This window comes from Curtobacterium sp. 8I-2, from assembly GCF_902506155.1.
Lineage (GTDB): Bacteria > Actinomycetota > Actinomycetes > Actinomycetales > Microbacteriaceae > Curtobacterium > Curtobacterium poinsettiae.
Genome location: NZ_LR732826.1, coordinates 396,213 through 453,618, shown reverse-complemented (window position 1 = coordinate 453,618; position 57,406 = coordinate 396,213). Strand labels below are relative to the sequence as shown.

The 57,406-nt window shown below is 72.1% G+C and carries 52 protein-coding genes (2 of these 52 only partly in view); 20 read left to right on the top strand and 32 right to left on the bottom strand.

Going from position 1 to position 57,406, the window contains the following annotated elements; all coding sequences use genetic code 11:
• The 3 genes in view from BOSE127_RS02155 to BOSE127_RS02145 are tightly spaced (each overlapping or abutting the next) and all read left to right on the top strand, a layout consistent with a single transcriptional unit that may run on beyond the window.
• On the top strand, positions 1–1,270 hold the 3' portion of the coding sequence (locus BOSE127_RS02155) for a pyridoxal phosphate-dependent decarboxylase family protein (protein WP_159556108.1). The gene continues 155 nt to the left of window position 1, outside the view; 1,270 of the gene's 1,425 nt are visible here — the last part of the coding sequence; its start codon lies off the left edge, out of view; its stop codon occupies positions 1,268–1,270.
• Positions 1,267–2,688, top strand: a complete 1,422-nt coding sequence (locus BOSE127_RS02150; RefSeq protein WP_159556107.1) for a lysine N(6)-hydroxylase/L-ornithine N(5)-oxygenase family protein — start codon at positions 1,267–1,269, stop codon at positions 2,686–2,688. The genes BOSE127_RS02155 and BOSE127_RS02150 overlap by 4 nt, the downstream gene beginning before the upstream one ends.
• Entirely contained in the window at positions 2,685–5,096 is a 2,412-nt protein-coding gene (locus BOSE127_RS02145; protein ID WP_159556106.1) for a GNAT family N-acetyltransferase, read from the top strand. Before BOSE127_RS02150 ends, BOSE127_RS02145 begins: the two co-directional genes overlap by 4 nt.
• A gap of 30 nt (positions 5,097–5,126) precedes the next feature.
• On the opposite strand, the gene BOSE127_RS02140 is transcribed toward BOSE127_RS02145, so the two are convergent.
• From BOSE127_RS02140 to BOSE127_RS02055, 18 genes are all read right to left on the bottom strand, one after another.
• Entirely contained in the window at positions 5,127–5,762 is a 636-nt protein-coding gene (locus tag BOSE127_RS02140; RefSeq protein WP_017885457.1) for a pyridoxine/pyridoxamine 5'-phosphate oxidase, read from the bottom strand.
• A gap of 18 nt (positions 5,763–5,780) precedes the next feature.
• On the bottom strand, positions 5,781–6,431 hold the full coding sequence (locus BOSE127_RS02135) for an NUDIX domain-containing protein (RefSeq protein ID WP_159556105.1): 651 nt from the start codon (positions 6,429–6,431) through the stop codon (positions 5,781–5,783).
• On the bottom strand, positions 6,428–8,026 hold the full coding sequence (locus BOSE127_RS02130; protein WP_017885455.1) for a nicotinate phosphoribosyltransferase: 1,599 nt from the start codon (positions 8,024–8,026) through the stop codon (positions 6,428–6,430). The genes BOSE127_RS02135 and BOSE127_RS02130 overlap by 4 nt, the downstream gene beginning before the upstream one ends.
• Positions 8,023–8,874: a phosphoribosyltransferase family protein gene (locus BOSE127_RS02125; RefSeq protein ID WP_159556104.1), complete on the bottom strand. Its 852-nt coding sequence runs from the start codon at positions 8,872–8,874 to the stop codon at positions 8,023–8,025. The genes BOSE127_RS02130 and BOSE127_RS02125 overlap by 4 nt, the downstream gene beginning before the upstream one ends.
• Before the next feature lie 24 nt (positions 8,875–8,898).
• Positions 8,899–9,981: a hypothetical protein gene (locus tag BOSE127_RS02120; protein WP_017885453.1), complete on the bottom strand. Its 1,083-nt coding sequence runs from the start codon at positions 9,979–9,981 to the stop codon at positions 8,899–8,901.
• Positions 9,978–10,412, bottom strand: coding sequence for a hypothetical protein (locus tag BOSE127_RS02115; protein ID WP_152427103.1), 435 nt, complete (start codon positions 10,410–10,412; stop codon positions 9,978–9,980). Before BOSE127_RS02115 ends, BOSE127_RS02120 begins: the two co-directional genes overlap by 4 nt.
• A 188-nt stretch (positions 10,413–10,600) precedes the next feature.
• Entirely contained in the window at positions 10,601–11,434 is an 834-nt protein-coding gene (locus tag BOSE127_RS02110; RefSeq protein ID WP_017885451.1) for a hypothetical protein, read from the bottom strand.
• Positions 11,425–12,033, bottom strand: coding sequence for a hypothetical protein (locus BOSE127_RS02105; protein WP_017885450.1), 609 nt, complete (start codon positions 12,031–12,033; stop codon positions 11,425–11,427). The genes BOSE127_RS02110 and BOSE127_RS02105 overlap by 10 nt, the downstream gene beginning before the upstream one ends.
• Positions 12,030–13,265 (bottom strand): hypothetical protein, encoded by a 1,236-nt coding sequence (locus tag BOSE127_RS02100; RefSeq protein WP_159556102.1) that lies wholly within the window; start codon positions 13,263–13,265, stop codon positions 12,030–12,032. Before BOSE127_RS02100 ends, BOSE127_RS02105 begins: the two co-directional genes overlap by 4 nt.
• Before the next feature lie 47 nt (positions 13,266–13,312).
• A complete protein-coding gene (locus BOSE127_RS02095; RefSeq protein ID WP_159556101.1) occupies positions 13,313–13,729 on the bottom strand; it encodes an MFS transporter permease in 417 nt (138 codons plus the stop codon).
• Positions 13,726–14,682: an Asp23/Gls24 family envelope stress response protein gene (locus BOSE127_RS02090; protein WP_159556100.1), complete on the bottom strand. Its 957-nt coding sequence runs from the start codon at positions 14,680–14,682 to the stop codon at positions 13,726–13,728. The genes BOSE127_RS02095 and BOSE127_RS02090 overlap by 4 nt, the downstream gene beginning before the upstream one ends.
• Before the next feature lie 78 nt (positions 14,683–14,760).
• Positions 14,761–14,934, bottom strand: coding sequence for a CsbD family protein (locus BOSE127_RS02085; protein WP_017885408.1), 174 nt, complete (start codon positions 14,932–14,934; stop codon positions 14,761–14,763).
• Positions 14,935–15,017: 83 nt separating this feature from the next.
• Positions 15,018–15,581, bottom strand: coding sequence for a hypothetical protein (locus BOSE127_RS02080; protein WP_056070056.1), 564 nt, complete (start codon positions 15,579–15,581; stop codon positions 15,018–15,020).
• Complete coding sequence (locus BOSE127_RS02075; RefSeq protein WP_056070061.1) at positions 15,578–16,153, bottom strand: DUF6286 domain-containing protein; 576 nt, start codon at positions 16,151–16,153, stop codon at positions 15,578–15,580. The genes BOSE127_RS02080 and BOSE127_RS02075 overlap by 4 nt, the downstream gene beginning before the upstream one ends.
• A 9-nt stretch (positions 16,154–16,162) precedes the next feature.
• Entirely contained in the window at positions 16,163–16,477 is a 315-nt protein-coding gene (locus BOSE127_RS02070) for a hypothetical protein (RefSeq protein ID WP_017885411.1), read from the bottom strand.
• On the bottom strand, positions 16,474–16,665 hold the full coding sequence (locus BOSE127_RS02065) for a DUF2273 domain-containing protein (protein ID WP_017885412.1): 192 nt from the start codon (positions 16,663–16,665) through the stop codon (positions 16,474–16,476). Before BOSE127_RS02065 ends, BOSE127_RS02070 begins: the two co-directional genes overlap by 4 nt.
• Entirely contained in the window at positions 16,662–17,120 is a 459-nt protein-coding gene (locus tag BOSE127_RS02060) for an Asp23/Gls24 family envelope stress response protein (protein ID WP_017885413.1), read from the bottom strand. The genes BOSE127_RS02065 and BOSE127_RS02060 overlap by 4 nt, the downstream gene beginning before the upstream one ends.
• A gap of 161 nt (positions 17,121–17,281) precedes the next feature.
• Positions 17,282–18,508, bottom strand: a complete 1,227-nt coding sequence (locus BOSE127_RS02055; protein ID WP_159556099.1) for a helix-turn-helix domain-containing protein — start codon at positions 18,506–18,508, stop codon at positions 17,282–17,284.
• Positions 18,509–18,590: 82 nt separating this feature from the next.
• On the opposite strand from BOSE127_RS02055, the gene BOSE127_RS02050 reads away from it, so the two are divergent.
• From BOSE127_RS02050 to BOSE127_RS02025, 6 genes are all read left to right on the top strand, one after another.
• The gene (locus BOSE127_RS02050) at positions 18,591–18,881 is read left to right on the top strand and encodes a metal-sensitive transcriptional regulator (protein WP_027466001.1); all 291 of its coding nucleotides are present in this window, start codon (positions 18,591–18,593) and stop codon (positions 18,879–18,881) included.
• A 33-nt stretch (positions 18,882–18,914) separates the two neighbouring features.
• Positions 18,915–19,133 carry a heavy-metal-associated domain-containing protein gene (locus tag BOSE127_RS02045; protein ID WP_017885416.1) on the top strand — a complete coding sequence of 73 codons (219 nt, stop codon included), beginning with the start codon at positions 18,915–18,917 and terminating at the stop codon, positions 19,131–19,133.
• Positions 19,130–21,361, top strand: a complete 2,232-nt coding sequence (locus tag BOSE127_RS02040; RefSeq protein WP_159556098.1) for a heavy metal translocating P-type ATPase — start codon at positions 19,130–19,132, stop codon at positions 21,359–21,361. The genes BOSE127_RS02045 and BOSE127_RS02040 overlap by 4 nt, the downstream gene beginning before the upstream one ends.
• 237 nt (positions 21,362–21,598) lie before the next feature.
• On the top strand, positions 21,599–23,320 hold the full coding sequence (gene pgi, locus BOSE127_RS02035; RefSeq protein ID WP_159556097.1) for a glucose-6-phosphate isomerase: 1,722 nt from the start codon (positions 21,599–21,601) through the stop codon (positions 23,318–23,320).
• A gap of 238 nt (positions 23,321–23,558) precedes the next feature.
• Positions 23,559–24,095, top strand: a complete 537-nt coding sequence (locus BOSE127_RS02030; protein ID WP_159556096.1) for a hypothetical protein — start codon at positions 23,559–23,561, stop codon at positions 24,093–24,095.
• A gap of 155 nt (positions 24,096–24,250) precedes the next feature.
• The gene (locus BOSE127_RS02025; RefSeq protein ID WP_017885420.1) at positions 24,251–25,708 is read left to right on the top strand and encodes a sugar porter family MFS transporter; all 1,458 of its coding nucleotides are present in this window, start codon (positions 24,251–24,253) and stop codon (positions 25,706–25,708) included.
• 148 nt (positions 25,709–25,856) lie between these two features.
• On the opposite strand, the gene BOSE127_RS02020 is transcribed toward BOSE127_RS02025, so the two are convergent.
• The 3 genes from BOSE127_RS02020 to BOSE127_RS02010 form a co-directional block, all read right to left on the bottom strand.
• On the bottom strand, positions 25,857–26,831 hold the full coding sequence (locus BOSE127_RS02020) for a zinc-binding dehydrogenase (RefSeq protein WP_159556210.1): 975 nt from the start codon (positions 26,829–26,831) through the stop codon (positions 25,857–25,859).
• A gap of 27 nt (positions 26,832–26,858) precedes the next feature.
• On the bottom strand, positions 26,859–27,281 hold the full coding sequence (locus tag BOSE127_RS02015; protein WP_017885422.1) for an organic hydroperoxide resistance protein: 423 nt from the start codon (positions 27,279–27,281) through the stop codon (positions 26,859–26,861).
• A 100-nt stretch (positions 27,282–27,381) separates the two neighbouring features.
• Positions 27,382–27,858 carry a MarR family winged helix-turn-helix transcriptional regulator gene (locus BOSE127_RS02010; RefSeq protein WP_201300415.1) on the bottom strand — a complete coding sequence of 159 codons (477 nt, stop codon included), beginning with the start codon at positions 27,856–27,858 and terminating at the stop codon, positions 27,382–27,384.
• Between the two features lie 104 nt (positions 27,859–27,962).
• Between BOSE127_RS02010 and mvk the strand changes: the two genes are divergently transcribed.
• The 9 genes from mvk (at position 27,963) to BOSE127_RS01965 (ending at position 36,417) form a co-directional block, all read left to right on the top strand.
• Positions 27,963–28,946 (top strand): mevalonate kinase, encoded by a 984-nt coding sequence (gene mvk, locus BOSE127_RS02005; RefSeq protein WP_159556095.1) that lies wholly within the window; start codon positions 27,963–27,965, stop codon positions 28,944–28,946.
• On the top strand, positions 28,940–29,953 hold the full coding sequence (mvaD, locus tag BOSE127_RS02000) for a diphosphomevalonate decarboxylase (RefSeq protein WP_159556094.1): 1,014 nt from the start codon (positions 28,940–28,942) through the stop codon (positions 29,951–29,953). Before mvk ends, mvaD begins: the two co-directional genes overlap by 7 nt.
• Positions 29,950–31,032 carry a phosphomevalonate kinase gene (locus tag BOSE127_RS01995; protein WP_042539904.1) on the top strand — a complete coding sequence of 361 codons (1,083 nt, stop codon included), beginning with the start codon at positions 29,950–29,952 and terminating at the stop codon, positions 31,030–31,032. Before mvaD ends, BOSE127_RS01995 begins: the two co-directional genes overlap by 4 nt.
• Positions 31,025–32,089, top strand: a complete 1,065-nt coding sequence (locus BOSE127_RS01990; RefSeq protein WP_017885427.1) for a hypothetical protein — start codon at positions 31,025–31,027, stop codon at positions 32,087–32,089. The genes BOSE127_RS01995 and BOSE127_RS01990 overlap by 8 nt, the downstream gene beginning before the upstream one ends.
• Positions 32,086–33,249: a hydroxymethylglutaryl-CoA synthase gene (locus BOSE127_RS01985; protein WP_159556093.1), complete on the top strand. Its 1,164-nt coding sequence runs from the start codon at positions 32,086–32,088 to the stop codon at positions 33,247–33,249. The genes BOSE127_RS01990 and BOSE127_RS01985 overlap by 4 nt, the downstream gene beginning before the upstream one ends.
• Before the next feature lie 196 nt (positions 33,250–33,445).
• Positions 33,446–33,913, top strand: coding sequence for a hypothetical protein (locus BOSE127_RS01980; RefSeq protein ID WP_017885429.1), 468 nt, complete (start codon positions 33,446–33,448; stop codon positions 33,911–33,913).
• Entirely contained in the window at positions 33,913–34,818 is a 906-nt protein-coding gene (locus BOSE127_RS01975) for a hypothetical protein (RefSeq protein WP_042539900.1), read from the top strand. Before BOSE127_RS01980 ends, BOSE127_RS01975 begins: the two co-directional genes overlap by 1 nt.
• A gap of 4 nt (positions 34,819–34,822) precedes the next feature.
• Positions 34,823–36,013 carry an alpha/beta hydrolase family protein gene (locus BOSE127_RS01970; RefSeq protein WP_159556092.1) on the top strand — a complete coding sequence of 397 codons (1,191 nt, stop codon included), beginning with the start codon at positions 34,823–34,825 and terminating at the stop codon, positions 36,011–36,013.
• An 8-nt stretch (positions 36,014–36,021) separates the two neighbouring features.
• Positions 36,022–36,417: a DUF7882 family protein gene (locus BOSE127_RS01965; RefSeq protein ID WP_042539899.1), complete on the top strand. Its 396-nt coding sequence runs from the start codon at positions 36,022–36,024 to the stop codon at positions 36,415–36,417.
• Positions 36,418–36,779: 362 nt separating this feature from the next.
• Here the strand turns inward: BOSE127_RS01965 and BOSE127_RS01960 are convergent, their stop codons facing one another.
• The 3 genes from BOSE127_RS01960 to BOSE127_RS01950 form a co-directional block, all read right to left on the bottom strand.
• A complete protein-coding gene (locus tag BOSE127_RS01960; protein ID WP_056070095.1) occupies positions 36,780–38,570 on the bottom strand; it encodes a sulfite reductase subunit alpha in 1,791 nt (596 codons plus the stop codon).
• On the bottom strand, positions 38,567–44,137 hold the full coding sequence (locus tag BOSE127_RS01955) for a glutamate synthase-related protein (protein WP_159556091.1): 5,571 nt from the start codon (positions 44,135–44,137) through the stop codon (positions 38,567–38,569). The genes BOSE127_RS01960 and BOSE127_RS01955 overlap by 4 nt, the downstream gene beginning before the upstream one ends.
• A gap of 340 nt (positions 44,138–44,477) precedes the next feature.
• The gene (locus BOSE127_RS01950) at positions 44,478–45,773 is read right to left on the bottom strand and encodes a bifunctional glycosyltransferase family 2/GtrA family protein (protein WP_017885435.1); all 1,296 of its coding nucleotides are present in this window, start codon (positions 45,771–45,773) and stop codon (positions 44,478–44,480) included.
• Between the two features lie 113 nt (positions 45,774–45,886).
• Between BOSE127_RS01950 and BOSE127_RS01945 the strand changes: the two genes are divergently transcribed.
• A complete protein-coding gene (locus tag BOSE127_RS01945) occupies positions 45,887–46,705 on the top strand; it encodes a helix-turn-helix transcriptional regulator (protein WP_031259005.1) in 819 nt (272 codons plus the stop codon).
• Positions 46,706–46,744: 39 nt separating this feature from the next.
• On the opposite strand, the gene BOSE127_RS01940 is transcribed toward BOSE127_RS01945, so the two are convergent.
• The 8 genes from BOSE127_RS01940 to BOSE127_RS01905 all read right to left on the bottom strand — a co-directional run bounded on the left by BOSE127_RS01940 (position 46,745) and on the right by BOSE127_RS01905 (position 56,505).
• A complete protein-coding gene (locus tag BOSE127_RS01940; RefSeq protein ID WP_235045642.1) occupies positions 46,745–47,248 on the bottom strand; it encodes a hypothetical protein in 504 nt (167 codons plus the stop codon).
• Entirely contained in the window at positions 47,230–49,332 is a 2,103-nt protein-coding gene (locus BOSE127_RS01935) for a sensor histidine kinase (protein WP_159556090.1), read from the bottom strand. The genes BOSE127_RS01940 and BOSE127_RS01935 overlap by 19 nt, the downstream gene beginning before the upstream one ends.
• 86 nt (positions 49,333–49,418) lie before the next feature.
• Positions 49,419–50,141, bottom strand: coding sequence for a response regulator transcription factor (locus BOSE127_RS01930; RefSeq protein ID WP_017885439.1), 723 nt, complete (start codon positions 50,139–50,141; stop codon positions 49,419–49,421).
• A gap of 35 nt (positions 50,142–50,176) precedes the next feature.
• Positions 50,177–52,348: an ArnT family glycosyltransferase gene (locus tag BOSE127_RS01925; protein ID WP_236559480.1), complete on the bottom strand. Its 2,172-nt coding sequence runs from the start codon at positions 52,346–52,348 to the stop codon at positions 50,177–50,179.
• 389 nt (positions 52,349–52,737) lie between these two features.
• Positions 52,738–53,550 (bottom strand): fructosamine kinase family protein, encoded by an 813-nt coding sequence (locus tag BOSE127_RS01920; RefSeq protein WP_159556089.1) that lies wholly within the window; start codon positions 53,548–53,550, stop codon positions 52,738–52,740.
• Between the two features lie 53 nt (positions 53,551–53,603).
• Entirely contained in the window at positions 53,604–54,329 is a 726-nt protein-coding gene (locus BOSE127_RS01915; RefSeq protein WP_042539892.1) for a response regulator transcription factor, read from the bottom strand.
• Complete coding sequence (locus BOSE127_RS01910) at positions 54,317–55,558, bottom strand: sensor histidine kinase (RefSeq protein ID WP_042539890.1); 1,242 nt, start codon at positions 55,556–55,558, stop codon at positions 54,317–54,319. Before BOSE127_RS01910 ends, BOSE127_RS01915 begins: the two co-directional genes overlap by 13 nt.
• A gap of 98 nt (positions 55,559–55,656) precedes the next feature.
• On the bottom strand, positions 55,657–56,505 hold the full coding sequence (locus tag BOSE127_RS01905; RefSeq protein WP_017885444.1) for a LysR family transcriptional regulator: 849 nt from the start codon (positions 56,503–56,505) through the stop codon (positions 55,657–55,659).
• Between the two features lie 71 nt (positions 56,506–56,576).
• Between BOSE127_RS01905 and BOSE127_RS01900 the strand changes: the two genes are divergently transcribed.
• On the top strand, positions 56,577–57,406 hold the 5' portion of the coding sequence (locus BOSE127_RS01900) for a DMT family transporter (protein WP_159556088.1). It continues 76 nt past the right edge of the window; 830 of the gene's 906 nt are visible here — the first part of the coding sequence; its start codon is at positions 56,577–56,579; the stop codon falls past the right edge of the window.

Here is a 57,406-nt window from a genome sequence, read left to right as displayed (position 1 = left end):
CGTCGACCTCGACGCCGAACCCCTCGGGACGGACCGCGCGCTCGCCGAACTCGACGACCTGTTCGTCCGCGAGGCCGTCTGGTTCCACGACCCGGCGTACCTCGCGCACCTGAACTGCCCGGTCGCGCTGCCCGCGGTCGCCGCCGAGTCGGTCCTGGCCGCCGTGAACCCGTCGGTCGACACGTGGGACCAGTCCCGCATCGGCACCGAGATCGAGCGCCACGTCGTCGCCTGGCTCGCCGGTCGGATCGGGTTCGCCGCGGGGGACGGCATCTTCACCTCCGGCGGCTCACAGTCGAACCTGCAGGCCCTGCTGCTGGCGCGCGAGGCCCTCGGCACCGGCGGCACCGTGTTCACGACCGCTGAGACCCACTTCAGCATCGCGAAGTCCGCCCGGCTGCTCGGGCTCGAGACCGTGGTCGCCGTCGCGACCGACCACGCCGGCCGGATGGTGCCCGCGGCCCTCGCCGAGGCGATCGCTGCAGCCAGGGCCAACGGGCAGCGACCGATGGCCGTCGTCGCCACGGCCGGTACCACCGACCGCGGCGTGATCGACCCGATCGAACCGATCGCGGACGTCTGCGACCTGGAGGACGTCTGGCTGCACGTCGATGCCGCGTACGGCTGCGGGCTGCTCGTGTCGCCGACGCGCCGCCACCTGCTCGACGGCGTCGAACGAGCCAGGAGCGTGACCGCCGACCTGCACAAGTCGTTCTTCCAGCCGGTGTCGTCGAGCGCCCTGCTCGTGCAGCGCCCGGAGGACCTGCGCCGCACCGCGTGGTACGCCGACTACCTGAACCCGGAGGACGCCGCCGAGCCGAACCAGGTCGACAAGTCCCTGCAGACCACCCGCCGGTTCGACGCCCTGAAGCTCTGGGCCACGCTGCGGGCAACGGGGGCCGACGCGATCGGTGCGGCGTTCGACGCCGTCATCGACCTCGCCGTGGTCACCCACCGGATCGTCGAGGAGCACCCCGACCTGGTGCTCGTCGCGCCGACGCAGCTCAGCACGGTGCTGTTCCGCTGGCAGCCCGCCGGCATGACCGACGAGGCCGCCGACGCGCTGGTCGCCCCGATCCGCTCGGCCCTGCTCGCCGAGGGTCGGGTGCTCATCGCCAAGACGGTCATCGACGGCCGGCCGTGCAACAAGCTCACGCTGCTCAACCCGGAGACGACGCCGGAGCAGATGCGCGCGTCGCTCGAGCACGTCGTCGCCACGGCCGCCCGGGTCAGGGCCACCACCACCGCCCCGGAAGGAGCGTCCCGATGACCGCCGACCGCGCAGCAGACCGCGCAGCAGACCGCACCGCCGACACCGTGCACGACGTCGTCGGCATCGGCATCGGCCCGTTCAACCTCGGCCTGGCCTGCCTGACCGACCCGATCGCCGACCTCGACGCGGTGTTCCTCGACGCTGCCGACGGCTTCGCCTGGCACCACGGCATGATGCTCGACGACGCCACGATCCAGGTGCCGTTCCTCGCCGACCTGGTGACGATGGCCGACCCGACCTCACCGTTCTCGTTCCTCGCCTGGCTCAAGGAGACCGGGCGCCTGTACCCGTTCTACATCCGCGAGGACTTCCACCCCCTGCGCAGCGAGTACGACGCCTACTGCCGCTGGGCCGCCGACCGGCTCGACACCCTGCGGTGGGGCCGCCGGGTGACCGCCGTCGAGCACGACCCGGTCACCGACACGTTCACGGTGCACGCCGAGACCGATCAGGGTCCCGAGACGTACCGCGCACACCACGTCGTCGTGGGCATCGGCACCGAGCCGTCCGTCCCCGCCCCGCTGCGCGGGATCGGCGGACCGGCGGTCCACTCCGCCGAGTTCCTGCCGAACCGCAATGCCCTGCGCGACGCCGGGTCGATCGCCGTCGTCGGCAGCGGGCAGTCCGCCGCCGAGGTCTACCGCGAACTGCTCGAGGACATCCGGCAGGACGGCTACCGCCTCGACTGGATCACGCGGTCGCCCCGGTTCTTCCCGATGGAGGACACCAAGCTCACCCTCGAGATGACGAGCCCGGAGTACACGGACCACTTCCACGGGCTGCCCGAAGCCGTCCGCGACCGCCTCGGACGGGAACAGCGGGGGCTGTACAAGGGCATCAGCGCCGACCTGGTCGACGACCTGTACGACCAGCTCTACCGGATCAGCGCGCGGGGTCCGGTCCCGACGACGCTCCGGACCGAGACGAGCGTCGTCGACGCCGCCTGGCTCGCCGACCGCGGCACGTACCGGTTGACGCTCCGCCACGAGCAGCTCGACCAGACGTACGAGCACGAGGTCGAGCAGCTCGTCCTCGCCACCGGGTACACCCCGCGGGTCCCGCGCTTCCTCGACCCGGTCGAGCACCTCGTCGCCCGCGACTCCCGCGGTCGCCTGGCGGTCGCCCGCGACCACCACGTCGACACCCTGGGCGGGCGCATCTGGGTGCAGAACGCCGAGGAGCACACGCACGGCCTGACCGCGCCCGACCTCGGCATGGGTGCGTGGCGGAACGCGTCGATCATCCGGTCCGTCACGGGTCGCCCCGTGTACGGCCTGGAGGCCCGGATCGCCTTCCAGGAGTTCGGCCTGCCCGCCTCGGAGCAGTCAACACCAGAGCCGTCCACCGCCCATCCCGGCGCCGCGGAGCGCGCGCCGGCCCGGCCCGCGACCGAACGTGCGGAGGTCTCCGCATGAGCACGACCGTGACCACCACGGCGCCGGACGCGACCGCGCCTGTGGGAGCCGGGCCGGGCCTCCTGACCGTCGAACCCGTGGACCCGGAACGCGACGCCGCCGTCGTGCAGTCGTGGCTCGCCCACCCGGCGTCGTCGTGGTGGGAGATGGGCGACCTCGACGTGGACGGCGTCCGCACCTACCTGGCCGGCGTGCAGGCCGACCCCGCGCAGGCCGCGTGGCTCGGCCGCCGGAACGGCGAACCGTGCTTCCTGGCCGAGACCTACGACCCCTCGGCCGTCCTGCTCACCGACGTGTGGGCTGCCGAACCCGGCGACGTCGGCATGCACCTGCTCGTCGCACCGGTGCCGGCCGAGGGCCGCGTGCACGGCCTGACGAGCGCGGTCATGCGTGCCGTCGTCGAGCACTGCCGGGACGTCCTCGGCGCGCGTCGGGTCGTCGTCGAACCGGACGTGCGGAACACCGCCGTGCAGGCGAAGAACGCCGAGGTCGGGTTCCGTGCCCTGCGACAGGTCGACGTCGACGGCAAGCGGGCGCTGCTGTCGGTGCTCGACACCGACCGGATCGGCGTCCCCGACGACGACGGGCCGGCCGCGCACCTGCGGCCCGAGCACCTGGAACCCGCCGAACGGCACCTCGTCGCGAAGGCGATCGCGGAGTTCACCCACGAACGGCTCATCGCACCCGTGCCGGACGGGGACGGGTGGCGGCTCGACACGGGGGAGTCGACCTACCGGTTCCGGGCACGGCAGCACCTGCTCGAGCACTGGTCGATGGACGAGGCCTCGCTGACGCGGACCCGTGCGGGGGCGTCGGCACCACTCAGCGCGCAGGAGCTCGTGCTCGAACTGCACGAGGTGCTCGGGATCCCCGACGAGTTGCTCGGGACGTACCTGGAGGAGATCGCGTCGACGCTGGCGAGTGCTGCGGCGAAGCACCGACGGGGCGGACCGTCGGCAGGGCAGCTGGCGCGGGGGCGGGGCGGGGCCGGGTCGGCCGGTTCGGTCGGTTCGACCGGTTCGACCGTCTCGTCCGGGGCCGTCGACGACGCCGTAGCGTCGTTCCAGGACGTCGAGTCGGCGATGACCGAGGGCCACCCGGCGTTCGTCGCCGCCAACGGGCGGATCGGGTTCGGCCTCGACGAGTGCCGGGCGTTCGCGCCCGAGTCCGGCGGCCGGTTCCGGTACCGGTGGCTCGCCGCCCGACGCGAGCACACGCACCTGGCGCTCGCCGCGGACCGGACCGAGCAGGCGCACTGGGAGTCGGAGCTCCCGGCAGCGGTCGTGGCCGGGTTCCGCGCCACCCTGGAGCGCCGCGGGCTCGACCCCGACGACTACGTGTGGCTGCCCGTGCACCCCTGGCAGTGGCAGCACCGGATCGCCGTGACCTTCGCGCCTGACCTGGGGCGGCAGGACCTGGTGGACCTGGGCGAGGGGCCCGACGAGTACCAGCCGCAGCAGTCCATCCGCACCGCGTTCAACCGCACCGAGCCGGTACGCTCGTACGTGAAGACGGCGCTCGCCGTGCAGAACATGGGGTTCCTGCGGGGGATGTCGCCCGCCTACATGCGGAACACGCCGGCCGTGAACGACTGGGTCGCGTCGATCGTCGCCGCCGACCCGACGCTCGCCGAGGCCGGGTTCTCGGTGCTCCGGGAGCACGCCGCCATCGGCTACACCGGCGACGCGTACCACCGGGTCGACGTGTCCTCGCCGCAGCGCAAGATGCTCGCGGCGCTGTGGCGGGAGAGTCCCGTCCCGCAGCTGGCCGAAGGCGAACGCCTGCTCACCATGGCGGCACTGCTGCACCGGGACGCTTCGGGGAACGCCGTCGTGTCAGCCCTGATCGAGGCATCGGGAGTCCCTGCCGACGAGTGGGTCCGACGCTGGCTCGACGCCTACCTGCTGCCCGTCGTGCACTGCCTGACCGTGCACGACCTGGTGTTCATGCCGCACGGTGAGAACCTGGTGCTCGTCGTGCGCGACGGTGTCGTCGTCCGCGCCGTGATGAAGGACATCGGCGAGGAGGCCGCGGTGCTCGGCCGGCACGACGACCGCCCGGTGCCCGCCGACATCGACCGGATCGTGCACCCGGTGTCCGACGACGAAGCCGCGCTCGCCGTGTTCACCGACGTGTTCGACGGGGTGCTGCGGTTCGTCGCCGCGATCCTCGACGACGACGGGGTGCTGCCGGAGGCCCGGTTCTGGCAGGTCGCGGGGGAGTGCATCGACGCGCACGCCGCCGCACACCCGGACCGCCGTCGACCCCTGGACCTGCGGGTGCCGACGTTCGAGCACTCGTGCCTGAACCGGTTGCAGCTGCGGAACACCCTGTCGATGGTGGACCTGGCCGACCAGTCGTCGTCGCTCATCCGGGCGGGCGCGATGCCGAACCCGATCGGGCGGTAGGGGGCGCCGGCGCTCGCGATGCGCGAGACGTCAGGGCTGCAGGCGGGTGGCCGACCACGCAGCGTCGGCGAGGACGTACTGCAGCCGGCGGTGCATCCGGTCACGGCTGCCGTGCCAGAACTCGACGACGTCGGGTTCGAGTCGCCAAGCCACCCAGCCGGCCGGCCGCGGCACGGCGTCGTCGGTCTCGTCGAGCAGGTCGTTCGCGTCGTCGATCAGGTCCTGCAGGGTCCGCGGTTCGAGCACGTCGGACTGGTCGGCGATCGCGGTCGCCGCGCGGGACTTCGGGGAGCGGTCGGCGAACAGCGCGTCGGACTCGTCGTCGGAGAGCTGCACCGCCCGGCCCTCGAACCGCAGCTGCTGCATGGTCTCGCGCCAGTAGACCTGCAGCGCTGCGTGCGGGTTCTCGGCGAGCTGGCGTCCCTTCGGGCTCAGGGTCGAGGTGCCGAACACCAGCCCTCGGTCGTCCAGGCGCTTCACGTCCACCGTCCGGGCGCTCACCCGACCGTCGGCGCCGGCGGTGGCGAGGGTCATCGACCTCGGCTCGGAGACGTCGCGCTCGTCGGCGGCCTCGAGCCACTGTCGGGCCAGGTCGAGGGGTGATGCCGGGGGAGCGTCGAACTCGGGCAGCTGCAGGGAGTCGTCACCGGACAGGGAGGAGGACATGCCTCCACCCAACCGTGCTCAGGCGCTCCACGTCCAGGCTGCCGGGGGACGACCCCCGCGGGGACCGGCCGCGGCGGGGGCGTCGACACGGCTGAGCACCGGGTTCGTCCGGAGCATTCGGTTCAGGTTGCCCGGGTCCGGGCTCGCGCCGGTCAGCGCGGTGAGCAGCCGACGGGCGTCCGCCGTGGTGAAGGGCGATCCGAGGAGCGCACGTGTGAGGGGAACGTCCGACCAGCACCGCAGTCGCACGTGCTCCAGCGCGGCGTCGACGATCCGGTCGTGGTCGAAGGGCAGCGCGAGGGGGCGGACCGCGGCGGCGTGCCACGTCGCCGCCGAGTCCGTGCCCGGCTCGACGACCGCCAGGAACGCGATGCTGATCGCGGCGCTCCGCGGGTCGCGGTCGGGTCCGTCGAACGCGCCGATCTGCGCCAGGTGGCGGACCGCGGCCGCGTCGATCCCGGTCTTGGTGCGCAGCGCGCGCCGCGCACCGTCCGCCAGGATCTCGGTGCCGTCCAGGAGCACGCCGGGCAGCGCCTCCAGTCCGGCGTACGGGGCGTAGGCCCGACGCGCGGTGGCGACCCGCAGGCCGTCCGCCCCCGCGAACGACACCGGGACGACGTCGATAGCGATGAGCGGTTGGTCGCGGGTCGCCGATCCGGCGGCCGTCACGCGATGGTCGTCCGGCGGGCGGCGCGGGCCGCACGTTCGTCCCGCAGCGTCTGCCGGACGTCGGCGAAGGACTGGAGGCGCGTGAACCGTCCGTCGATCCACACCGGCTGGAGCAGGCTGGTCGCCTCGTCCTCGGCCGTGGCCTGGTCGGTCTGCCGGATCTCGCCGGTCTCGTCGCGGTGCAGGGCGATGCGGCCCTTCGCGCTCTTCTTGCCGCTGCCCGTCTTCGGGTCCTTCTGGATGTCGACCGGCTCGCCGTCCACCAGTGCCCAGGTCGCCTTGACGGCGCTGCCGAGGTTGTCGCGCGTCATGTACTGGTACGTGTACGACCCGATACCGAGCACGATGTTGTCGCTCGAGTAGCCCTTCGCGGCGAGGCGCTCGTAGATGCGCTGTGCCCGGTCGAGCGTGATGCTGTCGCCGTAGATGACGCCGATGTGCTGATCGAGGACCTTGAAGCCCTGGTCGTTCACGGTGTGGCCGAAGATCTCGTCGAGCAGTTCGACGACGCCCTTCTCCTCGTGGCTGCGCCCGGGGGCGAGCAACTCGGCCTCGTCCACGCCGTGCACGGTGCCGGTGACGATGTCGACCGGGTCGCCCGAGTCTGGTCGGATGACGAGCTTGCCGTCGCGGGCCGTGATGCGGTCCTTGAGGGCCGGGAGGGTCTCGGTGACGACCTTGAACAGGTCGAAGCCGTCGCTGACCGCCGACACGATGCCCGTCGGGTAGACGTCGAGGATCTGCTCGAACGTCGCGAGCTCCCCGTCGGCACCACGGACGCACATCACGCTGTGCTCGGTCGCGGGGACGCTCGCTGCCACCAGCCCGTTGTCGCCCGGGTAGTAACGGTCGATGAAGTCGAGCGACGGCATCGAGTCGGTGCCGAGGAACGAGAGCAGGTGGCCCGCCCCGCCCGCCGCAGCCGACTCGATGCTCGACTGCCCGCGGAACGAGAAGTCGTGCGCGGCGAAGTCGATGCCGGCCGGGACGGCACCGGTGCGCGCTGCCCAGTCCTCCATCAGGTCGCGGTAGGCGAGCGCCTTGGTCGCGACCGTGGACGGGTGCCAGATCGATGCGGACAGGGCGGTCTCGATGTAGTTGGGCAGCCAGAAGAACTCGTCGATCGTGTTCTCGACGGTCAGGGTTGCTACGCCGATCGGGGCGAGGGTGCCCTCGGGCAGGGCACGGATCTCGAGCGGCAGGTAACCCAGGCGGTGCAGGGCGCGGACGTGGTCGGTGCCGATGTGGTTCGGGCCGAAGTACCCCTGCAGGGCTTCTTCGAACAGTCGGGCGACCTCGTCCTCGTCCGCGGCGAAGAACGGCGCCCAGGCCTCGACGAGCGAGCGCTGGATGAACGCCTGCAGCCCGAAGACCACGGCGTGCGTCGACTCGGGCATGTGCGCGTTCGACCGGTTCGTCCAGTTGATGAGGATCCGGGTGGTGCCCGCGGGGTAGACCTGCCGGTGCGAGTGCTTGTAGCCGTCGACGGCCAGCAGCGGCGCGATCGGGCTCGCCGTGGTGATGCGGGGTTCGAGGCCGGCGGCAGTGCCGGTCGCGTTGGCTCCGGCGGTGGTTGCGGGCGCGGTCTGGGTCATCGGATCTGCTCCGTCAGGTAGGGGGTGAGTGCGATCGTGCGCAGGCCGTCGATGGCGTTCTGCGCGGGGTACGAGTCGGTGGTGACGATCTCGCCGAAGTGGTCGGCGAGCTGCGCTGCCCGGCCGGAGAAGACACCGTGCGAGACCCAGAGGCTGAGCCGCTCCTTCGGCAGTCCCGTCGAGCCGGCGAGGCCCATGAACGTGCCGCCACCGTCGCAGATGTCGTCGACCACCAGGAACCGGCCGGTGTCCGGCAGCGGTTCGCAGGTGAAGCCGTCGAGCTTGCCGGTGTCGGGGTTGCGGTGCTTCTCGGCGCGGTACACCGGCAGGCCGCATGCCCGGGCGACCGCGGTCGCCCGGGGGACCGCGCCCTTGTCCGGGGCGATGATGCCGGTGTACGGGTCGCCACCGCCGTGCTCGGACGCCCCGACCACCGCGTCACGGACGACCTGTTCGCTCGTGACGACGGTCAGGTTGTCGACCAGGCCGACGATGACCGGCGAGTGCGGGTCGAACGCGATGACCTGGTCGACGTGGAAGCCGTTGAGGATGTCCGCGTAGACCTTCGCGCCGAACGGCAGGCCGCGGTCCTGCCGGGCTCCGGGCAGGTAGGGGATGAGCGCGACGGACTTCGAACCGCGCTGTCGCACGGCGTCCGCCCACATGCCGAGCATGATCAGGTCGTCGCCGTTCGTGCCGCGCAGGGTCGCGATCTCGGTGAGGCCCCCCGGCTCGGCGGTGTCGTTCGCGACCTTGACGTGGGCTTCACCGGCGGGGAACCGCATGGTGGAGAACGTCGGTGTCGTCTGGTTGCCCTGGGCGTCCCAGGTGCTGAGTTCGACTGCCATGGCTCGACCGTACCACGGTATTTGTCAGTCCGACAAGAACGGTTTCTCCTGAACGATCCGGAGGTGCCCGACACCGCTGACGAGCACCTTGTAGGCCGCCTTGTCGGCCCAGCCGTGGAACGTCGTGTTAGACCCCTGGTCCTCGTCGCGACCGGTCGGGACACGGCCGCGGTCGGTCCAGAACATTGCATCGATGGCTGGTGTCGGCACCAGACCGAGACCCTGGACGTGCCGCCGCAGCGCATCGACCTGCCGCTGCCCGGTGAGCGCTGCCAACTCGTCCGGCCGGAACCGTGTCGGTGGCAGACCCTGCGCGCGGGTGTCGAGCAGCACCTCCACGTGCGCGCGGGTCCGTCCGGTGTAGCGGCGTCGGAACCGTCGGACCCGCACCACGCCAGCCTCGTCGACCCCAATGTCGACGAGGTCCGACCACCGCACACCGTCCTCGTCCGCACCGACCGTCGTCACGAGCCGCACACCGTCCGGTTCGTCGGACAGCGCTTCGGCCTCGTCCCATCGGTCTGGTCGCAGTGCATCGCCGACCAGCGAACGCACGACCTGCCATCGCTCGTCGCCGGGGCGTCGGCCACCGAAGAGTGCGGCACGGAGGCCGCCTCGCCGGCTCCGTTCGGCGACGAGCTGGTCGCACGGTGCCGAGACCGAGACCACCTCGTCGGCGTCCTCGTACGATGCGGCAGCAAGATCGAGTGGCGCGACCCCGACCGCCAGGCGCTGCTCGGCCACGGTCGCCAGGTGATCGGCAGCCGGAGCGAACACGTCGACCAGGTCCGCTGAACGGGGAGAACGCCCACGTCGGAGCCGGTAGGCGCGAAGGCCCCCGCCCTGGTCCCTCGCCATGCCGCTCGGCCAGACGTCGATCCGTGCACCCTCGACGCCGAGCAGCCAGCCGCGTCGTTCGAGCTCCATCCGCACCGTCGACAGGGCCCCGAAGGCGTCGTCCTCGACGGCGACGTGCTCGACACCGTCGACGACGACGGTCACGGAGTAGCGAAATCGGCCGTCCGAGCCGGACGGCTCGGAGCTCACGGTGATCATGGCTGGCGTCGTCTCGCCCTGGCGGTGCGCCGTTCGCGCGTACTCGGTCATCCGGGCGTCGATGCCAATGTCGGCCCGAGCAGGTTGCGGGCGGCGGTTCGCCAGGCACGGGCGACGGCGTCGAGGGAGTCGACGACGGTGATCTCCGGGTGCGGGCGTCGACCAAGGGCCTCGACCGCTCGCCTCCGCCATCCGTCCGGGTCAGGGTCGATGATGACGGTGCAGCTCGCACCGCCCGTCGACGCCTCGAGGAGCATCCATGCCGAGTGCGGCCGAGCCAGTCTGCTGACGACGTCCCCCCAGATCCCGTTGGCTGCCGACAGCTCGAGGACGCGGACGCCGGACGGCGCGAACGAGATTAGACCTGGGCGACGCGGCTGTCGTTCCGTGATCAGGACGCCGTCTCCGTGTCCCTCGGCGGCGGCGACCTGCACGACGAAGCGACCGCTCCGCTCGTCATCGAGCAGGGACTGCCGCGTCACCGGTCGCGTTGCGACTCCTCGCGTCGCCGGACGGTCCTCGGCGACCGAGTACGCGGACTCGACACGAACATCCCGATCGTGCGGTTCGGTGGCGGGGCGACCATCGGACTCGATCGCCAGGTAGAGGCCGTTCGGAACCGGTACAGCCCAGACCGTCGTCTGACGGGTACTCGCGCGCCAGGTCACCATCAGGACACGTGGCTGTCGGGCCGCCCGAGCACCCACGCCTGCTCTGGTGAGGACCGGCGATCGGTCACGAAGACGGGCAGGGGCACGAGCGATGCGGCCTGGACCCGGACGCGTCCGAGTTCGTCGGCGTCATCCGTGTCGACGAGTACCACGATCCGCTCGGACGCCCGTTCGACGATGACACCGACCGTGCTGATCGCCGCCCCGTCGTACTGTTCGCGGAAGTCGGTCACCGCCGGGTACTGCTCCGGCTTCGGGGCACCGACGACGACGTCGAACCCCGCCGGGAACGGGCTCGCCGCTCGGACGAGTGCCGCCGTCGTCCATGCGTCGAGTTCGAGGGGCATCGTCGGCCCCGCCGCCAGCGTCAACGGGACGCCGGATCGGCCGGCCTGGTCGAGGAGCACCCCCACGGGCAGACCATCCGGTTGCGGGCTGACGACTCCGTCCACGATCACCGCGGGGATCATCGACGTGATCGCCAGGTCGCGGGGTGAGAGCACCGGCGCGCGGTCTCGCGATACACCGACGATCCGGTCGATGTCCTCGGGCAGCAGGACCTGCTCGTCGGGCTGGCCGGGCTGGAGCAGGAGAGCCACGTCGGCCGGGGTCGCGCGGAGCGCCGACCACAGCGTCGTGTGCAGGAGGACCGCGTCGTCCGGGGCCGCGGCCTGCGCCTGTTGCTGGTCGAGGAACGCGAGCGCGACGGCCTGGGGCGACTCGTCAGCCGGGGCGATGACCGCCGGGACGCCGTCCTCCGTCGCCAGCATCCACAGGTCCGTGTCGACCGCCCGTCGCCAGGCCGTGAGCTCGGCCGGCTCGCTCAGATCCACGGGCCTTCGAGTTCCCGTTGCGCGGGAGTGGCCTTCGTCCGCCAGCGATCTACGATCTTCGTCCATCGGTGCAGTGCCTTGGTGGTCTGCTTCGAGGGCGGTGCAGCATTGTCGGTCTCGAAGGAGAGGACCTGGTCGAAGTACCCGGTGTCGCCGTGGCGCGTGAGTGCGGCTCCGGGGCCGATCTGCGAGACGACATCGGCGCCGCGGGGGAAGGTGAAGAGCCCTTGTGCCATCGAGGGTTCGTTGCGGACATCCACGAGTCGGCCGAGGTCACTCGACCGGATCACAGTGGTCGTCAGCGAGCCGTACGCGAGCAGGCGCGGCGGAGTCCCACCGGCGCGGGTGTCGACGCGCCCGTCGATGTGGTCGTTGAGCAGGAACTGGTGACGTGCGCCGACTCGGACGTCGACTTCGGGGTCGAGCGCGTCGAGGAGCAGCGCCAGGAGTTTCGCCCGTGCGACGAGATCCGGGAGCGTTGCGTCAGGGGACCACCGAGGCGCCGTGCCGTAATCGATGACCAGCTGGCCGTCATCGGAGAACGACCGATCGGCGACCGGTCCCACGACGAGGACGTCCGGGAAGCCCTCGTGGATCATTCGTCGCTCCCGACGAGCGGCTGCGTGTAGGCCACCGCGCGCCACGGTGCGTGCAGGGCTCCGCGCATACCGACCGACTCGGTGATCGACCGAACGCTCGGGTCCATGCCGGAAGGCCCGCCTGCCGGGAACGGCGATGGGCTGTCGGTCGCCATGCCGGAGTGGAAGTACTGCGTTCCACCGCCGGCGCCGAACTGCGGGTTGGCCTGCGCCGTGCCGACGGCGTACGGCTGGTCCGCTCCGATGTGTGCGACTGAGACGTCTTCACGGTACGGGGTCGGGTAGTCGAAGTTCGCGCCGACCTGGGCCGATTCGTGGAACGCGGCGGAGTCGCCGCTCGGGGCGTTCGGGACGGCGTAGCTCGCCGACGGGCTCTGCATGCCGGACGGCGTCGAGGCGAACGCGTCGATCTGCGCGTGCGGGCCGGTCACGTTGGTCATCGAGTCGACACCGTAGTAGCCTTCGCCGCCCTGCCACAGCTGGCTGGCCCGGGCCGGATCCGTCCGAGCGATGTCGGACACGTGGGCGTTGTAGGCGCCGCTGACGGTGCGGTTGAAGGCGCGGTCACTCGCGGTGAAAGCGTCGGTGAGGCGCTCGACGATCGGCTTGCCCTGCGACCCCAAGAAGCCGGTGTGCAGCCCCTTCGCCGCATCGACGGCGCTGTGCACCATGTTCGCTGGGGTCAGGTAGCGCACCTGGAGCGCCATGCGCTCGAGTCGCCGCGTCGGGTTTGACGCGAACTGCTTCACCGCCAGCGGAAGCTCCTTGAGCGCCATCACGCCGTAGCGGCCAGCTCCGCTGAGGGTCCGGGCGGCGAGCGAGCCGAGCGATCCGGTCGAGCGGGCGAGCGAGAACGCCTTGCGTGCGTCGCCGGCTGCGGACAGCAGCCGTCCGGCGGTGGTGATCCCCTTCATACCCGGGATGCAGTCGAGCAGCGCGAACGCGAGGTCCCACCCGTCGGCGGTGCCCTTGCTCATCTTGTACAGGGTGTCAGCGAGTACGAGCAGCGCTGCACCGAGCACGATCCATGCGAGCGGTCCGCCGACGATCATGACGATGATGCCGCCAACAGCGACGACGACCTTCGCAATGGAGACGATGGTCTCCCATCGTTCGGACCCGAAGATCTTGTCCCACGTGGACTGCTTCCCGAGGCCCGCGTCAGCAGCTTCACCGATCTTCGTCGCGGTCCGCTGCTCCGCGTCCTGCCAGTCACCCTTCGCATCCGCCACGAGCCGCTGGTGGGGCGGGCCTCCAGTCCGGGACCGCGTGCACGACGTCAGCCGGTGAAGCGGTTCCAGAGCTCCGTGACGATCGGCCAGACGTCGCCCGCGCGGTCGGCGGACCCGACGGCGACCAGGACGACGGGGACCAGGGTGACGGCCACGCTCACCAGGACGGCGAGCACGACGGCGGTCGTCGCGGTGGCGGTGTGCCGGCGGGTCAGGGCGAGCAGGAGCAGGGCGAGCACCACGACCGCGCCGAGCAGGGCGATGAGGGTGACGCGGACGAACGGGAACGGCACGAGGCCGGCGGTCGTGGCGGTGACCCCGCCGAGGAACCCGACCAGTGGCAGGAACCCGCCGACCGCGATGGCGAGCACGAGGAAGACCCCGGTGCCGCTGGCGATCCAGACGCCGCGGGGTCGGGGGCGCCGGTCGCGGGACCGGCGCCCTCCGGACCAGGCGGTGGTCACGGCTGGTCCCGGTGCCGCGGTGCCGCTGCGGCGTCGGCGGCCGAGTCAGCGGCGTCGTCAGCCGCTTCGGCCGCGGCATCGGCGGCGTCGGCGGCCCGGTCGCGGGTCGTGCCGGCTGTCTCGACGACGACGTCGCGGGCCTGTTCGGCGGCGTCCTTCGCGGACGATGCCGCGTCGGCGGCCTGTTCCGATGCGCGGGCGAGGGACTCCGAGGCGGAGTCGCGGACACGCTCGCCGGTCTCGGCAGCGGCGTCGACGGCACGCTTCGTCGTGTCGGCGGTGGCGTCGGCAGCGCGCTTGGTGGCGTCGGCGGTGGCGGACGCTGCCTGCTTGGTGGCGTCGGCGGTGGCGGACGCTGCCTGCTTGGTGGCGTCAGCGGTGGCGTCGGCAGCCTGCTTCGTCGCGTCCGCCGTGGCCGTGGCAGCGCGCTTCGTGGCGTCCGCGGTCGTCTCGGCGGCCCGCTTGACGGCGTCCCCGGTCGACTCGGCCGCCTGCTTGAGGGCGTCGGTCGTCTGCTCGGCGGCGCGACCCAGCGGGGACTGCTCGTCGTCGAACGGGCCGTGCACGTCGAGGACGCGCACGTCGACCGTGGTGTGCAGGTCGGACAGCTGGCGCGTCGCTGCGCTCACCTGCTGCCGGACCTCGGCGGCGACGTCGAGCACCGGGTGCGGGTAGCTGACGACGACGGCGACCTGGACACTGAGCTCGCCGTCCTGTTCGTCGACCTGCACGCCGGCGGTGCCCGCCGAGCGGCCGAGCTGCTTCCGCAGCTGGTCGGCGGCACGGGCGGCGATCCCGCCGAGGTGGTGCACGCCGGGCACGCCGAGTGCGGTCTCCGCCGCGGTGCGCGCGACGATCGTCGCGGTGCTCGCGTCGTCGGGCAGCGGCTCCGTCAGTGCTGCGGGCAGGGCCACCTCGGTGACCTGCGTGTTCGCATGGGGGTCGTGCTGCATGGTTCCTCCTCGTTCGGGATCAGCGCGGGGACGCGTCGGGGCACCCGTTCGACGGGTGCCCCGACGCGGTCGTGCGACCTACTTCTTGAAGACGTCCTTGACGTCCTCGCCGGTCTGCTTCGCGCTCGCAGCGGTCTGGTCCTTCTTGCCTTCGGCGACCTTGGCGTCGTCGTTGGTCAGGTTGCCGACGGCTTCCTTCGCCTTGCCGGCGAGGTCCTGAGCGGCGTTTTTGATCTTGTCGTCGAGTCCCATGACGGGTCCTTTCGTGGGTGGGCGTGTGCCCGGTGGTGTGGAGGTGGGCCGGGAGGCCCGGGGGTGCGTCCGGCTGACGGGTGTCAGTGGACGCGGGTCGACTTCGCGAGCGCGGAGCGGGTACCACCGGTCAGGTGCACGAGCACCGGGACCGGACGGCCGAGGGTGCGGTCGAGGACCGCGACGGCTCGGTCGACGGCGTCGAGCACGGTGACGGCGTCCCCGCCGCGGCGGACCGCGACACGGATCCGTGCGGCGCGCTGCCGGCGGACGAGGTAGGTGTCGACGCGGGAGCCGACCACGTCGCGGACACCCGCGAGTTCGTGTTCGACGACGTCCCGGACGAGTGCGACGTTGATCGTGACCGCGTCGTCGCCCGAGCGTTCCCGGACGGCGACGGACGTGCCGCCACCACCGCGGGTGGACGCCCACACGAGTGACAGGACGACCACGAGGGCCGCGGCCCCGGCGACGATCCACAGCGCCGACGCGGGCACGTCGAGGCTGCGGGGGAGGTCGACGTACGGCTTGAGCGCATCCTGGACGGCGGGCAGGACACCCGCGCCCATCGCGATCCCGACGACGACGGCGACCAGGCCGAGGACGAACAGGATGATCCGGTTGAGGGTCCGGTTGCTCTTGGTCATGCGAGGGTTCCCTTCTCCTCGACCCGGACGCGGACGCGTCGGCCGAAACGCTCGTCGAGGCCGCTCAGGCGCTCCACGACGGCGGCGCGGACGGTCGCCTCGTCGACCGGCACACCGGTGACGGGGACGATGCGGACCTCGGTGGAACGGCCGCGGGCGGTGGCGGAGGCGTTCCCCTCGGGGACGCCGGCCGCCATGCCGGCGGCGTTCGCCGCGGTGGAGGCGACGATGCGGGAGTCGATGACGACCGCACCACGCTCGTGCTCGACGACCGATCGGTGCTGGCGACCGGGCTTGAGGGCCAGGACGACCAGCACGACGCCGAGGACGACGAGCACACCGGCGATGACCTCGACGATGGTGACGAACGCGGCGTCCGGGCGGAGCGCCGTGTCGACCACGGTCTGGGGGTCGGCGACCAGCGGTGGGCGTCCGATGGCGCTGAGCACCGACTCGGTGCCGATCCAGGCGGCCACCAGGGCGAGCACCACGAGGGCCACCGCCACTGCTGTGGAGCGGGAGCGGTGCACGCTCCGACGACGGATGCGTCGTTCGACGGAACCGTTGCTCATGATGGCCTCCTAGCGGGCGCGGGACTCGTGCTCGCGCACGATCCCGGTGAGTTCGATGTGGGCACTGCCGACGCGGCGCCCGGTCAGGTCGCTCACGCGGCCCTTGACCTGGTCAGCGATCCGGATCGACCCGGAGACGATGTCGTCGCTCGCGGCGATCGGCCCGGTGATGTCGAGGGACAGTGCTCCCGACGCGTCGCCGAGGCCGACGCGCACCCGCTTGGCGGGGGCGCCGAGCCCTTCGGCTGCGACGGCCCGCGCCAGCGAGGTGAGCGCGCGTGCGGTGATCTCGACGCGGCCCGGGACGTCCGGGCCGGCGTTCACCGGGAGCTCCGGCGTCCGGTCAGCACGTCGGTCAGGGCGCCGCGGTCGATGCGACCGGTGGCGAGGGCGGCCACGAGGGCCCCGATCGCACCGAACACGATCACGAGCACGAAGCCCCAGAACCCGAACTGCAGTGCCACGACGGCGAGGACTGCGCCGATGAGGGCGCCGATCAGCGTGTTGCTCATGCGACTCGCGCTTCCTTCTTCTCGTCGTCGTTGTCGTCGTCGTCACCCGGGATGTAGACGTCCTGGACGGTCACGTTGACCTCGGCGACCTCCATGCCGACGATCTGCTCGAGGGCACGGGCCACACCGGTGCGGACACCGTCGGCGACCTGCTGGAGCGACACCGGGTACTCGGCGACGATCACGATGTCCGCGGCGACCTGCTTCTCGCCGACCTCGACCTTGACGCCCTGACCGAAGTCGCGCTGGCCGATCGCGTCGCGGATGGCGCCGATGGCACGGGCTGCGCCGTTGCCGAGGGAGTGCACGCCGTTGACCTCGCGGGCGGCGATGCCGGCGACCTTCGACACGACGGTGTCGTCGATGACGGTCTTGCCGGTGACGCCGCTGGTGCCGGCGTGCGAGGTGGCACGGGTCGCCGTGGTGGCCGGGGTGGGGGTGGTGGTGTCAGCCATGGTTCATTCCTTCCGTTGACCCGCCGGGCGTTCCCAGCGGTTGCTGTTCACGGATGAGACGGGCTGTGGAAGAGATTCGTCACACACGACTTCTCGGATTCGGGAAAAATCCAGGGATCCCCGGAAATCCGGGGATCTGCGTGTACCCCCGGGGCGTTCCGTCAGGCCGTTTCGCCGATTCCGGCCGCGTCGTTGCGTTCGGCAGCGGCCCGCATGGCGCGGACACAGGCCATCGGGGACTCGCGGCGCTCCTCGCGGAAGAGCTGCTGCAACCGACGGGGGAGCACCCCTGCGGCGGCTGCGATGTCGTCGAGCGTGAGCGGGTCGTCGAGGTGCTGTTCGATGTAGGACACCGCACGACGGACACGCCACGACGCCCTGCCGGCCTCCGGCTGCGCCGCGAGTGCCGCGCGCTTCGTGGTGGCCGGGTCCTCGCCGAACCGTTCGCGGTAGGTCTCGGCGAACCGGCCGGGGTTCGTGAAGCCCCACCGCCGGGCGATCACGGCGATCCCCGACGACACGAGCGGGCAGTCCGCTGCAGTCGCGCCGCCGCGGTCCGCGCGCAGGAGCTCTTCCCGCACCCGGTCCAGGCGGTGGTCGCGGAGGAACCGGTGCGGAGTGGTGTCGAGCGTCCGGGCGAAGACGTCCTGCAGTCCACGCTGGCTGAGCCCGCAGGCGGCGGCGATGGTGGGGATCGAGGGGCGTTCGGCGGCGTGCAGCTCGATGAACCGGACGGCGTCACGCAGCCGGTTCGCCACGGGGACGTCGTCGCCGCGGTTGCGGATGGGGAACGTGTCGAGGATGACGACGGCCAGCCGACGGTTCAGCGCGGTCCGCATCGGGCCGAGCACGCGGTCGTCGACCAGTGCCGGGCCGAGTTCGCGGATGAGGTGCCGGAGCGGTTCACGCCGGGCGATGACCTCGTCCTGCTGGTCGAACAGCAGCGGACCGTCCGGCAGCCGGTAGCCGAGGTCGCGGCCGACGCTCCGCAGGAAGCGGTCGGACACGTGCACGCCGTTGTAGACGGTGCCGTCGGACTCGAACCGGTACGCCTCGGACGCCGAGGCGATGTACGGGCTGCCCGGCTCGACGACGCGGGTGCGGTCGGCGAAGTGCATCTCGAGCCGGCCCTTGGTCAGCCAGAACACCACGTGGTCGTCCCGCACACCGATGACCCCGCCGCGTCGCCCGCCCTCGGCACGCATGGTGCGGAGTGACAGGTCGTCGTCGCCGACGACCGTGTACTCGTACCGGGTGTCGTCGGTGGCGAAGGTCTCCGAGGCGAAGTCCGAGCCGCCGTACTCCGCGGCGAAGATCTCGGAGTAGTCGGAACCCTCACCGTCGGAGAACCGCAGCCGGCGGAATCCGTTCGTCGTCGAGGTGTCCATGCGCCGATAATGCCATCAGTTGCACCAGACAAGGAAAGGAATACCCTAGGGGGGTACCGTATTGAGAACGGTGGAGGCGGACATGCACGAACACGTCGGGTACATCGGCGACAAGGACGACCTGCTCAAGCGACTCCGTCGCGCCGAGGGGCAGGTGCGCGGGATCGCGCGGATGGTCGAGGACGAGACGTACTGCATCGACGTCCTGACCCAGATATCCGCGGCGAACCGGGCGCTCGAACGCGTCGCGCTGTCGTTGCTCGAAGACCACCTGGCGCACTGCGTCGCCGAGGCCGTCGCCGAGGGCGGGGACGCCGCCGACGAGAAGGTGCGCGAGGCCAGCCAGGCGATCGCCCGGCTCGTCCGCTCCTGACCCCTGACGATCGATCAACCAGAAGGAGACACCATGACCACCGAGACGCTGCTCGTCGAGGGCATGACCTGCGAACACTGCGTGATGAGCGTCACCGAGGAACTCTCCGAGGTCGACGGGGTGACGGGCGTCGACGTCCGACTCGTCCCCGGCGGCTCGTCCGAGGTCACCGTCAGCTCCGCGGCGCCGGTCGATGCGGACGCCCTGCACGCCGCGGTGGCCGAGGCAGGCTACGAGGTCGCGCGCTCGTGACGGACCGCACCGTCGAACTCGACATCACCGGGATGACCTGCGCCTCGTGCGCGAACCGCATCGAGCGAAAGCTCGGCAAGCTGCCCGGCGTCACCGCCACCGTGAACTACGCCACCGAGAAGGCGCAGGTGCAGGTCGCGGCCGACGGTACCGCCGACCCCCAGTCGCTGATCGCCGCCGTGGAGTCGGCCGGTTACGGCGCCACGGTGCCGGCACCGCCCGCTGCCGGCGACGCCGAGCCCACGGCCGACCAGGACCGGGCGGAACCGCTGCGACGACGCCTGGTCGTGTCCGCCGTGCTCGCGGTGCCCGTCGTGGTGCTCTCGATGGTGCCGGCCCTGCAGTTCCCGAACTGGCAGTGGCTCGCCCTGACGCTCGCGGCACCCGTCGCGGTCTGGGGAGCGCTCCCGTTCCACCGTGCCGCGTGGGTGAACGCACGCCACGGTGCCGCCACCATGGACACCCTGGTGAGCGTCGGGGTCCTCGCCGCGTTCGGGTGGTCGCTGTACGCCCTGTTCCTCGGGGACGCCGGCACGACCGGCATGCACATGACGTTCTCGTGGTTCGCCACCGATCCCGAGGCCGCCGACCTGTACCTCGAGGTCGCGACCGCCGTGACGGTGTTCATCCTCGCCGGCCGGTACATGGAGGCCCGTGCGAAGACGCAGTCCGGTGCCGCACTCCGGGCGCTGCTCGAACTCGGTGCGAAGGACGCCGCGGTCCTGCGCGACGGTGCCGAACACCGCGTGCCGACCTCGTCCCTCGTCGTCGGCGACGTCGTCGTCGTGCGACCCGGCGAGCGGATCCCGAGCGACGGCCTGGTGCAGGACGGCTCCTCGGCCGTCGACCGCAGCATGCTCACCGGCGAGTCCGTGCCGGTCGAGGTCGGACCGGGCGACCGGGTCACCGGCGCCACGATCAACGTCGGCGGCCGACTCGTCGTCGCCGTCACCCGCATCGGTGCCGACACCGAGCTCGCCCGCATGGGGCGCCTGGTCGAGGACGCCCAGACCGGCAAGGCCGAGGTGCAGCGCCTGGCCGACCGCGTGTCCGGCGTCTTCGTGCCGATCGTCATCGCGCTCGCCGTGCTGGCCTTCGTCGGCTGGCTCGTGCTCGGCGGCTCGGTCACCGCGGCCTTCACCGCCGCCGTCGCCACCCTGATCATCGCGTGCCCGTGCGCCCTCGGGCTCGCCACGCCCACCGCGCTGCTGGTCGGCACCGGTCGGGGCTCGCAGCTCGGGATCCTGATCGGCGGCCCGCAGGTCCTCGAGCGCACGCGCGGCGTCGACACCGTCGTGCTCGACAAGACCGGCACCGTCACCACCGGGTCGATGACCCTGCGGTCCGTGACCGTCGTCGACGAGACCGAGGACGCCGTGCTCCGGCTCGCCGCCGCGGTCGAGGACGGCTCGGAGCACCCCGTCGCCCGCGCCGTGACCACCGCGGCCCGCGCCCGGGGCGCCGACCTGCCCGCGGCCGAGCAGTTCACCGCCACCGCCGGTGCCGGGGTGCAGGCCGTCGTGGACGGTGACGTCGTCCTGGTCGGCACGACCCGTTGGCTCGCCGACGCATGGTCGATCACCCTGCCGCCGGTGCTCGCCGACGCCGTGGACGGCGCCGAGGCCGACGGGGCCACCGCGGTCGTCGTCGCCCGGAACGGCAGCGCCCTGGGCGTGGTCGTCGTCGGCGACACCGTGAAGCCCGAGGCCGCCGACGCGATCACCCGCTTCCGCGCGCTCGGCCTGCGCCCGGTCCTGCTCACCGGCGACAACGACGGCGCAGCACGTGCCGTCGCCGCCCGGGTCGGCATCGACGAGGTGCACGCCCGCGCGACCCCGGCGTCGAAGCTCGAGACCGTCCGCCGGCTGCAGTCCGAGGGGCGGAGCGTCGCGATGGTCGGCGACGGCGTGAACGACGCCGCCGCGCTGGCAGCCGCGGACCTCGGCATCGCGATGGGCGCCGGCACCGACGCGGCCATCGCGGCGAGCGACATCACGGTCGTGAGCGGTCGGCTCACCGTGGTGGCCGACGCCGTCCGGCTGTCCCGCGCGACGCTCGGCGTCATCAAGGGCAACCTGTTCTGGGCGTTCGCGTACAACGTGGCGGCGATCCCGCTCGCGATGGCGGGGCTGCTGAACCCGGTGCTCGCGGGTGCGGCGATGGCGTTCTCGTCGGTCTTCGTCGTGACGAACAGCCTGCGCCTGCGCCGCTTCGCACCGCAGTCGTGAACCCGGCCACAGTCGTGAACCGGGCAGGCCGACCGCAGCCCTGAACCCGGCAAGCCGACCGCGGCGATGAACGCGACCGGCCGGGAGGCGTGACGCGCGCAGCGAACGCGAGCCGCGCCTCCCGTCCGACTGTGCGCACCACCTGCCGGAGCGCACTACGCTCGAAGACGGTCCGCGACGCAGCGCTGCGTGACCCGCGGGCTGTACGTCTCGAACGTGATCCCCAGGAGGACCGAAGTGACCGAATCCGCTCCCGTCGACCCCACATCGACCGAAGGCTGGAAGAAGCTCGACAGCATCGCTGCCGGCTTCACCCCGGACCTGCGAGGGTGGTTCGACAGCGACCCCGGTCGTGCCGAGCAGTACACCTTCCAAGCTGCCGACCTGACCGTCGACCTGTCCAAGGGCCTGGTGACCGACGAGATCCTCGCCGCGCTGCTGCAGGTCGCCAAGGACACCGGCGTCGCCGAGCGCTTCCAGGCGATGCTCGCCGGTGAGCACATCAACGTCACCGAGGACCGCGCCGTGCTGCACACCGCGCTCCGTCGTCCGAAGTCGACCGAGGGCCTCGTGCCGGCCGCGCCGCTGACCGTCGACGGCCAGGACGTCGACGCCGACGTGCACGCCACGCTCGACAAGGTCTACGGCTTCGCCGAGCAGGTCCGCAGCGGCGCCTGGACCGGTGTCACCGGCAAGCGCATCGAGACCGTCGTCAACATCGGCATCGGTGGCTCCGACCTCGGCCCGGTCATGGTCTACGAGGCGCTCAAGCCGTACGTCCAGCCCGGCCTCGAGGCCCGCTTCGTGTCGAACATCGACCCGGCGGACATCTACGAGAAGACCGCGGACCTGGACCCCGAGACCACGCTCTTCATCGTCGCGTCGAAGACCTTCGGCACGCTCGAGACCCTGACGAACGCGCGCCTCGCCCGCCAGTGGCTGTGGGAGAAGCTCGGCCTGACCGACGCCGCCGACGACGAGAAGAAGAACGCCGTCGCCAAGCACTTCGTCGCCGTCTCCACCGCGCTCGACAAGGTCGAGGCGTTCGGCATCGACCCCGAGAACGCCTTCGGCTTCTGGGACTGGGTGGGCGGCCGCTACTCGGTCGACTCGGCCATCGGCACGAGCGTCGTCATCGCGATCGGCAAGGAGAACTGGGAGCAGTTCCTCGCCGGCTTCCACGCCATCGACGAGCACGTCCGCACCACGCCGCTCGAGCAGAACGTCCCCGTCCTGATGGGCCTGCTCAACGTCTGGTACACGAACTTCCTCGGTGCGCAGAGCCACGCGGTCCTGCCGTACACGCAGTACCTGCACCGCTTCGCCGCGTACCTGCAGCAGCTCACGATGGAGTCGAACGGCAAGCGCGTCCGCTGGGACGGCTCGCCCGTCACCACCGAGACCGGCGAGGTCTTCTGGGGCGAGCCCGGCACGAACGGCCAGCACGCGTTCTACCAGCTCATCCACCAGGGCACCCGCCTGATCCCGGCCGACTTCATCACGGTCGCCAACCCGGCCCGTCCGCTGCAGGACGAGACCGGCGACGGCAAGGGCGTCGCGCCCGGCACCGACGTGCACACGTTGTTCCTGGCGAACTTCTTCGCGCAGACCAAGGCGCTGGCGTTCGGCAAGAGCGCCGACGAGGTCCGCGCCGAGGGCACCACCGACGAAGGAATCGTCGCGGCCCGCACGTTCCCCGGCAACAAGCCGACCACGTCGATCATCGCGCCGGAGCTCACCCCGAGCGTGCTCGGCCAGCTCATCGCGCTGTACGAGCACATCGTGTTCACCGAGGGCACGATCTGGGGCATCGACTCGTTCGACCAGTGGGGTGTGGAGCTCGGCAAGCAGCTGGCGCTGCAGGTCACGCCGGCCGTCGAGGGCGACCAGGCCGCGCTCGACGCGCAGGACCCGTCGACCAAGGCGCTCATCGCGAAGTACCTGGAGCTGCGGAAGTAGCGCACGCCCCCACCTGACGGACGGGAGGCCCGTGGCGGATCCGCCACGGGCCTCCCGTCCGTCGTGTGCGTGCGCTGCGGCCGCGGGCCGGTCGCCGGGCCGGTTTCGCGCTCAGCGACACCTCATGCGCGCGCCGTCCCGTGCGGTGTCGCTCAGTGCGGAACGCGGCTGGTCGCGGTGCCCCGCCACCGCGACGGACGGTCCGCCGGTGTCGGTCGGAGCGGCTACGGTCGAGGGCATGGAGCGTTCGGAGATCCTCGCCGCGGCTGCCGCCGCGCACGCCGCCCGCATCGCAGCGGCGGGTGGTGACGACGCCGCGGCGCGTGAACGGGCCGACAGTGTCCGGTGCCGGGCCGACGGGCTCACCGACCGGTACGACACGGTCGAGGGCACGGACACCGAGTCCGACGCCCGTGACGCCGCCCGCCGTCGTGCGGGAGAGGCGGACCGCGCGGCCTCGCGCACCGAGGGCGTGCTGTCGGACTGGCACCGCATGGGCACTCGTCGTGGCGTCACCCCGGACGCGCAGGTCCGCACGGCCTGGACCGTGACCGGGGTCCCCGAGCGGGGTGACGCCCGTGCGCTGGCGAACGTGCTGCTCTCGACCGCGGGGCACGCGGGCCGCGTCGCCGACGCCGCTCGGCGCAACCCCGCCCTGTCCGGCGCCGCCAGTGCGGCCGCTCGACGCACCGTCCGCCGCTACACCGACCACGGTGCGGACATGGCGTCGTTGGGGGACGTCCTCGGCGACGGCCCCGTCGACGACGACCGCTGACGCTGCATCGCAGATTGGACCGCTCCCGTCCTCATCAGGTGTTCTGTGGACCGATCCAAACGACCTGACGACAGAATGTCCAATTGACAGGACATGGAATCGGGTTACGATCGGTCCACGCACTGACGCGCGATCACCGACGAAGGAGTCACCGAATGGTCGACATCAAACCGACAGCCCCGACTGTCGCACTGCCCCCGTTGGGGACCGGGCCGCACCGCCGACGTCTCGGCGTGCTGGCCCTCGTCGCCACGTTCGGCGGGTTGCTCTTCGGGTACGACACCGGCGTCATCAACGGCGCCCTGAACCCGATGAAGGCGGAGCTCGGCCTCACCAACTTCACCGAGGGTGTCGTCACGAGCTCGCTGCTGTTCGGCGCCGCGATCGGTGCCATGCTCGGCGGCCGCATCGCCGACGGCTGGGGTCGCCGCAAGACGATCATCCTGCTCGCCGTCACGTTCTTCGTCGGCACGCTGATCTGCGTGTTCGCGCCGACGTTCGAGGTCATCGTCATCGGTCGTGTGCTCCTCGGCCTCGCGGTCGGTGGCGCGTCGACTGTGGTGCCCGTCTTCCTCGCCGAACTGGCCCCGTACGAGATCCGCGGATCCCTGTCCGGCCGCAACGAGCTGATGATCGTCATCGGCCAGCTCGCGGCGTTCGTGGTCAACGCGGTCATCGGCAGCGTGTGGGGTGAGGGCAACGGGGTGTGGCGCGTCATGCTGGCCGTCTGCGCGCTCCCCGCGATCGCCCTCTTCGTCGGCATGCTCCGGGTGCCGGAGTCGCCGCGCTGGCTCGCGTCGAAGAACCGTTACGACGAAGCACTCTCCGTCCTCGAGCAGGTGCGGACCACCGACCGTGCCCGTGCCGAGCTCGACGACATCAAGCGGAGCAACGACATCGAGGCGAAGGTCGAGCGCGTCAGCGGGTGGCAGACGCTGCGCGGGAACAAGTGGCTCATCCGCATCGTGCTCATCGGCGCCGGACTCGGCGTCGCGCAGCAGCTCACCGGCATCAACTCGATCATGTACTACGGCCAGACCGTGCTCATCGAGTCCGGGTTCCAGGCATCGGCAGCCCTCATCGCGAACATCGCACCCGGTGTGATCGCCGTGGTCGGTGGCGTCATCGCCCTGTACAACATGGAGAAGATCAACCGCCGGACGACGCTGATCCTCGGGTTCACGCTGACGACGACCTGCCACTTCCTGATCGGCATCGCGTCGGTCGCACTGCCCGAGGGCAACCCCGCTCGTCCGTGGGTGATCCTGTTCCTGGTCGTCGCGTTCGTCGGCTCGATGCAGACCTTCCTCAACATCGCCGTGTGGGTCGTCCTGTCCGAGATCTTCCCGACCCAGATCCGCGCGCTCGGCATGGGCATCTCGGTGTTCTGCCTCTGGATCGCGAACGCGTTCCTCGGGCTGTACTTCCCGACCATCGTCGCCGCGACCGGCATCACCGGGACGTTCTTCGGCTTCGGGATCGTCGGGCTCCTCGCCCTGCTCTTCATCTGGAAGTTCGTGCCGGAGAGCCGCGGCCGCACCCTGGAAGAGGTCGAAGAGGGCGTCACCACCGGCAACATCTTCACCGTCCCCGTGAAGGCGTCGCGCCGCTAGGCCGCACCACGCTGCAACGAGTGCGCAGAAGACGTCGGGTCGCCCCAGGGCACCCGGCGTCTTCTGCTCATTCGGTGTGTGACGAAGCACGCAGACGGACGGGAGGCCCGGTGCCAGCTGGCACCGGGCCTCCCGTCCTGTGGTCGCGTTACGGGCGCAGGAGCACCTTGCCGACGCGGCCGGCGGTGTCGCTGGCGCGCACGGCGTCGCGGACCTGCTCGAAGGCGAAGGTCTCGGCGACGGGGAGCGTCAGTGAGCCGTCGAGCACGCGGGTGATGAGCTCACCGAAGAGCTGGCCCTTCGTCTCGGCGGGCATCGTCTTGCTGACGACGGAACCCCAGAAGCCCTTCACGGTGAGCTGGCCGAAGATGACCTTGCCCGACGGGATCTCGAGCGTCGGCGACGCCATCGCGCCGAAGACGACGAGGGTGGCGTTCTCGCCCAGCACCGAGGCGATGTCGCCGGCGGCCTTGCCACCGACGGACTCGACACCGGCGATGATCGGGGCGCCGCCGGTGATCGCGGCGACCTGGTCCTGCCAGTCGTCGGCGTCGGTGGCGACGATGCGCTCGATGCCCTGCTCACGGAGCGCGTCGACACCGGCGGCCCGACGGACGAGTCCGATGACGTTGATGCCGCGTGCGGCACCGAGCTGGGCGACCATGCGACCGACCGCACCGTTGGCGGCGTTCTGGATGATCCAGTCGCCCTCGTGCAGGTCGAGCGAGTGCAGCAGGCTGATGGCGCTGAACGGCATCGAGACGAGCTGCGCGGCGGCCTCGTCGGTCATCGCGTCCGGCACCGGCACGAGGCCTGCGGCGTTCGCGGTGTAGTACTCGGCCCAGACGCCGAAGGCACCACCGGCGACGCGCTGGCCGACCTGCAGGTTCGTGACGCCCTCGCCGAGCGCCTCGACGACGCCGAGTGCCTCGGTGCCCGAGGCGGCGGGCAGCTCCGGCTTGAAGCCGTAGGTGCCGCGGACGGTCCACAGGTCGTGGTTGTGGATGGGGGAGAGGACCGTGCGGACGAGGACCTCGCCGGCGGCGGGCGTCGGGACGGGGCGCTCCTGCACCTCGAGGACGTCGGCGGGCTCGGCGAACGTCTCGTGGACGACGGCGCGCATGGTGGTGGGAGTGGTGGTGCTCATGGGTCAGTCCTCCGAGACGACGATGGTGACGTCGATGTTGCCGCGGGTCGCGTTCGAGTAGGGGCAGACCTGGTGGGCTGCGTCGGCGAGTGCCTGGGCCTGGTCGTGCTCCAGGCCGGGGATGACGACCTCGAGCATGACGGCGAGCTGGTAGCCACCGTTGCCGTTCGGGCCGATCTGCACGCGACCGCCGACGGACGAGTCGGTGATCTTCACCTTCTGGCTGCGGGCGACGCCCTGCAGTGCGGAGTGGAAGCAGGCGGCGTAGCCGGCTGCGAAGAGCTGCTCGGGGTTCGCGCCGTTGCCGGAGCCACCCATCTCCTTCGGGATGGCGAGGTCGAACTCGACCGTGCCGTCGCTCGTGGCGACGTGGCCGTTGCGGCCTTCGCCGGTGGCCAGGGCCTCGGCGGTGTAGAGGGCTTCCATGGGGTTCCTTCCTTGTGGGGCGGATCGTGCAGTTCGGGGTGTGCGGTGTGCTCTCGCGCTCAGCGACAGTTCACGGGCACACGTGGCCGTGAGGTGTCGCTCAGCGCGGAACGGCGCCGGGGTCAGCGCCGGCGGTGTCGCGCTCGGGATCGGCCGCCGTGTGCATCGTCTCGGTCAGCCGGTGCAGCGTCGCGATGAGCTCGGCAGCGGCACGTTCGTCGGCCAGGCCCATCCCGGCGGCTATGCGTGCGGGGATGCCGCTCAGCTCGGACCGCAGTTCGCGGCCGCGCTCACCGACGGTGACGGTGACGACGCGTTCGTCGGTGCTGCGGCGCTCGCGACGGACCAGGTCGCTCTGCTCCATGCGGCGGAGCAGCGGCGAGAGGGTGCCGGAGTCGAGCTGCAGGTGTTCCCCGAGGCTCGAGACGGTCTGGTCGCCCTCGACCCACAGGGTGACGAGCACCAGGTACTGCGGGTACGTCAGGCCCCAGGGTTCGAGCATCGTGCGGTACGCCTGCGTGGTGGCGCGAGACGCCGCGTAGAGGGAGAAGCACACCATCTCGTCGGTCACGGGCATGTGTCCACACTGTCACGCAACCCAGTTGTGCACAACTCGATGCAGCGGATGCCCAGCTGACGAACACGCCGACGGTCCGTGCGGTTAGGCTGACGTGACCCACGATGACCAGCTGCGACCTCGACAACACCACGACCCCCGGCAACGGATCGGCGTCGTCCCACGGCAAGACGATCCTGATCGGTGAGCACGCCGTGGTGTACGGCGCACCCGCTCTCGTCCTGCCGGTGCTCGACGCGCGGGTCGTGGCGACGGTCACCCCGGTCGCCGCCGACGCCGAGCAGCCCGGTCACAGCCTGCAGTCCACCGTGCACACCGGCCCCCTCGACCTGGCCCCCGCTGCCGTGATGCCGACCGTCACCGCGGTCACCGCGACCCTTCGGCACTTCGGGGTCACCGACCGGCACTTCCACGTCCGGGTCGACAGCGAGGTCCCGACCGCCCGCGGCATGGGCTCGAGCGCCGCGGTCGCCGCGGCCGTGACCGCCGCCGTCGCCGATGCGCTGGGCGAGACACTCGACGTCGAGACCCACCACGAACTCATCCAGGAGTGCGAGCGCGTCGCCCACGGGCGTCCGTCGGGACTCGACGCCCGTGGCGTCGTCGCGTCCGCGCCGGTCTGGTTCGAGGCCGGGCACATCGAACCCGTCGCGCTCGGCGCCCGGTTCACCTTCGTCGTCGCGGACACCGGCGTCCCCGGGCACACCAGGGAAGCCGTGTCCGCGGTCCGAGCACGCCACGACCAGGACCCGGCCGGTGTCGGCGCCGTGATCGACCGGATCGGCGCGCTCGCCCGGCGGGCACGGGGGACACTCGAGGACGGCGATGCCCAGGCTCTGGGTGTCACCATGGACGCCGCGCACGACCTGCTCAGCACACTCGACGTGTCGAGTGACGACCTGGACCGGCTCGTCGACGCCGCACGCGCTGCGGACGCCCTCGGCGCGAAGCTCACCGGCGGCGGGCGGGGCGGGTGCGTCCTCGCGCTCGCCGCGGACGACGACCACGCGGACCGCATCGCGGCCGCACTCCGCGGCGCAGGGGCCGCAGCCACCTGGACCACCACGATCGGAGCCCGCGCTTGCTGACAGCCACCGCCGTCGCGCACCCCAACATCGCCCTCGTCAAGTACTGGGGGAAGGCGGACGCGCAGCTCGCGCTGCCCGCCACGGGCAGCGTCTCGATGGGGCTCGACGTGTTCCCGACGACGACCACCGTCACGGTGGACGGCGGACGGGAGGCGCTGGGCCAACGGGGCGACGCGTTCACGCTGAACGGTCACGTCGTCGACGACGGGGCGCTGGTGCGCGTGCAGCAGTTCCTCGACCTGGTGCGGGAGCTCGCCGGCAGCGACGCCCGCGCGTCAGTCGTCTCCGAGAACACCGTGCCGACCGGTGCCGGGCTGGCCTCGAGCGCCTCCGGCTTCGCAGCGCTGGCCACCGCGGCCGCAGCGGCGTACGGCCTCGACCTGTCGCCGCGCGACCTGTCGCGTCTGGCCCGTCGTGGTTCGGGTTCGGCCACGCGCTCGATCCCCGGCGGTGTCGCCGTCTGGCACGCCGGCGACGACCAGGGCTCCTTCGCCGAGCCGATCCCCGCTCCGCCGATGGCCATGGTCGTCGTCACGATCGACGCCGGCCCGAAGCCGATCGGGTCGCGCGAGGCCATGCGTCGCACCATCGCCACGTCGCCCTTCTACCCCGCCTGGGTCACCTCGACCACCGAGACCGTCGGTGACATGCTCACGGCCTGCGCGGCCGGCGACTTCACCCGCATCGGCGAGATCACCGAGAGCAACGCCCTCCGCATGCACGCCACGATCGAGGGCGCCTTCCCGCCGATCCGCTACCTCAACGCCCGCAGCGTCGCCGTGTTCGACGCCGTCGCCGAGCTGCGTGCCGGCGGGGTCGAGGCCTACGCCACGGCCGACGCCGGCCCGAACGTCGTCGTGCTCACGAGGCCGCAGGACCGGTCGGCCGTCGCCGGGGCGCTCGCGTCGCTGGGTGACGTCATCGAGTCCGGCACCGGACCTGCCGCGCGGGTGCTCCGCTCCGAAGAGACCGGGAGCAATCCCGACCAGAAGGAGTCCGCGCAGTGATCGAGTTCCGTGCACACGGCAAGCTGTTCGTCGCCGGCGAGTACGCCGTCGTCGAGCCGGGCCAGCCGTCCGTCCTGATCGCCCTCGACCGCGCCATCACGGCGAAGGTGCGCGAGGGCCACGGCGCGGGCAGTGTGCACTCCGAGGAGTACGGGCACCTCCCGCTCACGTGGACCCGTGCCGAGGACGGCCTGGCGCTCGACCGCGAGCACCACCCCTACGACTACGTGATGGCCACGATCGACCTGGTCGAGAAGCTCCGCGCCGAGCGCGGCATCGCCCCGCGGTTCCACGACCTGCGCATCGAGAGCCAGCTCGACGACGCCAGCGGCCGGAAGTTCGGACTCGGGTCCTCGGCCGCGGTGACCGTCGCGACCGTCGGTGCCCTCGACCGCTTCTACGGCATCGGTCTGACCCAGCGCCAGCGCTTCCAGGTCGCCCTGCTCGCGACGATCCGGGTCAACCCCCGGGCCTCGGGCGGTGACCTCGCCGCGAGCACGTTCGGCGGGTGGCTGCGCTACAGCGCCCCGGACCGCGAGCGGCTCGCCGCCATGCTCGGGGACCACGCGGTGTCCGCGATCCTGGCCGACGCGGACGCGTGGCAGGGCTTCGACGTCCAGCGGCTCCCCGCCCCCGAGAACCTGCAGCTGCTCGTCGGCTGGACCGGCTCGCCCGCGTCCACCACGAAGCTCGTCGACGTGGTGCGTCGGCACCGCAACGGCGGGTACCAGGCGTTCCTCGACGAGAGCCGCAGCTGTGTCGACGACCTGACCACGGGCCTCCAGACCGGCGACGCCGAGCGCACGCTCGATGCCCTCAAGCGTGCACGCGTGCTCATGCAGCGTCTCGGTGACTCGGTCGGGTCGCAGATCGAGACCGAGCGGCTCGCGACCCTGTGCGACGTCGTCGAGGCGGCTGGCGGGGCGGCGAAGCCGTCCGGTGCCGGCGGCGGCGACTGCGGCATCGCGCTCGTCCCGGCGGACACCGACCCCGCCGGCATCCACCGCGCCTGGGAGGCGCACGACATCAGACACCTCAGCGTCGCGGTGCGAGCACCAGAAGGAGCCCTCGATGAGTGACCTGCTCACACCGATCCCCACCAAGTGGGTCGGTCCGATCCGCGTCAGCGGCAACGCCGTGCAGGGGGAGCACGAGGTCCCCCTCGCCACCTACGAGTCGCCGCTCTGGCCGTCCGTCGGCCGCGGTGCCCGCATCTCGCGCATGGTCGAGGACGGCATCGTCGCGACCGTCGTCGACGAGCGGATGACCCGATCCGTCGTGGTCCGTGCCGACAGCGCCGCTGCCGCCCACGTCGCCGCCGGGCAGATCCTGGCACGCCAGGACGAGCTCGCCGCGATCGTCGCCGGCCAGAGCCGGTTCGCCAAGCTCATCGAGGTGCACCCGGAGATCGTCGGGGACCTGCTGTTCCTGCGCTTCGCGTTCACCACGGGCGACGCCTCCGGCCACAACATGGTCACCCAGGCCGCGGACAAGCTGCTGCCGGCGATCCTGGACTGGCAGCCGGGCCTGCGGTACGTGTCGGTGTCGGGCAACTTCTGCACCGACAAGAAGGCCACCGCGGTGAACGGCATCCGTGGCCGCGGCCGCAACACCATCGCCGAGATCGTGATCCCGGGCGAGGTCGTCGAGAAGCGCCTGCGGTCGAGCACCGCACGCATCGTCGAGCTCAACATCGCGAAGAACCTGATCGGGTCGACGATCGCCGGCGCCATCCGCTCGGCGAACGCGCACTACGCCAACATGCTGCTCGGCTTCTACCTGGCCACGGGCCAGGACGCCGCCAACATCGTCGAGGGCTCGCAGGGCATCACGAGCGCCGAGGACCGCGACGGCGACCTGTACTTCGCGACCTCGCTGCCGCACCTGATCGTCGGCACGGTCGGCAACGGCAAGGGCGGCGACCTGCCCGTCGTCGAGGACGCCCTGGTGCGCCTCGGCTGCCGCGACGACCGCGAGCCGGGGGCGAACGCCCGCCGCCTCGCCGGTCTCTGCGCCGCCACGGTGCTGTGCGGGGAGCTCTCGCTCCTCGCCGCGCAGACCAACCCGGGCGAGCTGATGGCCGCCCACGTCGCCATGGAACGCCGTGGCACGAAGCCCGCAGGCGGTGCAGCATGAGCGGCGTCGGCATCCACGACATCGCGATCGCGACCGGTCACCACGTGCTCGAGCTCGACGACCTGGCCGAGCGGCTCGGCGTCGACCCGGCGAAGTACCACGTCGGCATCGGGCAGGACGCGTTCAGCGTGCCCGCCCCCGACGAGGACATCGTCACGATGGGCGCCACCGCTGCGAAGGAACTCATCGACCGGCACGGCGTCGAGGGCATCCGGACGGTGCTGTTCGCCACCGAGTCCGGCGTCGACCAGTCCAAGGCCGCCGGCGTCTACGTGCACGGTCTGCTCGGGTTGCCGAAGGCCGTCCGCGTGGTCGAGCTGAAGCAGGCCTGCTACGGCGGGATGGCCGCGGTGCAGCTCGCGCTCGGCATCGTCGCCCGTGCCCCGCACGAGCGCGTGCTCGTCATCGCCGCCGACGTCGCGCGGTACGACGTCGACACCGCCGCCGAGCCGACCCAGGGTGCCGGTGCCGCCGCGATCCTGGTGTCCGCCGACCCCGACCTGATCGAGATCGAGCCGGCCGCCGGCGTCTACACCGCCGACGTCGACGACTTCTGGCGGCCGAACGACCGCTCCACCGCGCTGGTCGACGGACGGCTGTCCGTCAGCGCCTACGTCGACGCGTTCGTCGGCGCGTGGGACGACCTCGCCGAGCAGGGCGGGCCGGCCTACGAGGACATCGTGCGCTTCGTCCACCACCAGCCGTTCACGAAGATGGCGCTCAAGGCGCACCGGAAGCTCACGCAGCACGTGGGCGTGCCGTTCGACGAGTCGGAGCTGTTCGTCGGCTTCACGTACAACAAGCAGACCGGCAACACGTACACGGCGTCGCTCTGGATCGGGCTCGCGGCACTCCTCGACCTCGACGAGCACCTGGCGGGGGAGCGCATCGCCCTGTTCAGCTACGGCTCGGGCAGCGTCGGAGAGCTCATCACCGGCGTCGTCCGGCCTGACTACCGCGAGCACCGCCGGGTCGGTCGGGTGCGCGCGTTGCTCGCCGCACGCGTCCCGCTGTCGGTCGACGCGTACCGCGAGCTGCACGCAGCGGGCGCCGCCACCAGCGAGGACGTCGAGCGTCCGCGCGTCACGACCGCGCCGTTCCGGTTCGAGGGTGTGCGCGGTGGCGCGCGCCACTACGAGGCGACGACGCAGCAGGCGTAGCCGGCGTCGCCGGCATCGCCGGGCTGCTCCCGCCCCGCGGACCCGGCGCACGTGCCGGCACCTGTCGCTTCCGCGGACCGGACTGGAGGCCCGTGGCGGCGCCGCCACGGGCCTCCAGTCCGTCCACCGGTCACGCCGGCGGTCTCGTGCACGAGGGCGAGGTGCCGGTAGTCTTGCCGCGGAGATCGGAGGGTCGATGGCGGAGCAGCTGGGCGCGTCCGGCGCCGTCCGTGCCCTCGTCGCCACCCTGCCCCGCGCACCGCACCTGTCCGACGTCGTCACCGGCGTCGGCACGATGGTCGGCAAACCCACTCGCGTCGTCGACGTCGACGGTCCGAGCTGGGGGCCGCTCACGGCGCTCGTGTCGCAGTTCGAGCACGAGAACCTGGTGCTCGTGCCCGCCGGGGCGCCGCCGCTCTACCGCATGCACTGCGTGCTGCACGAGCTCGGGCACCTGGTGCACGGCGACGTCGGCACGCCGACCGCGTCGTCCGTCGCCGAGTTCGCCGCCGGGGGCCACGTGTGCCGTCGTGCGCTCGACGCCGACTCGGGGCTCGTGAGCATCTCGGACGACGACGAGCACTTCGCCGAGCGGTTCGCGTACGAACTCGCGACCGTCCTGCTCGCCGGTGCCACGGGCGCGGACGAGCGGGCCTACGGCTGATGGCAGCACTGCACGCCGCAGCCTTCTGGTTCGCGGCGCTGATCTTCCTCGCCCGCACGCCGTACGTGCTGCGGAACCCGCGCGGCCGGGCGGCCTGGGGTGCCACGGGTGTCGGCGCACTCGGGCTCCTGACCCTGGGCAGCGTCGTGCCGCAGACCGTGCTCGACGGCGCACTGGGCGGCTCGAACCTGATCAACCTGGTGCAGAACGTCTGCGCGACCGTGGCGTTCTGGCTGATGCTGCGGGCGAGCACCGACGACCTGCCGGAACGCCCGATGCTGGCGAAGCCGGTGGCGCTGCTCGTCGTGGTCGTGGCGTTCACGGTGCCGTTCCTGCTGGTCGAGGAGCGTGGCGGGACCGACTTCGACTTCATCGTGCACGGGATCGCACAGACGCCGATGTGGTTCTACGCGACCGTCTACATGGTGAGCGTGGGGCTGATCGCCGCGACGACCCTGCGGCGTGGCGTGCTGCAGAACCCGGTGGCGCTCGTGGTGTTCCGCGTCGGGCTGGCCCTGGTGGTCCTGGCGAGCGTCGACGAGGTCGCCTCGCTGACGGCGGACCACTTCGGGGTGTTCCCAGCCGGGGTCCGTGACGGACTGCGTCTGGCCTTCGACCCGCCGTTCTACCTGGGCATCGTGTTGATCGTCGTCGCGATGGCCTCGTTGACGTTCCGGCGGTGGGGGCGTGACCTGCGGCACCGCGGGCACCACCGCCACCTGCGCCGCATCGTGCGCCGGCACGAGGTGCGCGCGGTCGAGCGGCCGGGCGACCCGCAGGCCCGGACCTACGACCTGGTCATCGCGATCCGCGACGCCGAGGTGCAGGGACGGACCCTCGACGATGCCGAGCTCGCCCAGGTGCGGGCGGCGGAACGGACCCTGACCCGGAGCCTCGGAGGATGACGGCGTGACGATCGTGTGGTGGGTGCTCGGTGCGCTCGTGGTGCTGGCGGTGGCGGCGCTGCTCGTCCTGCTCGTGGTGCGGAAGGTCGTCGGACGGATCGTGCTGCCCGGGGGCGACCGCTGGACCCCCGTGCTCGGGTCCGACGCCGACTCCGTCCGGCTGCCGATCACCGACGACACCGTGCGCCCGGGGGAGTACGGCCTGTGGCACGACGGCCCGGGCCACACCACCGTCGGGCCGGTGCTCGAGATCGACGAAGCCGCCGGGTCGGTGCGGCGGGCCGTGGTGCGGACGACCGGCGCGGTGTCGTCGCGGGTGCGGTGGAGTGGGCACGTGCACCCGGACCCGGCGGCGATGGAGGTCGACTGGTCCGAGGTGTCGCTGTCGACGCCGGTGGGGCCGGCGCCGGCGTGGGTGGTGCGGCCGGGCCCCGACGGCGCGGCGGACGGCGGAGCGGGCACGGACGCCCCCGCCGTCCGCGATGCCGCCCGGACCTGGGCGGTCCACGTCCACGGGATCCGGACGACCCGGGTCACCGCGCTCCGGACCGTCCCCGCGGCGCTCGAGCTCGGCTGGACGTCGATCGTCCCGTCGTTCCGTGGCGACGGCGAGGCCCCGTGGGAAGGCCGGGCCTCGCACCTCGGTGCCCGCGAGTGGGCGGACGTCGAAGCGGCGCTCGACCACGCCGTCGCGAACGGCGCCGAACAGCTCGTCCTGGTCGGCTGGTCGATGGGCGCGACGATCACGCACGAGCTCCTCGCCCGCTCGGCGCACCGCGACCGCCTGGCCGGGATCGTGCTCGTCGCCCCCGCGCTGGACTGGTCGGTGGCGGTCCGGTCACAGGCCCGCCGTGCTGGTCTCCCCGGCATCGTCGTCTCGGCCGCCCTCGGTGCGATGGCGACCCCGGTCATCTGCCGGCTGGTCGGGCTGCGGGAAGCCGTCGACGTCCGGGCCCTCTCCTGGTTGCGCGCACCCCGGGCGTTGCCACCGACCCTGCTCATCCACTCCGCCGGCGACACGACGGTGCCGTTCTCGGCCAGCCAGGAGTTCGCCGAGGCACACCCGGGCACGGTGACGCTGGCGGTCAGCGAACCGGCCGAACACGCGTGGGAGCGCAACGTCGACGCCGTCTGGTTCGACCGGACGATCACGACCTGGGCGTCGAACCTCGCGCACACCGCGGCACAGGAGTAGAAGGAGCCATGGGCCAGCTCATCTACGGCGGGCAACCGCTCGACCTGCGGATCGACGACCGCGCGCTCACACACCTGCAGATCGTCATCGTCAACATGCTCCGGCGCGACCACCGTTTCGCGTTCTCGTGGAAGGACGACGTCATCCACGGCAACGGTCGCAGCACGATCTGGTTGCACCCGAGCGTCAGCCTGCACTTCAAGTTCACGGGGAGCCGGGTGCCGTCGATCAACCGCAGCTGGCTCGAGGACCTCTACGCATCGGCCACGTCGGGGTCAGGGCTCGTGCTGACACCGGAGCCGACGGACACCAGCACGGCCGACGACTCGGCGTGGTCACGTGCCGTCGCACCCGGGGACGCGGACGACGCTTCGAGCACTCCGAGCGGTACCACAACACGCTGATCTGGGTCAACGGGTTCCGGTCAGTCCGTCCGAGCCGTACGCTTTCTGTACCGCGGTACAGAGTCGTCCCCCGCACCGGAATCCAGGGATCCGGTGTTGACCTGTCCCGCGGCAGGAGGGGGACCCGAATTGACCGTGACGCACTGCGAGTCCGGCACCGACCAACCATCGGTGCTCTGGGCGAGCGAGCGAGGTGAGTCCCGGATCAGGGGATTCGCCGCTCATGCGACCGGCGCCGTGCGCCGGGACCGCCACGTCACGGTGCTGGGCTCGCCGATCGGTCTCGACCGACCGGCGCTCCTCCGGGATCGCCCCGGCCATCGGATTCGGGTTCCGTGGCCGGGGCGGTCTCTCCGCTCGCCTCAGTAGACGTCACGCACGTACCGCTTCGCGCGACGCATGTCGGCCAGGTACGCCTGCGCGTCGTCCTCGTCGCGCCCGCGGCCGGTGCGGATGACCTGCAGCAGCGCGGCCTCGACGTCCTTCGCCATGCGTGAGGCGTCGCCGCACACGTACACGTGGCCGCCGTCCTCGAGCCAGGCGAACAGCTCCGCCGACCGTTCGAGCATCCGGGTCTGCACGTAGACCTTCTCGGCCTGGTCGCGCGAGAACGCCAGGTCGAGGCGGTCCAGCACGCCCTGTTCCTGCAGCTCGGCGAGCTCGTCCTGGTACACGAAGTCGGTGTCCCGGTGCTGGTCGCCGAAGAACAGCCAGTTGCGCCCGGTCGCACCGGACACCGCACGCTCGTGCAGGAACCCGCGGAACGGCGCGACCCCGGTGCCCGGTCCGATCATGATCATCGGCGCCGACTCGTCCGCCGGTACCCCGAACGACGCGTTCGGCTGCAGGTACACGTCGACGGTGCCGTCCGGGTCGACCCGGTCGGCCAGGAACGTCGACGCGACGCCGGCGTACATCCGGTGCGGGTCGCCGTAGCGCACCGACGCGATGGTCAGGTGGATGCGGTCCGGGTGCGCCAGCGGGCTCGACGAGATCGAGTACTGGCGCGCCTGCAGCGGCCGGAGGTTCGGCAACAGCTCGTCGAGTCCGGGGGCAGCCGACCCGGCGTCGCGGAGCAGGTCGAGGACGTCACGTCCCCACAGCCAGCGGTCCAGCTCGTGCTTGTCGCCGTGCGCCACGACGGCTGCGAGCTCGCTCGACGGCGCGCGCTGCACCAGGTCAGCGATGAGGTCCTTCGAGGGCGTCCGGATCTCGCGGTCGGTCCGCAGGACCTCGCTGATCGGACGGCCGTCGAACGCCTCGCCGCCGTTCGCGCCGACCTGCTCGAGCAGGTCCGCCACGAAGACCTCGTCGTTCACCGGCACCACCGCCAGGGCGTCACCGGCCGCGTACTCGATCCCCGAGTCGCCGAGGTCGAACTCGTAGTGCCGGATCTCCTTCGCGCTGCGCGGCGAGGAGAGCAGCCGGTTCTCGACCAGGCGCGACGGGTACGGGTTGCGCTTGTTCCACTGCGACCCCGGCCGGGAGGCACGGCTCGCGCCCGCCCCGCCGGTCGCGGCTGCACCGTCGCCGGTGCCACCGCCCGTGGCAGCGTCGGGTGCAGCCGTCGCGCCGGTCTCGGCGGCCAGGCGGTCGAGGACCGCAGCGGTCCACAGTGCGGCCGCGTCCTCGAAGTCGACGTCGCAGTCCACGCGGTCGTGGACCCGCGTCGCGCCGAGCTGCTCGAAGCGGGTGTCGAGGAGCTTGCCGGCCTGGCAGAACTCGTCGTAGCTCGTGTCACCGAGCCCGAGGACGGCGTACTGCAGCCCCTCGAGCCGCGGCACCGTGCTGGCCTGGATCGCGTCCCAGAACAGGCCGGCGTTGTCGGGCATCTCGCCCTCGCCGTAGGTCGAGGTGACGACGAGCACGTGCGACATCTCGGCGAGCTGCTCGGGCGTGACGGCGTCGAGCGCGCTGGAACGGCCACCGAGCCCGCGGGCCCTTGCGCCGGCGACGAGCTCGTCGGCCAGGAACTCGGCGTTGCCGGTCTGGGTGCCGAAGAGCACGTCGATCGTCGTCGTGGGCGCGCTGGCCGCGACCTTCTTGCCGGCGGCGGCGATGCCCGCGATGAACCCGGCGAGCCAGGACTCCTGGGCGGCGGAGAACGGTGCGTCGACGGGGATCAGCGACCCGGTCGGGGGGAGCAGGCTCACGCGGTCACCGCCTCGGTCGGCGCCTGCGGTGCACGGCGCGCGATGTCCTCGAGCGCCGCGGTCGCGAGCAGCTCGTCGAAGCGTGCCTCGCGGACGCGGCCGTCGTTCTGGGCGTTCTGGTGCATGATCCACCCCGTGGTGCCCGGCGCGTCCATGCTGCGGTTGTTCCGCTGCGTGAGCGCGCGCTTGTAGTCGTCGAGCCGCTTGATCGCGATCAGGGTCGCGAGCTGGTCGTCGGCGAACCGGTCGAGCGTGCCGCGCAGGTACTTCACGACGCGCTGCTTGACGGAGAAGTCCTCGGTGAGCACGAGGTTCTTGACGGCGTCGGCGACCCGCGGGTCGGCGGCACCGGACGCGCCGGGGACGCGCTCGAGGGCGACGTCCTGGGCGACCCCGAGCACGGTGTACGACGACAGCAGCGAGAACATGTCCTCGCCCTGGTCGCCGAGCGCCGGGGCACGGCCGTCGAGCACCGTGCGCTGGTCGCGGTAGTCGAGCTTGAACGCGCGGAGCTTGTCGGTGGCGATCGAGGTCGCGAGCTCGTCGAGGAGCTCCGGCCGGGTCGCCGCCGCCAGGATCTCGCCGGCGTCCTGCGTGAGCAGCAGGGCGCGGGGCATGCCGACGAACACGTGTGCGCGTGCGGTGTCCCACTCGGCGAGCAGCCGCTCGGCCAGGGCCGAACCGGTCGCCTCGAGGTGCCACTCGAGCAGCAGGCGGGCGGCGGACTCGTGGAACGCACCGCGCTCGGTGTCGGTGACGGGGAACACCAGGAGCGAGTCGGTGCTGGCACGCTCGGCGACCTGGCCGGACGGGTCGTACTGGTACAGGAACCCGCCGGACATGCCGTTGCCGAGGCCCTTGCCGAACGCGCCGAGGTTGAACACGGCGCCACCGGTCATGTACTCGCAGCCGAAGTCGCCCACGCCCTCGACGACGGCGGTCGCGCCGGAGTTGCGGACGGCGAACCGGTCGCCGGCCTCGCCCTCGACGAAGGTGCGGCCGCCGGTGGCCCCGAAGAGCGCGAAGTTGCCGACCAGCACGTTGCCGCCCTGTTCGGCACTGCCGCCACCGGGGGCACGGACGATGATCCGTCCGCCGCTCTGGCTCTTGCCGACGCCGTCGTTCGCGGTGCCGGTGTGCTCGAGCACGACGCCGTCGTTGTTGAAGACGCCGTAGGACTGCCCGGCTGATCCCTGCGTGCGGATCGTGACCGCGCCGTCCACCAGCCGGCGGCGTCCGCGGTCGTCCGTCGTCACGGCGGGCAGGCCCTGCACGTCCTCGGAGCGGAGCTCGTGGTTGAGCAGGCGCTCGAGGTCGATGCCGAGCTGGCCGCCGACCGACTTGTCGCTGTTGCCGAGCAGGACGCCGTGCACGAGCACGTGCTCCTGCGCGTGGTCGACCAGGGCGGTGCGGACGCGCTCGAGCAGGGCGTCGTCGGTGTGGAAGTCCTTCTCCAGGTACTCCGGGTCGGTGACGACCTTCTCGGGCACCTGGGCGAGCAGGGCACGTGCGTCGAGCCGGCCGACGCTCGCCGGGTGGTCGAGGAGCTGCAGCAGGTCGGTCCGGCCACGGGCCTCGCGCAGGGAGCGCAGGCCGAGACGGGCCAGGATCTGCCGCACGTCGTGCGCGATGTTGAGCAGGTACTGCGCGAGCGCGCGGGGGTCGCCCTCGAACGCCTCGGCGTTCGTGGTCAGGCCCGCCGGGCACTTCACGTTGCAGTTCTTCGCCATCACGCAGCCGAGCATCATGAGCGCGGTCGTGCCGAACTCGAAGCTGTCGCCGCCGAGCAGGGCGCTGGTGACGACGTCGCTGCCGGTCTGGTGCGCACCCGAGCAGCGGAGCGTGACCTTCTGGCGCAGGCCGTTCGCGACCAGGGCCTGGTGCACCTCGGCGACGCCGATCTCCGCGGAGCGGCCGGCGTACTTCAGGCTGGTGACGGCCGCGGCGCCCGTGCCGCCGGTGTTGCCCGCGACGTTGATGACGTCCGCGCCGGCCTTCGCGACACCGACCGCGATGGTGCCGATGCCCTCGGACGAGACGAGCTTCACGATCACCCGGACGCGGGCGGCCTTGCAGTCGTGGATGAGCTGCGCGAGGTCCTCGATCGAGTACGTGTCGTGGTGCGGCGGCGGCGAGATCAGCTCGACGCCGGGCGTGCCCCCACGGGCCGCGGCGATGTCCACCGTGACCTTGGGTGCGGGCAGCTGACCACCCTCGCCGGGCTTCGCACCCTGGCCGATCTTGATCTCGAGCTCCTCGAGCATGGGGTCGGCGAGGTAGCCGGCCCAGATGCCGAACCGGCCCGAGGCGAACTGCTTGATGCGCGAGCCGCGGATGGTGCCGTAGCGGGAGTGGTGCTCGCCGCCCTCACCGCTGTTCGACATGCCGCCGACCATGTTCGTGCCGTGCGCGACGGCCTCGTGGGCGGTGGCGACGAGCGCGCCGTGGCTCATCGCGCCGGACGCCAGGGTCCGGGTGATCTCGTGGGCCGGCTGCACCTCGTCGAGCTCGACGCTCGCCGGGGCGCTCTGCAGCAGCGCGAGCAGCGCGACGGCCGCACCGGTGGCGCGGAGCGTCACCTGGGTGTCGTCGACGGCGTCGACGTCGATCTGCCCCGGGTGGAGCAACGCGAGGCCGTCTGCCAGGGCCGTGTGGCGCAGTGCACCCGTGGTCCCCGTCGACGTGAGCTCCAGGCGGAACCGCTCCGTTCCTCCAGGCAGGTCCTGGTCGTCCGACGGACGCGAGCCGGACAGCCCGCGCACGGTGACGCTGGCGTTGCCGCTCGTCGAGAAGCGGCCGAGCTCGCGCGCGAAGTCCTCGGCCGTGTCGATGCCCGTGACGTCCGCGGGCAGGGCGAGCACGTCGCGGAGCGCGGCGGGGCGGCGGGACCGCTCGTCGTGCGTGGTCTGCAGGAACGTGACGTAGCCCGGCGTGATGCGGTGCGCGTCGATCTCGGCCTCGCTGAGGCGGTCGTACCCGGTGTTCCGGTACGCGGCGTCGGTGATGCCGAACGAGTCGTCGAGCTGGCGGAGCGTGAGCAGCCGCAGCGCGTCCGAGTCGCCGGAGCGCTCGAAGGCCGGGCGCTCCTCGGTCATGCCGCCGAACCCGCGGACGCTCGCGACGCCGAACGAGTGGCCGGCGCCGTCGGAGCGTTCCTTGAACAGGCCGAGGAGCGGGACCTGACCCTCGGACGCCACCGAACGGGCACGCTCGTGCCAGTCCGTCGCCGCCTGGGCGATGCGCACGAAGCCGACGCCGCCGACCGGGGCCTGCATGTGCGGGAAGACCCGTGCGAGCACGTCGTCACCGGTGTCGAGGTAGTTCGGCTCGAAGAACTCGCCGCCGATGTAGCTCTCGGCGGTGCACAGGCCGACGCGGCCCATGGTCTTCGCCAGGGCCTTCTCGGCGGCCTTGCGGAACTGCTTGAGTGCCAGGTCGGTCGCGGTCAGCTCACCGGCGGGTGCGGGCGCGGCGGGGTACTTCTCCTCCGCACGCAGCCGTGCGCTCAAGCTGTACACAGCGGCGGCACCGAAGCCGAGCGCGGTCGCGACGTGGTGTGACGATGGCAGCTGACCGCTCTCCGCGACGACGGACACCCGCAGGCGCAGACCGGTCTCGATGAGCCGCTGGTTGACGGCCGCCACGGCCAGGATCACGGGAAGGGGCGCATGGGTCGACGACACCTCGCGGTCGGTCACGACCGCGATCCCACCACCACGCGCCGCGAACGCCTCGATCGCGTCGCACAGGGCGTCCAGTGCGCCGCGCATCGCGTCGGCGTTCGCCTGCTCGTCGGCGGGCACCGGCACGTAGAGCATGTCGAAGCGCTCGAGCGGCACGATGTCCTGGTCACGCAGCCGCACCATGTCCAGGTGCCCGAGGATCGGCGACTGCACGACGAGCTGCCGGCCCGTGGTGCCGGTGCCGTCCGGCTTGGCGCCGAGTGCGACGCGCATCGACATGCCGTCGGCTTCGCGGATCGAGTCGAGCGGCGGGTTCGTCACCTGGGCGAAGCGCTGCGAGAAGTACTTCGCCATGCCGCCCTCGGTGTCGCTCAGGGCGTTGATCGCGTTGCCGTAGCCCATCGCCGAGATGCGCTCCGACCCGTTCTGCAGCATCGGGTCGAGCATGAACCGGAAGCTCTCCTGGTTCAGCGAGTACGCGACGTACCGGCCCGCGAGCGACAGGTCGCCGTCGTAGCCCAGGGTGTTCCTGGTGCGCTCGTAGGCCGGCGCGGGCAGGTCGTCCAGGTTCACACGGGCCGCGTCGAGCAGGGTGCCGTAGTCACGGCGGGCCGCGAGCATGCGCAGCACCTCGCCGGTGCGCATGCGGGATCCGGTGCGGTGGTCGACGACGAGCATGCCGCCGGCCTCGATGCGGCCGCGGTGCACGACCTCGTCGGCGGCGAACTCGACCTGGCCCGCCTCGGACGACACCATCAGGTACTCGGCCGTCTCGACGGTGCGCAGCGGGCGCAGGCCCAGACGGTCCAACCGGGCACCGACGACGTCGCCGTCGCTGAAGATCACGGCCGCGGGGCCGTCGTTCTTCTCCTCGTACAGCGAGAAGTACTCGAGCATGTCCCGGACGTCGGGGGTCAGGGTGCGGTCGTTCTCCCACGCCGGGGGCATGAGCGAGACGACGGCCTCGACGATCTCGAGCCCGTCGTCGAACACACGGCTCTGCAGGGTCTGGTCGAGCCGGCTCGAGTCCGACTGCCCGGGCGGACGCACGATGCTCCGGGTGCGGGCACGCGCGAGCGCCTCGTCCGACAGCCGGTTCTTCCGGTCGGTGTTCAGCTCGCCGTTGTGCGCCATCAGGCGGAACGGCTGCGCCATCGTCGGGTGCGGCTCGGTGTTCGTCGAGAACCGGGTGTGGAAGTACAGCGTCCGCACCGAGTGCCGGGGGTCACGCAGGTCGGTGAAGTACCCGATCACCTCGCCGGAGTTCAGCCGGCCCTTCAGGATCTGGGTCCGGGCGCTGAGTGACAGCGGGTACAGGGCGGCGTGCTCGGCACGCTCGGCGGCGGCCTGGGCGTAGGACACGGCCTCGATGGCGAGCAGGGCACGGTTCGCGGCGGCGTCGACCTCGGTGCGGTCCCAGTCGGACGGTGCACGGAAGACCCACTGCACGATCGGCAGCTGGTACTGCTCGGCCTCGGGGCGCGCGACCGAGTGGTCGACCGGGACGTCACGGACCAGCAGCAGCTCGAAGCCCTCGGCCGCGATGGCGTCCGAGACCGTCTGCTGGGCCCGGGTGCGCTCGTCGGCGCCGTCCGCGCCGGTGCCACTCGGCACGAAGCAGTTCGCGACGCCGAAGTGCCCGGCGCGCAGCTGCTGGCCGGTGATGGCGCTGAAGAACTCCACCGACAGGTCGATGCTGACGCCCGCGCCGTCACCGACACCCTCGGCGGACTTGCCGCCGCGGTGCGGGATGGAGCACAGCGCTTCGTCGCCCTTGCGGATGACGTCGTGGCTCGGCGTCCCGTCGAGACGGGTGATGAAACCGACGCCGCAATCGCTCGATTCGCGGGCAGGGTCGTAGAGACCGAAGGGTGTGGGGTTCACGTGCGGGTCCAGTGGGGCGTTGCCGGCAGCGGACGGCGCGGGCTGCATCGATGGAGCGCTCGCCGCGGGCAGACCGATGGTGGCAGTCGGGCCCTGTGGGGTGGTGGTGCGGTAGGGCGATGCTACGGCTTGGTATACCGACCGTGCAACACGGGTGGTCCGGGCGTGTGACGGGGTCGCACCGTGCGGGTCTGTTCGGCTGGTGCGAGGTTGCACGCTCGGTGCGAGTTCGTAGCGCTGCACGGACCGTGCAACCTCGCACGGGATGGCCGACGCCGCACGGTGCGGCGTGCCGCGGGCGCCGTGCAACCTCGCACCGGGTGGGTGACCCGGCACGGTGTCAGGCCGCTCGCTCACCGGTTCGGTCGCTCACCGCGATCGGCTCCGTGACTGCCGTGCTCGCGTCGGCGGCGGGGGTCGTCCCGGGGCGGACGCGCTCCGGGTGACGGCGGCCGGTGCGGAACACCCACGCCTTGAAGAGCACGAAGCGCACGCACGTCGCGAACAGGTTCGCGGCCGTCAGCACGAGGATCTCCGTGCCGTGCGAGGCTCCCGGCGTCGTGCTGTGCAGCACCACGAGCGACCCCGACGTGATCGCCCAGGCGACGCCGAAGACCACCAGCCCCTGCACGTGGTGTCGCCCGGCTCCGGCGCGGCCCCGCACGCCGAACGTGAGCCGCCGGTTGAGGGCGGTGTTGCCGATCGCCGTCAGCAGCAGGGCCAGGAAGTCCGCGGTCTGCGCTCCGATCGCCGGCCGGAACAGCGCGTAGAGCACGGCGAACGCCACCGTGGAGAGCACCCCGATCGCCCCGAACCGCAGCAGCTGCCCGAGGAACCCGACGTGCGGTGGGGTGAAGGGGCGGCGGCCGATCGCCTCGTACACGGCGCCGATGGGAACCCGACCCGTGGCGATGCCCCGCGAGACGCGCCACATGCCCTTCAGGTCCGCGGTCGCGGTCGACGCGATGTGCACCGACGAGTTGACGTCGTCGACCCAGTCCACCGGGACCTCGTGGATGCGCAGTCCGGCGTGCTCGGCCAGCACCAGCATCTCGGTGTCGAAGAACCACGCGTCGTCCTCGCAGAGCGGCAGCAGGTGGTCGGCCGCGCGCTTGGTGACGGCCTTGAAGCCGCACTGCGCGTCGGAGAACGACACCCCCATCGTGGACCGGAGCAACAGGTTGTACGAGCGGGAGATGAACTCGCGCTTGCTGCCCCGCACCACCCGCGACGAATCCGCCAGCCGCGTCCCGATCGCCAGGTCCGAGTGCCCGGAGAGCAGCGGCGCGACGAGTGGCTCGAGGGCCGCCAGATCCGTCGACAGGTCCTCGTCGACGTACACGAGCACCGTCGCCGGGGACGCGGCCCACACGGCCTTGAGCGCACGACCCCGGCCCTTCTCGGGTAGGTGGACCGCGTGCACGCCGGGGAGCATCGCCGCGAGGTCGTCGGCGATCCGGGCGGTGTCATCGGTCGAGGCGTTGTCCGCGATCGTGATGCGCCACGAGTGGTGCAACGACGTCCGGCAGAACGTGTGCAGCCGCCGCACGTGGGCGGCGAGTGTGTCCTGCTCGTCGTAGCAGGGGACGACGATGTCGATGTCGAGGGGCTGGTCGGTCTCCGTCATGCCGCTCATGCTCGGGAGCCCGGCTACGGGGGCCGGAGCAGGGCCCTGTGTCCGGGGTAAGAACGAACACCACGTGAACGCAGCGGACACGACACCTGTTGTCCGGATACGTTCGACGCACGATGACGACCGAGCGCGACGACGCACGACGGACGGCCGTGCTGCTCCCGGGGGAGCGGCTGGGTCTGGCGCTCGACGAGCGGTGCCCCGAGTTCACCGAGCTGCTGCTCGCGCCACCGTTGCACGGCATCCGTCCGGACGGACACGACTGGCTCCGGCGGCGCTACGAGCAGATCGTCCCGCTCGTGCTCCCCGCAGCGCTGCGGGCGGTCGAGCACGGTGAGCCGCTCGACCCCGACTGCCTCGTCCGGCTGCGCGAGGTCGCCGCCGCCAGTGCCGGTGATCCGCACGTCGACGTGTCGGTCGTGCTCCGCGGCGCCCTGCCCGCCATCCGCGTCTTCGCGCTCGTCATGCACACGGCCACCCGCGAGCACGCGACGACGATCGACCACGCGGGGCGGACGATGCTCGCGATGAGCCGGGCGTCGCTCGTGGCGCACGAGCTCGGCTCCTGCTGGGCCGAGGCTTGGGCGCAGCAGCGTGGCGGTCCGTCAGAGGACGCCGCGGCACCGCTCGGCACCGACGACATCGACCTGGTGGCGTCCGCGCCCGGCCTGGACGAGACCGAGGAACGGATGCTCGCGCTCGCCGCCAGCGGGCTCTCGAACGACGCCATCGCCAAGGAGACCGCCTACAGCCGGCAGGCCGTCGCCTGGCACCTCGGGCGGCTCATGAAGTCGTGGAAGGCGCCGAACCGGACGGCGCTGGTGTCGGTCGCCTTCGTCCGGGGCTGGATCCGGTCGCGGCGCCAGCTCGGCCTGGCGGCGGGGACCCGGCCGTTGGGGATCGAAGCACCGCCGGCGCACGACGACGCCCCCTGAGACCGGGGTCCCAGGGGGCGTCGTCGGCCGGAGCCGGAGTCAGCCGCCGTTGACGTGGATGACGTTGTCGATGCGCTCGATGTTGCCGAACACACCCCAGTTCAGCCAGCCGCCGTCACCGTTGTTGGTGACCTTGCCGGGGCCCTTGAACCAGTAGATGACGTAGTTGCCACCCTTGATGTCGATCGACTGGGCGTCGGCGACGTCGCCCTCGACGGTGATGTCCTGGTTCTTGTTGACCACCGCGACGGTGAGGCGGTCGGGGTTGCCGGCGTTCCAGTACCCGACGTCGAGTGCCGCCTGCACGGCACCGCCGCGGTCGCTCTGGTCGTTGACGGCGTCCTTGATCGCGTTGACGATCGCGACCGGGTCGAGGTTGACGTTGACGCTGCCCCCGACGGACGACGAGGTGCTGGGCGCGGGCTCGGCGGCCTGCGCAGGGGCTGCGACGAACGCCCCGGCGATGACGGCGCCACCGAGGGCGGTGCCGGCGAGGAGCTTCACGGACTTGCGCTTGAACGAGTTCATGATCGTGTTTCCCATCTCTGCAGTGGTGACCCGTTCGGGTCGTCTTGCTCGGACAAGACCCAGCCTGCGGGCGCTCCGCCACGGATGCACGCGATCGGGTTCGACGTTGGTCGATCGTCTGACGATCCGGACCGCGCACGACTTTCGTGCTCAACGACACCGCACGCGGCCAGTGGTGCGTGAGGTGTCGCGGGCGCGTGAGCACGCGTCCGAGCGCCTGACGAGCGGTTCAGCGGGGCAGCAGGATCTGCACGATCGCGACGACCACGAGCGCTGCGATCGGGACGCCCGCGATCCACACGCCCGCCCGCATCTGCGTCCGGCGGATCGTGGGCGCTGCGTGCGATGACCGTGCGAACTCGGTCGCGGCCACGAGCTCCGGCGCCGCGGCGGGCGGTGCGGGCTCGGGTTGGGGCCGGTCGTCCTCGAACGCCGGGACCTCGACCACCAGGTCGGCGGGGTCCGGGCGGCCGGGCAGCTTGTCGTACGCGTTCGTCACGGGGCCTCCTCGTCCGACGTTCTCCGACCAGTATGCGACCCCGTGCCCGGCCCCGTGCCCGTGCCCGGCCCCGTGCCCGTGCCCACGCGCCCACGCCGACGGCAGCGGCAGGCAGGTCCACCGTGAACGCCGTCCGCCCCGGCTCCGACGAGACCCGGACGCTGCCGCCGTGCGCCAGGACCACCGCTCGGACGATCGCGAGCCCGAGGCCACTCGTCCCCTGCCCCGGCGAACGCGTCCGCGAGGCCTCGCCCCTGGTGAAGCGGTCGAACAGGGTGGGCAGGGTCTCCGTGGGGATCGGCGGCCCGTCGTTCGCCACGACGAAGCGCGCCACGGAGCCACCGGCCCCGTGGCCCTCGTCGACGCCGTCCAACGCCTGCAACGACACCACCACGGTCGTGCCGACGGGTGTGTGCGTCCGCGCGTTCGCGAGCAGGTTCGTCACCACGCGGCGCAGTCGTGCGGTGTCCCCGGGCACCACGAGCGGGTGGTCGTCGACGACCTGCAGCGTCCACCGGTGCTCCGGCGCGGTGGCGCGGGCGTCCATCGTGGCCTCGACGACGAGCGAGGTGAGGTCGACGGGCTCGGGCACGATCGGTGGCGCGGTGCCGAGGGTCGAGGCGTCGAGCCGCGCGAGCAGCAGCAGCTCGTCGACGAGCTCGCCCATCCGGAGGGCCTCCCGCCCGATCCGGTCGACGTTCCGGTGGATGGCGTCGAGGTCCGACGAGCCCGCGGTCAGCTCGGCGTAGGCGCGCACGGTCGCGATCGGCGTGCGGAGTTCGTGCGACGCGTCGGCGACGAAGGTGCGCATGCCCGCCTCGGCGTCGCGTCGGACCGTCAGGGCCCGGGCGACGTGGCCGAGCAGGCGGTTCAGTGCGGTGCCGACCTGGCCGACCTCGCGGTTGGCTGTCAGGTCGGCGTCGGCGACCCGCACGGGGATGTCCGGTTCGCCGCGCTCCAGGTCGAGTGCCGTGACGTCCGAGGCCACGGACGCGACGCGCTCGAGCGGTCGCAGGGACCGTCGCACGAGCAGCGCGAGTGCCCAGGCGGCGACCACCAGGCCGAGCACCGTGACGATCCCGATCACGAGCAGCAGGCGCGCGATCGCGGCGTTCAGGTCGCCGAGCGGCAGGGCCGTGACGAACACGTCGCCGTCGTGCCCGACCGCCTGCACCCGGTAGGCGCCGAGGGGTCCGAGGTCGATCGTCGCGGGGTCCGCGCCGATGTCGACCGCGGTGAGCGTCTTCCGTTGCGCCGACGCCAGCCCGTGCTGGTCTCCGTCGCTGTCGGTGTACCCGCCGAGCACGACGGTGTCGTCCCGCACGATCGCGACGACCGTGCCGGCGGACTGCCCGGGTGCACCGATGAAGGCGTTGTCGGGATCCGGACGATCCGACGACGACGAGGATGACGACGAGGACGACGACCCGGGCGGCGGTCCGGTGGGCGCGTCCGCGCCGTCCCGTCCGCCGACGGTCCGGTTCGCGGCCGTCGACAGTTCCGCGTCCAGCCGGTCGACCAGGTACCCCCGGAACGCGACGACGGTCACCGCCCCCACGACGACGTTCGTCGCCACGAGCAACAGCGCGACGGCCGCCACGACCCGCCACCGCAACGACGGCACCCGTCCGGCGCGGGGTCGGCCGTGACGGTGGGGAGAGGCCCGGATCACCTTCGCCGATCGGCTCACGTCGTCGGCCGCAACACGTACCCCGCCCCGCGGACGGTCTGCAGCATCGGCTCGCGCCCGACGTCGAGCTTCTTCCGCAGGTACGACACGTACATGTCCACCAGGTTCGACGACGTGCCGAAGTCCATGCCCCACACGCTCGCCAGCAGCTGCTCGCGGGACAGCACCCGGTTGGCGTTCCGTGCCAGGTGCCGCAGCAGTTCGTACTCGGTCGGCGTGAGTTCGATCGGGTCCCCGTCGCGGCTGACCGTGCGGGCGTCCTCGTCGAGCCGCAGGTCGCCGACCACGAGCTCGGTGCTCGCCCCGGCTGCGGCGACCCTGGCCGAGGTACGCGCCAGGATCCGCGCACGGACGAGCAGCTCCTCGATGCCGAAGGGCTTGGTCAGGTAGTCGTCGCCGCCGCCGGTCAGCCCGGCGAGCCGGTCCTCGGGGGCGTCGCGTGCGGTGAGGAACAGCACCCGGACGCCGTCGCGGGCGTCGCGGAGCCGTTCGAGCACCTCGAACCCGTCGATGTCGGGCAGCATCACGTCGAGCACGATGACATCGGGCTGGAACTCCCTGGCCGCGAACAGCACGTCGCGACCACGGTGCACGGACCGCACGGCCCAGCCGTCGCCCGCGAACGCCAGGGCGACGGCATCGGCCAGGGCGTGCTCGTCGTCGACGACGAGGGCGCGGACGGGGGAGCCGTCGGTGCGCTGCAGCGGGTGGCCGGGCATGTCCCGGAGCCTATCCACCGCGCCCCCGTCGCCGGTCACTCCGTGCTGCTCAGGTCGTAGACGGTCTGGCCGCCGACCGTCGTCGACTCGTAGTTCGCCGCGACCCACTCCTGGATCGCCGACGCGGTCGAGGATCCGCCGCCTATCCCACCGCCGGAGCCGGACGAGACGTAGTACCCGATGTCGCCGTCGGCGACGGCGGCCTTGAACTGCGCGAGCGTCGGAGCCGGGTCGCTCGACCAGCCGCCGATCGCCATCACGGCGGTGTCGGTGTCGAGTTCGAGCTGCGCGGCCGACTGCGATCCGTTCACCGCGGCCGCCCACTTCGCGTCGGATGCCTCGAGCAGCTTCCGCAGCGCCGACGAGGTCGACGTGCCGCCGCCTGTGCCACCACCCCCGGCCTGGAGGCCCGTGCCCGACCCCGCCTCGGAGCCCGCGCCGTCGGGTCCCTCCGTCGTACCGCCCGGTGCCTGCCCGGTGGCGCCTTCCGGCGCCTCGCCGGAAGCGCCCTCCGGCGGGGTCCCGCCGGGACCCTGCTGGGAGTCGGACGCGCCGTCGGAGCCGCCGTCGTCGGAACCGGAGGCCGGTCCACCCGGTCCATCCGTGCCTCCCGGCATGCCACCGGTGCCACCGCCGCCCGTCCCACCGGAGCTGCTGCCCGCCGGACCGACGCTCGGGATCGAACCGGAGTGCGCGACGGTCGTCGTGGCGAGGGCGTAGGCGGTGGTGCCGGACAGCCCGAACAGGGTGCCGGCGAGGACGCCGACCGTGACGAGCCTGCGCAGCGACGGCACACTGCCGATGACGATCAGTGCCGCGGACAGCAGCCCACCGGCGAGCATCACCCAGCGGAGCCACGGCAGCCACGTCGGGTTCTCGTTCAGCAGGCACCAGCCCCAGAACGCGGTGACGCCGGTCATCGCGGCGAGGCCGAGGCGGCCGAGGAAGCGGGCTCGTGCGTGCCAGAGCAGGGCGCCGCCGGTGCCGACGAGTCCGGCGATGGCCGGGGCGAGGGCGACCGTGTAGTACGGGTGGATCGTGCCGGACATGTACGAGAACACCAGGCCGGTGACCAGGAGCCACCCGCCCCACAGGACGAGCCCGGCACGGGCGGGGTCGGCCAGGTGCCGGCGACCGATGACGACCAGGCCGACGACCAGGGCGATGAGCGCCGCGGGCAGGAGCCACGAGATCTCGAGCCCCATCTCGGACGAGAACAGCCGGTTCAGGCCCGTCGAGCCACCGAAGGAGCCACCCGCGGTACCGCCGGTCATGCCGCCGCCTCCGCCACCGTTGCCCGAGCCGCCGAAGATCCGACCGAGGCCGTTGTAGCCGAACACCAGGTCGAGGACGGTGTTGTTCGTCGAGCCGCCGATGTACGGGCGGGACTCGGCGGGCCAGAGCCACACGGCGACGACCCACCAGCCGGCGGCCACCACGAGGGAGCCGGCGGCGACGAGCAGACCGATCGCCCGCCGGCCCCACCCGGTGCGGGCGGCGAACAGGTACACGAGGCCGAAGGCGGGCAGGACGAGCAGGCCCTGCAGCATCTTCGTCAGGAACGCGAAGCCCAGGGCGATCCCGGCGAGCGCGATCCACCTCCAGCTGCCCTTCGGCAGCGCCCGCACCGTGCAGTACGCGCCGGCGGTCATCAGCAGGACGAGCAGGGCGTCCGGGTTGTCGAAGCGGAACATCAGGGCCGCTGCCGGGGTCGCTGCGACGACGAAGCCCGCGAGCAGGGCGCCGACGTTCGCGGTGGTGGCACCGAGTCGGGCCAGGGTGCGGCGGACCGTGCCCCAGACCAGGGCGACGGAGCCAACGGCCATCAGCGCCTGGGGGAGCAGCAGACTGAAGCTCGAGAAGCCGAACAGCCGGGCCGACAGCACCATCACCCAGAGTGAGGCGGGTGGTTTGTCGACGGTGATGAAGTTCGACGAGTCGAGGGAGCCGAAGAAGAACGCCTCCCACGACTTCGTGCCGGCCTGCACGGCGGCGGCGTAGAAGCTGTTGGCGTACCCGGAGACGCTGAGGTCCCACAGGTACACCACGGCGGTCACGGTGAGGAGCGCCCAGAACGCGGGCCGGAGCCAGCGGGCGTCCTCGCGCTCGCCGAGGAACAGCCGGGCGAGGGGCGGGCGGCGCCGATCCCGCGCGGCACTGCGCGCGGGATCGCGTCGGTCGGTCACGGGTACCGGGTAGGTGGTCATGTCGATGAGCATCCGGGGCGTTCCCCGACTGCTGCACTGTGCCGGCTGTGGGCGAGCTAAGGACGCACGGTGCGAGGTTGGCCGGCGGGGAGAGCGCGGGCGGCGCGGGCGCACGGTGCGCTGTCGTCCGGTCGGTGCGGGGTCGCCTGCTCGGTGCGCGGTTGTAGCGCTGCACGGGGCGGGCAACCTCGCACGATGTGAGCGAGGCCGCACGGTGCGCCGCTGGCACCGGGGTGGGCAACCTCGCACGGTGTGAGCGAGGCCGCACGGTGCGGCGCCGGCACCCGGGTGGGCAACCTCGCACGGGGTGAGCGAGGCCGCACGGTGCGCCGCTGGCACCGGGGTGGGCAACCTCGCACGGTGTGAGCGAGGCCGCACGGTGCGAGGGGTCAGGCGTACCGCTGCGCCGCCCGGAGCGCGGCCCCGGTGTACGAGCCGCCGAACAGGAACACGTGCAGCAGCAACGGCGCGAGCTGGTGGAGCTCGACGCGCTCCTGCCAGCCGTCGGCCAGCCGTGACTCCCGGTCGTAGGCGGCGAGCACCGTCTCGAGCCGGGGCAGCCCGAACAGCCCGAGCAGCGCCAGGTCGGTCTCCGCGTGCCCGCCGTGCGCGATCGGGTCGATGAGCACGGCGCCGGTGGGTTCGGACGAGTCCGTCGGCCAGAGCACGTTGCCGGCCCACAGGTCACCGTGCAGACGAGCGGGGCGGTCCCCGACGAGCGCGGGCTGCGGTGAACCGAGGGTGCCGTCCTGTACCCGCGACGCGACCCGCTCGAACACGGCGGCCTCGGCGTGGTCGAACCCGCCGGCGTCGACGATCCGGCGGACGAAGTCGCGGATCCGGTACTCGGCGAAGAACTCGCCCCAGGTCGCCGGTGCCTGTTCGGCTGCGACGAACGGCGTGCGCGAACGGCCCATCCGCAACGCCGCTCCTCGGGTCCAGCCGGCGGGAGGTGCGCCCCAGTGGTCGGCACCGGCGGCGTGCGTGTGGGCGAGCGATCGGCCGAACCGCTCGGCCTGGGCTGTGGTGGGGGAGCCGTCGGAGATCAGTTCGAGGTCGAGCACGGTCGGACTCGGGCACCCGAGCACGCGGGCGATGCGGGTGCCGCCGGCGTCCTCGGCCTCGGCGAGCCAGGCGAGCCCTGCGGCCTCGGCTGCCGCTTCGTCCGCGGTGGTGAACGTCTTCACGTGCGTCTCGGCCATCGGTCCATCCTGCCGAGCGGACATCGCCGACCGTTCAGACGACGCTCACCCGGTCACCCGGTGGGCTGTCCCCACCCCGTCCCGCCCCGCCGCGCCGCGTGCACGACGAGCGCGAGCTGCACCCGGTTCTCGACGCCGAACTTCTCGTACACGTGCCCGACGTGCGTCTTCACGGTGGCCAGGCCCACGTACAGCTCGGCGGCGATCTGCGCGTTCGACGCCCCGTTGGCCACGGCGAGCGCGACCTCGCGCTCGCGCTCGGTCAGCAGGGCGAGCAGTCGACGTTCCTCGGCACCGTCCGCAGCAGCGCCGCCCGTTCCACCGGCCGCGGGGCCCGAGCGCGGCCCGGCGGCGAACGCGATCACCCGGTCGAGCACCGAGGGGGACAGGATCGAGCGCCCGGACGCCACGGTCCGTACGGCCTGCACGAGTTCGTGCGGCGGGGTGTCCTTGAGCAGGAACCCACGGGCGCCGGCCTGCAGCGCTCCGAGCACGAGGTCGTCCCCCTCGAACGTGGTCAGCACCAGGACGGCCAGGTCGGGCCGCCGTCGCAGTTCGCGTTCGGTGGCGACGAGTCCGTCGCACCGGGGCATCCGGATGTCCATGAGCACGACGTCGGGCGCGGTCGCGGCGATGACGCCCTCGGCCTCGAGCCCGTCGCCCGCTTCGCCCACGACCACCAGACCGTCGTCGCCGCTGAGCAGCATGCGGAGCCCGACGCGGACGAGCTGGTCGTCGTCGACCAGGACGACCCGGACGGGAGCGGTCACGGCGTCCACGGCAGCACCGCCTCGACCACGTGCACGCGTCCGTCGTCGCTGCCGGCACGGAAGCTCCCGCCGACGAGTCGAGCGCGTTCGGCGAGCCCGCGCAGACCGTGCCCCGCGACGGAGCCGGCGGCGTGCCCGGCACCCTGCCCGGCGGCGTCGGCGTTCGTGCGCGCTGGCTCGTCGGTCAGCGTGTTCGACACCACCACCCGGATCGCCGGACCGCCGACGGTCTCGACGACTACGTCGACGGGCTGTCCGGGGGCGTGCCGACGGGCGTTCGTCAGCGCCTCCTGCACGATGCGGTACGCATGTCGCCCGACGGCAGTCGGCACCGCCGCGGCGTCGGAGTCGACGCGCGCCCGGACGGCCGCGCCCCCGGAACGGGCCTGGTCGAGCAGGGCGGGCAGATCGACGAGTGTCGGCTGCGGAGGCGCGGTGCCGGTCACCTCGTCGCCGGCGTTCGCGGCCGGGTCGCGCAGCACCCCGAGCACGTCGCGCAGGTCGGTGAGCGCGGAGTGCGCTTCGGCCCGCACGACCCCGGCCGCTGCGGCGGTCTCGTCCGGGGTGAGCCCCGGGCCGCGGTACTCGAGTGCGCCGGCGTGCAGCGCGACGAGGGAGAGCCGGTGGCCCAGGACGTCGTGCATCTCGCGGGCGATGTGGGCGCGTTCCTGCTCGCGGGCGCGGTCCTCGCGCAGCTGCTGGTCGCGCTCGAGCAGGTCCGCGCGCTCGCGCAGGGAGAGCAGGAGCGCCCGGCGCTGCCCGATCCCGATGCCGATCGCGACGAGCAGGGCGATGCTGACGGTGCCTGCGAGCACGATCTGCCAGAACGGCACGGATTGGTCGGGGGCCAGGACGACGTCGTAGAGCACGGTGGCGCCGAGCAGCACCGCACCGACGACGGCGATCTCGACGGCACGGCGCCGGGTTGCGAGCGAGACCGTCGCGATCGCGGCCGACCCGACCGCCAGCGTCGACACCGAGCTGAGGGCACCGATGACGACCGTGACCACGAGCGGTGCCCGGTGCCGGAACGGCAGCAGGACGAGGGCGACCAGGCCCGCTCCCATGTCCCCGAGGATCAGGGCGCCGACGTGCAGGTCGCTCCAGCCGCGGGTGTCCGTTGTCGGCCACACCAGACCGGCGGTGAACAGCCCGGTCAGCGCCGCGACGGCCACGCGCCACGTCTGGGACCACACACGCTGCCCGAGGGGCACGGCGGGGAGCGCGGTCGAGGTCATGCCCCGAGCCTAGGGAGCCGCGTCGACGAGCGGATCCGCCGAAGGTCGGAGCCGCCGGAGCCGCCGGAGCCGCTCGACCGGCGACCCGCCCGCCCGCCTCAGACCGCGTCGACCAGCGCCCGCGCCAGGGGGTGCCACGCACGGGACGACGGCCCGCTCAGCACCAGGGTGCGCTCGAGCCGCCGGGCCATCGGGATCATCACGAGGTCCGGCGGCAGCATCCCGCGGCCCAGGGTCGGCACGATCGACACGCCCTCGCCCCGCTGGATCATCCCGAACATCGTGCTCATCTCGCGCACCCGGTGGGCGTACCGGAACGGCCGGCCGTCGAGTTCGTGGAGCTTCTGGACCTGGTACTCGCACCCGCCGCCGCCCGCCACCAGGCCGTCCTCGTGCAGGTCGTCGAGGGTGAGTGCTGGCAGCTCGGCGAGGGGGTGGTCGCGGCGGATCACGGCGGCCATCTCGTCCCGCGCGACGACCACGCCGCCGTCCGGCACCGGCGACGGGTCGACGAGCACGGCGGCGTCGACGGTGCCGGCCTCGAGCCACTCCGGCATCTCGTCGTCGTCCCCCTCGTAGACCTGCACGTCGACGTCCGGCAGGGTCACCGCCCACAGCTCGCGGAGCCGCGGCAGCAGTCCCTGGCAGACGGTGGGGACGGCGGCGAGGCGCACGGTGCCGCGCGCCGTGCCGGGCCGGACCACCGCCTCCAGGGCTTCGACCGAGGCGAGCACGCTGCGGGCGTGGGCCAGCAGGCGGTCGCCGAGCGGGGTGGGGGCGGCGACCGCGCCGCGGTGCACGACGGAGCCGCCGACCTCGCGCTCGAGCCCCGCGACGGCGTGCGACACCGCGGACTGGCCGACGCCCAGGGCGACGGCCGCGGCGGTGAAGGACCCGGCGTCGAGCGTGGCGACGAACGCGCGCAGTTGCTGGACCGAGACGGTCATGCGTCCTCCTCATGTGGGCATGAGCGACATGCGTTTGCCGCATGTCGCTCGGTGGTCCGACACTAGGCCACGTGAACGCCCTCCTCTACGTCCTCGTCGCACTGACCTGGGGCTCGAGCTTCCTCTTCGCGAAGATCGGCCTCGACGGTCTCGCCCCGCAGCAGGTCGCCACCGTGCGGACCGTGCTCGGTGGGGTGACGCTCGTCGTGGTGCTCCTGGCGACCCGTCGGCGCTGGCCCCGGGAACCGCGGACCTGGGCGCACCTGGCGGTCGTCGCGGTGTTCCTCAACGCGGTGCCGTCGTCACTGATGGCGTGGGCGGAGCAGACGGTGCCGTCCGGCCTCGCGAGCATCTACAACGCGACGACCCCGATCATGACGCTGGCCGCGCTCGCGGTGCTCGTGCCGTCCGAACGCCTGCGCGGACGGCAGGTGCTCGGGATCGTGCTCGGCATCGTCGGGGTGCTCGTGCTGGTCGGCCCGTGGGACGTCCTGACCGACCCCGAGGTCCTGGCGAGCGTGCCGGGGCAGGTCGCACTGCTCGGCATGACCGCGTCCTACGGCATCGGGCTCGCCTACCTGCGGCGGGTGGCCGTGGCGAGTGCGTACGACCCGGTCACGCTGGCGACGGTCCAGCTGACGCTGGCCTCCGGGATGCTGCTGCTGGTCGCGCCCGTCATCGCGACCGGTCCGGTCGAGCTGGACGGGAGGATCGTGGCCGCGATGATCGCGCTCGGTTGCGTCGGCACGGGGCTGGCCTACGCCTGGAACACGCGGCTCGTGCAGGCGTGGGGCGCTGGTCGCGCCTCCACCGTCACCTACCTGACGCCGGTGGTCGGGGTGGCGCTCGGGGTGCTCGTGCTCGGGGAGCGGGTGCGGTGGAACGAACCCGTCGGCGGACT

Excerpts from the sequence above, each read along its gene's own strand:
- BOSE127_RS02030 (WP_159556096.1), top strand. The coding sequence starts at position 23,559 with ATGGAGCGTTCGGAGATCCTCGCCGCGGCTGCCGCCGCGCACGCCGCC.
- BOSE127_RS02015 (WP_017885422.1), bottom strand. The coding sequence starts at position 27,281 with ATGGAAGCCCTCTACACCGCCGAGGCCCTGGCCACCGGCGAAGGCCGC.
- BOSE127_RS01945 (WP_031259005.1), top strand. The coding sequence starts at position 45,887 with ATGACGACCGAGCGCGACGACGCACGACGGACGGCCGTGCTGCTCCCG.
- mvk (WP_159556095.1), top strand. The coding sequence starts at position 27,963 with ATGACCAGCTGCGACCTCGACAACACCACGACCCCCGGCAACGGATCG.
- BOSE127_RS02065 (WP_017885412.1), bottom strand. The coding sequence starts at position 16,665 with ATGAGCAACACGCTGATCGGCGCCCTCATCGGCGCAGTCCTCGCCGTC.
- BOSE127_RS02045 (WP_017885416.1), top strand. The coding sequence starts at position 18,915 with ATGACCACCGAGACGCTGCTCGTCGAGGGCATGACCTGCGAACACTGC.
- BOSE127_RS01950 (WP_017885435.1), bottom strand. The coding sequence starts at position 45,773 with ATGAGCGGCATGACGGAGACCGACCAGCCCCTCGACATCGACATCGTC.
- BOSE127_RS02140 (WP_017885457.1), bottom strand. The coding sequence starts at position 5,762 with ATGTCCTCCTCCCTGTCCGGTGACGACTCCCTGCAGCTGCCCGAGTTC.
- BOSE127_RS01920 (WP_159556089.1), bottom strand. The coding sequence starts at position 53,550 with ATGGCCGAGACGCACGTGAAGACGTTCACCACCGCGGACGAAGCGGCA.
- BOSE127_RS01940 (WP_235045642.1), bottom strand. The coding sequence starts at position 47,248 with ATGGGAAACACGATCATGAACTCGTTCAAGCGCAAGTCCGTGAAGCTC.
- BOSE127_RS02090 (WP_159556100.1), bottom strand. The coding sequence starts at position 14,682 with ATGCAGCACGACCCCCATGCGAACACGCAGGTCACCGAGGTGGCCCTG.
- BOSE127_RS02130 (WP_017885455.1), bottom strand. The coding sequence starts at position 8,026 with ATGACCCAGACCGCGCCCGCAACCACCGCCGGAGCCAACGCGACCGGC.
- BOSE127_RS02075 (WP_056070061.1), bottom strand. The coding sequence starts at position 16,153 with ATGAGCAACGGTTCCGTCGAACGACGCATCCGTCGTCGGAGCGTGCAC.
- BOSE127_RS02050 (WP_027466001.1), top strand. The coding sequence starts at position 18,591 with ATGCACGAACACGTCGGGTACATCGGCGACAAGGACGACCTGCTCAAG.
- BOSE127_RS02150 (WP_159556107.1), top strand. The coding sequence starts at position 1,267 with ATGACCGCCGACCGCGCAGCAGACCGCGCAGCAGACCGCACCGCCGAC.
- BOSE127_RS02055 (WP_159556099.1), bottom strand. The coding sequence starts at position 18,508 with ATGGACACCTCGACGACGAACGGATTCCGCCGGCTGCGGTTCTCCGAC.
- BOSE127_RS01905 (WP_017885444.1), bottom strand. The coding sequence starts at position 56,505 with ATGACCGTCTCGGTCCAGCAACTGCGCGCGTTCGTCGCCACGCTCGAC.
- BOSE127_RS02080 (WP_056070056.1), bottom strand. The coding sequence starts at position 15,581 with ATGACCAAGAGCAACCGGACCCTCAACCGGATCATCCTGTTCGTCCTC.
- BOSE127_RS01980 (WP_017885429.1), top strand. The coding sequence starts at position 33,446 with ATGGCGGAGCAGCTGGGCGCGTCCGGCGCCGTCCGTGCCCTCGTCGCC.
- BOSE127_RS01965 (WP_042539899.1), top strand. The coding sequence starts at position 36,022 with ATGGGCCAGCTCATCTACGGCGGGCAACCGCTCGACCTGCGGATCGAC.
- BOSE127_RS01975 (WP_042539900.1), top strand. The coding sequence starts at position 33,913 with ATGGCAGCACTGCACGCCGCAGCCTTCTGGTTCGCGGCGCTGATCTTC.
- BOSE127_RS02010 (WP_201300415.1), bottom strand. The coding sequence starts at position 27,858 with ATGCCCGTGACCGACGAGATGGTGTGCTTCTCCCTCTACGCGGCGTCT.
- BOSE127_RS01925 (WP_236559480.1), bottom strand. The coding sequence starts at position 52,348 with ATGACCACCTACCCGGTACCCGTGACCGACCGACGCGATCCCGCGCGC.
- BOSE127_RS02025 (WP_017885420.1), top strand. The coding sequence starts at position 24,251 with ATGGTCGACATCAAACCGACAGCCCCGACTGTCGCACTGCCCCCGTTG.
- BOSE127_RS01990 (WP_017885427.1), top strand. The coding sequence starts at position 31,025 with ATGAGTGACCTGCTCACACCGATCCCCACCAAGTGGGTCGGTCCGATC.
- BOSE127_RS01985 (WP_159556093.1), top strand. The coding sequence starts at position 32,086 with ATGAGCGGCGTCGGCATCCACGACATCGCGATCGCGACCGGTCACCAC.
- BOSE127_RS02085 (WP_017885408.1), bottom strand. The coding sequence starts at position 14,934 with ATGGGACTCGACGACAAGATCAAAAACGCCGCTCAGGACCTCGCCGGC.
- BOSE127_RS01910 (WP_042539890.1), bottom strand. The coding sequence starts at position 55,558 with ATGACCTCGACCGCGCTCCCCGCCGTGCCCCTCGGGCAGCGTGTGTGG.
- BOSE127_RS01930 (WP_017885439.1), bottom strand. The coding sequence starts at position 50,141 with ATGCCCGGCCACCCGCTGCAGCGCACCGACGGCTCCCCCGTCCGCGCC.
- BOSE127_RS02120 (WP_017885453.1), bottom strand. The coding sequence starts at position 9,981 with ATGACCGAGTACGCGCGAACGGCGCACCGCCAGGGCGAGACGACGCCA.
- BOSE127_RS02145 (WP_159556106.1), top strand. The coding sequence starts at position 2,685 with ATGAGCACGACCGTGACCACCACGGCGCCGGACGCGACCGCGCCTGTG.
- BOSE127_RS02125 (WP_159556104.1), bottom strand. The coding sequence starts at position 8,874 with ATGGCAGTCGAACTCAGCACCTGGGACGCCCAGGGCAACCAGACGACA.
- BOSE127_RS02060 (WP_017885413.1), bottom strand. The coding sequence starts at position 17,120 with ATGGCTGACACCACCACCCCCACCCCGGCCACCACGGCGACCCGTGCC.
- BOSE127_RS02105 (WP_017885450.1), bottom strand. The coding sequence starts at position 12,033 with ATGATCCACGAGGGCTTCCCGGACGTCCTCGTCGTGGGACCGGTCGCC.
- BOSE127_RS02020 (WP_159556210.1), bottom strand. The coding sequence starts at position 26,831 with ATGCGCGCCGTCGTCCACGAGACGTTCGCCGAGCCCGCCGACGTCCTC.